Below are 57,671 nucleotides of genomic sequence, written 5' to 3' on the forward strand. Positions count from 1 at the left end.
CAAACGGGGTATCGATGCCGGCCGCGAGTTCGGTGCCAATCTGATGACGCTGTGGATGGGTCAGGACGGGTTCGACTACTGCTTCCAGGCCGATTATAAAAAAATCTGGGAAGATGCGGTCAGCGCCGTGCGTGAAGTTGCCGAATATGCCCCAGATATTGATATCAGTATTGAATATAAACCGAACGAGCCCCGTGCTTTCAGTATCTTCCCCAATGTTACCACCTGCCTGATTGCCGTTGAGGAAGCCAACTGCCCCAACCTCGGCATCACGCTGGATTTTGCCCATGTGCTGTACGCCAATGAAATTCCTGCCTATGCCGCAGCGATGGTCGCCCGTCGCTCCCGCCTGCTGGGACTGGATCTTAACGACGGCTGGGGCAAACGCGACGATGGCCTGATGGCGGCGTCGGTCAACCCACGCGCCACGCTCGAGTTCCTCTGGCAGATGCAGCGCGATGGCTATCAGGGTGCCTATTACTTCGACACCTTCCCTGACGCCAGCGGCCTGGATCCGGTGCGCGAAGCCGAAACCAACATCGCCACGGTGACGCGCTTATTGACACTGTGTGAAAAGCTCAATGACAACCCCGCGCTGCTGCAGGCAATCGGCCGTCAGGATGCGGTGGCTTCTCAGCAGATCGTCAACGATATCATGCTGGCCAGTTAACCCTCACCGCCATGGCGCCGTTGGCAATAATAACAATATGATCAAGAAGGATGGAAAATGAACACCTCGTTACTTTCTGTACTCACCTCTATTTTGTTTTGTTCCGCAGCCTATGCCGCCGAGCTGCCCCCGTTGCAATCCGATACCGAACCGGACCGTACCGACTGGACCGAACTGACGGCGAAATATGGCCCGATGCCAGCGGTAGCCAGCAACCTGAAGATCGGTGGCGTATCGAAAACCCTGACCAACGAATATTGGCGTTCGCTGGGCGACGGTTATAAAAACCTTGCCGACAAACATGGCTTCACCCTGGCTTATCAGGCGGCGGCCAATGAAGACGACCAGTTGGGACAACTGTCGATCGCCGAAACGCTTATCGCCCAGGGTTTCAATGGCCTGCTGGTGTCGCCACAAACCGATGCCAACCTGCAACCGGCGTACGAGGCGGCCAAAAATAAAAACATTCCGCTGGTCAACGTCAATGATGCGGTGATGCCCAATGCCGCGTATTACGTCGGTAATGTGCAAAAGGACAATGGCGTGCGCGTTGCCAACTGGTTTATCACTCACCGGCCACAAGGGGGCAAGGTTGCGGTTATCGAAGGTCAGCCAGGGGTTTACGCGGCGGCACAACGAACCAAAGGGTTTAAGGAAACGCTGGCCGCCAATGGCAACTATCCGCTGGTCGCCAGCGTTCCCGCCAACTGGAGTCGCGAGAATGCCTACAATGCCGCCGCCACCATCTTGCAGCAGCACCCTGACCTGATTGGCTTTTATGCCAATAACGACGGTATGGCGCTGGGCGTCGTGGAAGCGGTGAATGCGCTGGGCAAAAGCAAACAGGTTGCGGTGTTCGGCACCGATGGCATTTCCGACGCCTACGCGTCGATCAAGCGTGGTGAACTCACCGGTACCGTTGACAGTTTCCCGGTGCTGACGGGAGAAGTGGCGATGGAAGTGGTGCTGCGGCTGATTAATGGCCAAAAATTGTCACGCGTGATCTCGACGCCCCAGGCGCTGATCACCAAAGAAAATGCCGACGCGTTCTCCACCAAAGACAATGAAAAACTGCGCCAATTGCTCGCGCAACAATAAAAAGCGACGGAGGCGGTATGGAAGACGATTGTTTGACGATGCGCGGCATCAGCAAAGCCTACGGTAGCGCGCTGGCGTTACACAACGTGGATTTCTCGATAAAACCAGGCGAAGTGCATGCATTGATTGGTGAAAACGGTGCCGGGAAGTCCACTTTGCTGAACATTCTCTCTGGCGTTCGCGCCGCTGATAGCGGTGAAATCGGCGTGGATGGACAGCCGGTACAGCTGAAAGGCCCGCTTGCCGCGCGCCGAGCCGGTATTGCGATGATCCATCAGGAATTGCAGCATGTTCCCGAGCTTTCAGTGGCGCAGAACATGTTCCTCGGCCGGCCATTGACCCGTTGCGGCGGTTTGCTGGTCGATAAGAAAGCGCAATATCGGCGAGCGGTGGCTATTCTTCGCCGGCTGGATCCGTCGATCGATCCCGACGAGCCGATCAAGAACCTGAAAGTGTCGCAACAGCAGATTGTCGAAATTGCACGCGCGTTGTTGGACCACGCCAAGATTATTGCGATGGATGAACCCACTTCAAGCCTGACGCCCCGCGAATTCGATCGCCTGGCGGAGCTGATTGCCGATTTGAAATCGATGCAGGTCGCGCTGATTTACGTTTCACATAAAATGAACGAGATTTTCGCGGTATGCGATCGTGCGACCATACTGCGCGACGGCAAACAGGTTGGCGTAGTGAATATTTGCGACGAAACCGAAGAGTCGATTGTCGCCAAAATGGTGGGTCGCAAGATTGAGAAAGTGCAGCATCAATCCTACGCCAGTGAAAAAGAAGTTCTGCGGGTGGAGCAGCTGGCGCGCGGCAGTGCGGTAAAGCCAACCAGTTTCAGCGTGAAAGCCGGCGAGGTGTTGGGTATTGCCGGTCTGGTTGGCGCTGGGCGTAGCGAGCTACTGAAACTGATTGCCGGTATCGACGGCAAAACGGCAGGCCAGGTGCTGGTTGACGGGGTAGCGATAACAAAGCCTGGCGTTCGCGCGGCAATTCAGGCCGGCATCGGCCTGGTGCCAGAGGATCGTAAAAAAGAAGGCATCATTAAACAGCGCGCGGTGAAAATGAATATGGCCCTGCCCTCGATGATGAGCTTTACGCGTCGGGGCGTGCTGAACAAAACGCTATTGAACCGGCTGGCTTTACAGGTGATGACCGATTTGCGTCTGCGACCGCTTAACATTGACAAGCCGATTGGCACCTTGAGCGGCGGCAATCAGCAGAAGGTCATTATTGGTCGCTGGGTGGCGGCGGATGCCAAAGTATTTTTATTTGATGAACCAACCAGGGGGATCGATATTGGCGCCAAGTCAGAGATCTATAATCTCATCGAAAAATTAGCCCGGCAAGGAAAAGCCATTGTGGTGGTGTCATCTGAAATGCCGGAAATAATACGCATCGCGGATCGCGTATTGGTTATGCGCGAAGGTAAAGTCACCAAAGAACTGCTCGGAAACCAAATTACCGAAGAAAACATGGCTCGCCATGCAATAAATGATTGCCCTTAACACTCTGTCTCTTATTATATTCTTAAGGCACTTATTATGATGACACAAGATAATACTCGGCCTATCGCACCTGCTGCGACATTGCTCAAATTTAATTTGCGTGATGCCGGCACGGTGATTGGCCTGCTGATTATTGTGGCCACCTTCTCTTTCCTGTCACCGGTATTTTTTACCGTACCGAATCTGTTGAATATTCTGCAACAGTCGTCGATTAATGCCATTATTGCCCTGGGCATGACGCTGGTCATTATCTCCGGGGGGATTGATCTGTCCGTCGGCCCCACCGCCGCGCTGTCTGCGGTGCTGGGGGCCACGCTGATGGTATCGGGGGTGCCGGTGCCACTGGCTATCATGGCCACCCTCGGCGTTGGCGCCCTGTGCGGCGTGTTCAGCGGTACGCTGGTGGCGTATGCCGGCCTGCAGCCGTTTATCGTCACGCTCGGCGGCCTGTCGCTGTTCCGCGCGCTGGCGTTGATCTTCACCGGCGGCAATCCGATTTTCGGTATTCCGCTGGAGTTCCGTATGCTGATTAACAGTTCGCTGCTGGGTATCCCAACGCCGATCATCATTGTGTTGGTGATTGCAACGCTGCTTTGGGTGCTGATGAACAAGACCCCGTTGGGTGAGTATATCCTGGCGGTCGGTGGCAACGAAGAAGCCGCTCGGGTCGCTGGCGTACCGGTCAGGAAAACCAAAGTAACGGTTTTCATCATCTCCGGCGTGCTGGCTTCGCTGGCCTCACTGATCCTGATTGGCCGCCTGGGGGCTGCCGAACCGACCATGGGCAACCTGTGGGAACTGGATGCGATTGCCGCCGCGGCGATTGGCGGTGCGTCGTTAATGGGCGGTAAAGGCAGCATTATTGGTACTATCGTCGGCGCGATTATTTTAGGCGCCTTGCGTAACGGTCTCACCCTGCTCAATATTCAGGCTTTTTATCAATTGCTTGCCACTGGCGTTATAATTATTATAGCGATGTTGATTGACAGAGCGACTCGAGGCAAGTAATGAAGCAGGATCCGAAAGCAATTGGTGCGCAAATTCGCATGAGATTACCCCAGCTCACGCCATTGGAAAGAAAAGTGGTCGATGCGATTACCTCAAAGGCAGACTTGTCCGAGCAAACATCGTTAAAAGAAATTGCTCAGGAAAATAAGGTTTCCGATGCCATGGTGGTAAAACTGGCAAAAAAACTCAACTTCTCCGGCTTTCGCGATTTCAGAAGCAGCCTGGTTTTTTATAATTATTCTGAAGTGGCGAGTTTGCATGCAGAAATAGAGCCCAGTGACTCATCGGAACAATTGCTTTCTAAAGTATTTAGAACGTCGATACAGGCAATCGAAGAAACATTATCGATATTGGATGTTTCGGCGTTTAACCGCGCTGCCGATATTTTATATAAGGCACGACATATCGATTTGTATGCCGTCGGCGGTTCTGCCGCCGTGGCTCGCGATCTGTCGCATAAGTTATTGAAAATCGGCATCAAGACCACCGCTTATGACGATGCGCATATGATGCTGATGTCGGCGGCGATTTTATCGGATGATGATGCGGTCATCGTTATCAGTCATTCCGGCGCCACCCGCACGGTAAACGATCCGATAAAACTGGCGGCAAAAAATGGCGCCAAAGTGATTGCCATCACCAACTATGCCGAGTCGCCCGTAGCGCTTGATGCGCACGTGGTGCTCAATTCAACATCTCAAGGTTCGCATTTGCTTGGGGAAAACGCCGCGTCGCGCATCGCTCAGCTCAATATCCTCGATGCGCTATTTGTGGCGATCGCCAAAAAAGATCTCGATAAGGCCGAAAAAAGTCTGACGAAAACCCAGCAGGCGATCCAGAACTTAAGAGAGTATTAGCATGAGTAAAATATTAGTTGTCGGCAGCCTTCATCATGACACCATGCTGCATGCGCACCACCGTCCGGAAAAGGGTGAAACGGTGATAGGCAGCGGCTGCTCATACAAATTTGGCGGCAAAGGCGGTAATCAGGCGGTGTCTGCCGCCAACGCCGGTGCGGCTGTACGCTTTGTCGGTGCGGTTGGCGCCGACCAACAGGGACGTTTCTTGCTGTCGGTGCTGGCGAGTCGCGGCGTCGACATTCAGCATATCAAGGCGCTACCTCAGGTGCCTTCCGGCATCAGCGTCGCCATTATGGATGCAGACAATGATTACGGTGCCGTCGTGGTGTCGAACGCCAATAACCATATTGATACGGCGCAGTTGAGCGAAGATGTCGTTTGGCAGCAGGTCAGCATGCTGCTGCTGCAAAACGAAGTGCCGGCGGCGATTAATCTCCAGGCTGCGCATCAGGCGAAAAAACGCGGGGTGCGGGTCTGCCTCAACGCTGCCCCTGCCCGCACGCTATCCACCGATCTGCAGGCTGCCATTGATCTACTGGTGGTTAACGCCGTTGAAGCCAGGGAGTTGAGCGGCATGCCGGTTGATAATCTGGCGGCCGCTTGCGCCGCCGCGCAGGCGCTGAGCCACCGTTTCCCGGCGGTGGTGGTTACCGCCGGCGAACACGGTGTGGCCTTCTGCCAGTCGGGCCAGCAGAGTCACAGCCTACCGGCGGTCCAGGTGCAGTTGGTCAGCACTCACGGTGCCGGTGATTGCTTTATGGGCGTGCTGTGCACCGCTTTGCTGCAAGGGCAAACCCTGGCCCAGGCGGTGGCGCAGGCCAATCAGGTGGCGGCCGAGCACGTATCGCGCCAGCCCGCCTTGCCTGACGCGCTGCCCACCGCCTGACGCCAATGCGGTCACGATGACCGTTGCTCCTCGTCGACCAGGCTCTTCGCCTGTTGCTTCATAAACACCACTTCCTGCGGGCTGGACAGATGCACCTGCTGTTGGCGCAGCAGTTTAAGAATGTTAAACAGCAGGTCACTTTTGGTTGAGCCGACAATTCGCGGGCTGGAAACGTAGCCGGTAACGCTGAGAATGATGCCCTCCGGCCCCAGTTGGCTAAAGCGCACGTATGGCGCGGGCGAATCCAGTACCGCTTCGTAGTCGTGGTAGGCGCTGAGCAGAATATTACGCACCTGCTCGGGATCGATGTCGGTTGGGAAGGTCAGCGCGATGGTCACCACCCCTTGCGCATTGCCCATGGTGGCATTGCGCACGTTTTGCGATATCAACTGAGAGTTCGGCACAATCATCGTCGAGCGGTCGCTGAGCTGAATTTCCGTGGCGCGCACGTTAATCCGCCGCACGTCCCCTTCTACGCCGCCAATGCCAATCATATCGCCGACCTTGACCGGCCGTTCGGTTAACAGGATCAGCCCGGAAATAAAGTTTTTGACGATTTCCTGCAGACCAAAACCGATACCCACCGACAGCGCGCTGACGATCCATGCCAGTTTGTTCCACTGAATACCGAGTGCCGCCAGGGTGATCAGAATCACCAATACGTAGCCGACGTTACTGAACAGCGTGACCAGTGACGCGCGAATGCCGACGTCGTTGATGGTCTTCGGCAGCAGCTCGTTGTTCAGCCAGCGGCGGGTAGCGCGCAGGATATAGATGCCGATAATCAGGCAAATCAGGGAATTGATCAGATTACCGGGCACGATATGCAGCCGTTGCAGCCCTTCGCCAGTCATGATGGCGACGATTTTTTCCACCAGACTGTTCGGCGTGGTGGTGCCGAAGGTGCCGTTCAGCAGGGAAACGATCATTAACAGCAGCAATGCGCATTTAAACGTAGCGGTGAAAACGATGCTCAACTGTTCCAAATGCCGATCGCTGAAATTAAACGATCGCTTTAGCGCACGTCCGCTGGCGGTATTGGGCGAAAAAATGGCGCTCCAGGCGTCGGTGGAAAACAGCACCAGAAAATAGAATGCCATCAATACCAGGGCAATCCAGATAATTTGATAGGTCAGGAACCGGGCGAACGAGATATAACCGATCAACAACGAGAACAGCACAATCAGCGAGGCGATCACCGTAGCGATTTGCACCAGCCCACCGAGCATCGTGCGTTCGGCGAGGTGTTCGCCGCGCAATTCGCTGCGTTGGCGAATGCGGTGTGCCCGCAGTGGCATTGCCAATACGACCAACGCCATTAATGCCGCTACCAGGCCGTTGCTGAAGATCGCCGTGCCCAGGCTGGCACCAATCACGTTATTGATTAATTCCACCGTGCCGAAGGCCAGCGCCAGGATCGCCAGCAGCGGTGAAAAATAGCGTAACCCCTGCGCTACGTGGTTATCCAGCACCGCCAACCGCCATGACGGCCGGCGTATTGACAGGAATGCTCGCCCCAAGCCGGCAATCAGCGCACTGAAAATCGCCAGGCGGGTAAAACCGTCGGCAAAATCCTGCATCATGGTGGGCAATGGCTGTACGCGAGCAAAAGCCTGATATAGCAGGTTGAGCGCCAGCGCGGTAGCAAACAGCGTAATAAACGCCGTGCCGAGGGCGGTAAAGCTGCGTCGCAAACGGCCGTCCGGCAAGTAGCGAATGCTGAACCAGGCGAGCAGTTGCTCCGAAAAATAACGCCCCAAGGACCCGATGGCAAAGGCCAGCAGCAGCAGCGCGATGGTGCCGTAGCGCCATTCCGGTTGCCAACTGGCGTCCCAGGCGCTGGTGATTTCCGCACTGAACTCCGCCAGCCGTTGTTGATCCTGCGCTTGCGGCGCTACCACCGGCGACCAGAATTTAGTGCTTAAGATACTGCCGGAGTTGAGTGCAAGCTGCGTCTTGAAGGCCACGCGGCGCAAATCGCCGATCTGTTGCATCAGATCCTGTGCGCCGGTGCGGAACGCCTGCAAACGGGTAACCGCATCATCCAGCGCCTTCTTGCTGTTGTTCAGCGAATTGCGCTGCTGTGCCACCGCGGCGGTTTCCGCTAGCCCGCCAGGCGCCGGCGGCGGCCCCAGCACCTCCAACTGCCCTTGCAGCTTTTCTTGCACCGGTTGCAGATCGGTCGCCAACTGCTCGGTACCCGCTGCCAGTTGTTGCGTGCTTTCGTACAGTTTGCTGAGCTGGTTATCGGTGGTGGCCTTCGAGACCTGCTGTTTGATACCGTCCAGCGTTTTCTGGAAGTTTTTCAGCGCACTGGCAATGTCCTGCTGACTCAGCTCGGTTTTTTCAGCCTCGGCGGCAACGCTGCTGAAGGCGGTTAACGGTAAACCGATCAACATAAACAGCAACAGGAAAATCTGTAACGGCCTAATCATAAGTCTCAATGCTCAAATAGGAATGGTAGACAAACAAAATAGACGAGACGGCTTGCGCCACCTCGCCCATTAACAATAAACCGAGATTATGATAACTGCTTCAGGCTTGACAAAACATCACTAACAGCACGCTTAGCGGATCGCCACCTGGGTCAGCAGCGCCAGCTTTTGCGGATTGCGCATGATAAAGACGTCGCTCAGGCGGTATTGGCGATCGTAAGCAAAGCTGATCGCCGCGGATATCGCCCCGTTCTGGCTGATGATAAATCCGTGCCCGCCGTTGATCACCACCTGCTGCCACTGGCAGTCGCGCCACCATAGGCCGAGCTTGGCCACCAGAAACTCGCTGACCGGCTGCATGCCATGCAATACATGCAACAGCGCCGACACTTTGCCGCCACCGTCGGCGGTCAGGCGTATGTCATCGGCCAACAACGGCATTAACCCGGCGGCGCTGCCGCTGGTGATGGCGCTCTCAAAAGCCGCCAGCAGCTGCCGTTGCCGCCTGTCTGGTGTGACATGGCGAGCCTGTGACAGTTCCACGTTGCGTTTGGCGCGTGACACCAGTTTGCGGCAGGCAACCTCGGTGATGTCGAGCGCCGCGGCCACTTCGGGATATGGCATGTCGAAAATATCGTGCAACAGATAGGCCGCCCTTTCCTTGGGTGACAATCGTTCCAGCATCAATAGAAACGCGGTGCTCAGTGATGACGCCAGCGCGGCGTTTTCCGCCTCCAGCGTTGCGCCTTGCTGGATCGGCTCCGGCAGCCAGGTTCCCACGTAGTCAACGCGTTTGCGGTAGGCCGCGCGCAACAGATCGATACAGCGACGGCTACAGGCCGAGGTCAGCCACGCCGCCGGGTTGGCGATCTGGTCAGCGTTCTGCTGCTGCCATTTGATGAAGGTATCCTGCACGGCATCTTCGGCATCGGCACGCGAGCCAAGAATGCGGTATGCCAGCCCCAGTAACCTGGGGCGCGCCTGTTCAAAGATTGCTATATAGGAAGTGCCTGTTTGCATCGCTTAGTGCCTTGATATCTGGAGCCGGTTCCACAGGTTGATCATGGCTATCGACGCCGTCAGCAAGGCGATTTCCTGTTCGGAAAAATGCTCGCGCAACTGCGCCCGCAACTGACCTAACCGCGTGGGCGCTGACAGCGTCGTCAGCGCCTCGGTCCAGGCCAGCGCCGCTTTTTCGCGCGCGCTGAAATCACTGACCTGATCCCACACCACCAGTCGATCCAACCGATCGTTGCTCTCACCGTCGTCGCGCGCTTCTTTAGTATGCATTTTTACGCAGAAAGCGCAGCGGTTGATTTGCGAAGCACGCAGTTGCACCAGGTGATGCAGGCGCGGTTCCAGTCCCGGATTGGTCAGGGTGTCATGCACTGCCATCATCGCCGCCAGTACCGCCGGGATTTCCTGTTCGTAACGTACCGCCTTGTCATTGCTCATCATACTGTCCTCGTGGATTGATTGACTCTTACAGCTATGACGATCGTCGCAGCGGGGCTGTGACCAGCAGGCGGAAAATTTTTATAAACGGCTTATCGGCGGGGTTTGCGGTTCTGCCGCTCAGTCAGGCGCCAGAGCAAGGCCAGTAACGTCAAACAGCCAGCGAGAATAAACAGGAATAATAGCAAGAATGCGCTGTTGCCAGTGGTGCGGCAATAGATTTCATTGAGGCCGACCGAGACCATCAGAATTGCGTACAGCAGAAAAAGAAGTGAGATAAACATAATGTCAGGCTGCGCAACCGCAGTATGTGAGGGATTATGGCATCCTCCCCGATATAAAATCAGTGATAACGGGGAGGATAGGTCTGGGTGGATCGTTAAGATTCATTTAGTCATCCCATTTGGTGCTTAGGTACGCCGCCAGCAGCCCGAGGGTGCTGATGATGCCCAGGAACCCGATAAATACGCTCATGTTTCCCATTGTTATTTCCTCAGTTGATTGTTTCGATAAATACCTCTCGGCGTCGCATACGGGGTCTAGCCTCCTTATCTTCGCGGTAAATATTCCGCGCCGGCATTATAAGCACAACAGTTTATATTTGGCTGGGGAATAGCTAACTTGTTTAGACGTTATTGAGGCAATGGTTCAGCGCAGACGTAATTAAAAAATGCTGTCCATTCTTTTGCTGTATATCTGAAAATAGCGCTTTTCGCTGCCCTGCCCACGCTTCTGACATCGACAGGCAGGCCACGCCTATTGCAGCCATCGCTTAATAAAATCACCCCGGTAAACTACGATTAGTGAATGTCTGGCAACAACACCGCCGGACATGGCAGATAACCCATTGAGGATTATCGTTATTGTCAACACTACCACGGTCGCTTCGCGGTATTGCCCGCGCGTGGCCGAGTCTCACGCCAAAACGGCTAAGCAAGGTTAATTATGGCACGCACTACCCCTATTGAACGTTACCGCAACATCGGCATCTCGGCGCACATTGATGCCGGCAAAACTACCACGACCGAGCGGATTCTGTTTTACACCGGGGTCAGTCACAAGCTGGGCGAAGTTCATGACGGCGCCGCAACGATGGACTGGATGGCTCAGGAACAGGAACGCGGGATCACCATTACCTCGGCGGCCACTACCTGTTTTTGGAACGGCATGGAACATGATTATCCGCAGCACCGCATCAACATTATCGACACCCCCGGGCACGTCGATTTCACCATTGAGGTGGAACGTTCGATGCGCGTGCTGGATGGCGCGGTGATGGTGTATGACTCGGTGGGCGGCGTACAGCCACAGTCGGAAACCGTGTGGCGGCAGGCGAATAAATACCGGGTGCCACGCCTGGCTTTCGTTAACAAGATGGATCGCGTTGGCGCCAACTTCTTCCGCGTGCGGCAAATGATGATTGACCGACTGAAGGCCAATCCCGTGCCGATCGTCATTCCGATTGGCGCAGAAGACCATTTTAGCGGCGTGGTGGATCTGCTGCGTATGAAGGCCATTTTATGGGACGAGGCGTCACAGGGCATGACCTTCCGCTTTGAAGACGTTCCGGCCGAACTGGTTGCTTCTGCCAACGAGTGGCGCGAAAAAATGGTCGAAGCCGCCGCCGAAGGTTCTGAGCAACTGATGGAAAAATACCTTGGCGGCGAAACGCTCAGCGACGCGGAGATCACCGCCGGCCTGCGCGCGCGCACCATTGCCGGTGAGATCCAGCCGATGCTGTGCGGTTCGGCGTTCCGTAACAAGGGCGTACAGCGCATGCTGGATGCGGTGATCGAACTGATGCCCTCGCCGCTCGACGTGCCGCCGATGGAAGGCCACGATGAAGACGACCATATCGTCAGCCGCCGCGCAGACGACAACGAGAAATTCTCGGCGCTGGCGTTTAAATTGATGACCGATCCGTTCGTCGGCCAACTGACCTTTGTGCGCGTTTACTCTGGCGTGCTGGCCAAGGGCAGCAGCGTATACAACCCGGTGAAAGGCAAGAAAGAGCGCATTGGCCGCATTGTGCAAATGCACGCCAACGATCGTAAGGACGTGGACGAACTGCACGCCGGCGACATTGCCGCCTGTGTCGGACTGAAAGACGTGACGACTGGCGATACGTTGTGCGATCCGAGCGCCATTATCACGCTGGAACGCATGGTGTTTCCGGAACCGGTGATCGCGCAGGCGATTGAGCCAAAGACCAAGAGCGATCAGGAGAAAATGGGTATTGCGCTGCAACGCCTGTCCTCCGAGGATCCGTCGTTCCGGGTGCGTAGCGACGAAGAGTCCGGCCAGACCCTTATTTACGGCATGGGAGAGCTGCATCTGGAAATCATCGTTGACCGGATGCGGCGCGAGTTCGGCGTGGAAACCACCACCGGCAAACCGCAGGTTTCCTATCGTGAAACCATTCGTCGCAAGGTCAGCGATGTAGAAGGAAAATTCGTCCGCCAATCCGGCGGCAAGGGCCAATACGGCCACGTCGTGCTGACGGTGGAACCGAACGACGCCGGCAAGGGGTTCGAGTTCTTTGACGAGATCAAAGGAGGGGTGATTCCCGGCGAATATATTCCGGCGGTGAAGAAAGGTATTCAGGAAGCGTTAGGTAACGGCGTGCTGGCCGGTTATCCGGTGGTGGATGTCAAGGTACATCTCACCTTTGGCTCGTATCATGATGTCGATTCGTCCGAGCAGGCGTTTCGCATGGCCGCGATCTTCGGCTTCAAAGACGCCTGTCGTCAAGCGGATCCGGCGATTCTGGAGCCGATCATGAAGGTTGAAATCGAGACGCCGGAAGAGTATGCCGGCGGCGTGATGGGCGATCTCTCGTCACGGCGCGGCCAGCTGCAGGGCATGGAGGATATTCCGGGCGGTGGCGGCAAGGCAATCCATGCCAAAGTGCCGCTGTCCGAAATGTTTGGCTATTCCACCACTCTGCGTTCGATGTCACAGGGGCGGGCTACCTATACCATGGAGTTCAGCCATTACGCCGAAGCGCCGCGCAACGTGGCCGAAGAGATCATCAATCACCACAAGCGGTGATCCGCAGCCTGCCGCCGTGTGCGGCAGGCGTTATTTTTCTACGCTCAACGATACCACTATCGGTTCTGGCCGAATGCGCATGGCATAGACCACCCCGCCGATCAGGCAGCCAATGCCGCAGACCGTCAACAGCGGCGGCCACGCCTGCCGCAGCATGAAGGTATACGCCAGCCCGGCCAGAATTTCGAACACAATCAACGGCCCCACCAGTACCGTAGGCAGTCGCTGACTGGCTTCGTTCCAACATAACGCACCGATCCATGAGCAGAAGATGCCGAGAGCGAGCATCAAGCCAACGAATACCGCCGGCCGCGGGCCGAACGGCAAGGCAAACTCGGGCTGTGTCAGCGCCAGTTGGCCACACACCAGCAGATATCCCAGCAGCGCCAGCGGTAACGTCACCACGCCTTGTGCCGTCGCCCAGGTGGTTGGCCGCTGATCCGGGTGTTCACGTAACCAGCGAGCGTTACGCAGTGGGAACCAGGTCCAGCACGCCACCGCCAACAACGCCAGCGCCAATCCACTGCCATAGCGCCATTTATCCACCGGCACATCGTTGCCTTGCAGTTCGGCAATGTTGACCAGCACCAACCCAAGGGCAATCAGCAACAACGCCGGCATCAGCTTGTGCCAGGCAAGACGCCCATCGTGTTGGCCATAAAACAGATTGGCGGTCACGGAAATCACCACCGGCAAGGTGCCGATGATCATGGTGGACACCGGTGCACCGGTGCGCTGAATAGCGCTGGCCAGGCACAGGTAGTACAACAGGTTGCCGATCGCCGTTAGCTTCAACGCTTCTAACCAGTCCTGGCGTAACAAGCGTTGCAAACGCCGTCTATCCAGCCAGGCCAGCGGCAAGGCAATCAGTCCAAACGCCAGATAGCGTCCGGTGGACTGCAACGCCGCAGGATAATCCGGCACCAGCAGCGGCCCAACGAAGATAAGCCCCCACATCAGGCCGGCAGATAACGCAAATAACACTCCAATAAACATGACGACTCCATCGAAACAATCAGGGCGTAACGAAACTCACGCCCTGTAACAAGCTGATCTTGCGGTTGATGGAGCCAGTGTAACAGCGTCAGGCAGCAATCTATTGTAGCAGGTTGCTGTTTTACTCGGTGTCAAAGCGCGGGAATACCGCTTCTGGATCATAGCGTTCCCTCAGTGCCACCAGTCGTTGCCAATGCGATGTCGCGTAGCAACGCTGCACCGTATGGCTGCGCCCTTCCAGATCGAACTCGTTGATATAATGCCCGCAGGCATAGGGAGCCAAACGATCGTAACAATGATTCAACCATTGCCGGTTGGCGTCATCCTGTTGCGGATCATCCCACTGCATATAGCTGGAGACAAAATAACGACCGGTTGCCGAATAGGCGGCGTCGGGAAACGTTTGGTCGCCGCGCCAGATAATCATCGTCATGCCCTGAGGCGAGGGTTGAGACGGCAGTTGTTCACGCAGAATGGCGCTCACCTCCAGGATCCGATTGGTGAACAGGTTATCGGTACGCAAGCGGGAACACACCAGCGCCTGCTCGCTTTGCCGGTATATCGCTTCAAAATCCGCCATCTTTTCCGTTGCCAAGCATTGAATATCCAGCTTGAAGCGCTGGATCCGGTGGGTGAACAAAGCCTGTAGTGCATCCGCCTGGCGGACGCTGTCGGCAAAGGCCAACGTATTGACCACCACCTGTTGCTGGTCGTTGCCGGCCAGTACGATCATGATTTGCAACTGCTTGTCCCACTGGTGACTGTCGAGCATTTCGAACAGTAACGGCAATGCTTTACCCGGCAAGCTATAGAGATGGCTGGTGATCGCCGCCGGATGAGGCCAGCACTGGAGATAAAACGCGGTGATGACAAAAAAGGCATTGGGCCCGGCGCCGCGCGCCGCCCACCACAATTCGGGATTTTCGCTGGCGCTGGCATGCCTGCACTCGCCGTCGGCGGTAATAACGTCAACCGCCGTGACGTTAAATACGCTCATGCCGCCCCAGGCGGTAGAATTTATCCCCAGCCCGCCGCCGAGTAAAAATCCGCTCAGCGCCACATCGCCGCCGTGTCCGGTGGGAAACGCCAGCCCCAAAGGTGCTAACTGATGCATTAACTGTCGCCCGGTGGCGCCGGGCTCGACCCGGGCGATGCCGGTAGTGGTATCGACCTGTATTTCATTCAGAGCCGAAATATCCAGCAGAATGCTGTCATTTTGCAGGAAAATGCCGGCATAGCTGTGCCCCCCGGCGCGGACACACAGCGCTTTGCCATATTTGCGGGCCAGATTGACGGTAGCAACGATGTCCTGCTGGCATTCCGCTCGCACAATCAGTTCAGGAAAACGCTTAAAATCCCGCTGATTCCAGCTTGCCTGGCGATACCAGCCGGCATATTCGGCATGGTAACGGGAGCGAACCTTTCCGCTCAGTTGGCAGCAAAATACACGATAGTCATCTGCTGCACAGGTTAAAGAAAGCTCTGTCATAGTGATAACCTTTTTTGCGTTATAAAAGTGGCTGCTTTATCGTCTGATTACTGATGCGGACGGTGGGTTACGGCATACAGGGGCAATGGCTGCAAACCCAGACGGGTTTTGATTTTGGCGTTTAAACGTCCTGCTTCGAGGCGCTTCAGTCGCCGCTGAAAGGCGTACTGATAGGCATTGGCAAAACACAGGGTATAAGGGCTGAACGCCAGGCCTTCATACTTCATGCCGGCTGACCATAAGTGCAGCGTGTCCTGCTCCTCAAAACACACCATACCAGCGAGCAATTCTCCCTCTTTCTCGATAAGATTCAAGCGAATAAGGTCACCACAAAGCCGACTGAAACGCGCCAGAGGCGCCGCCGGGAAATACTGGGGCGTACCGTGGCGTGAGGTGGTCTGAAAACAGAGCTCAGTGAGCTGTTCAAGGCGTTGATCGAACGGCGGCGCAATTATCGAGGCAACCGCCCCGCTGTCATTGAATTTTCGCATTTGCCTGCGCATTTCACCGCGTCCATCATAAGGCAGACTTTCCACAAAATGTTCAAAATCGCGAAAGTGCGTCAAATCAGCATAATAGCGGTCGAACATATAGTTGATGTTCAAGTCGGCTTGCGCCGCTAACGGCAATAGTGGGGATTCAGCGACGTTCAACAAGCCGGAATAGCGTGCGCCAACCTGTTTCGCGGTCAGCTTTAGCCGCATGAAAAGGCTGTCATAAATATGATTTAAAGATGAAAAGCTTAATACGGTGCTATTAAAACAGTGCATGATATGGCTAAACAAACCATAATCATCACCTTCATTTCGTATATCTGCCTTTTGTTCCAATACGCGAAATGGATCAACAACATCCAGGCGTTGTAAATAAGCCGGTATAAATGCAACCAACTTACCCTCTATCCTCACCGTCAGGTAAAAGAATTGTTTTACAGACAGTAACGGAGAGAGTTCCGCCGCTTGTAAAAAGCGCCAGTCATAAAATAACGGCGAACCGCATTGAGCATGAAAGCAGCGGTATTCCTCCTCGTCTAATTGCTTGAGGGTATGTAGCGTGTCGGTAATGTATTCCACGTGAGTGCCTCGCTTTAATAAGTGATGACAACCCCGGTGTTAAATTTATATGGCGGTCGGTCTTTGAATTCCTTGATGACCTTTAGCCGAGTTTGCAGTCGACCAACACGGTGTGTGGGTGCGCCAGATAGGCATGCAAATGTTCCGGTATTTCATCCACGGCGCACGCCGCCTCGGGATTGCGCCAGCAGGTTACCGTGAAGCCGTTATGCGCCAGTGCACTGTCAATCGCGCCGCGCGACCAGTAGTTGGCGCAGATAGGCGCCCCGGATTGCTGGGGAAACGACAGCTGTACCGTGCTGCCATCCTGCTGTGGTTGCGTACCACTCAGTTGGAAGCCGTAGGGAAGATAATATTCTTGGTCAACCTTATATTCCGGATTTAGCGGTAATGTCAGTAAGCGTCCGCCCGGTTTAAGCATCCGCGCCATGGTCGCCACCATTTCTTTAAGAAAATCATAATCGGTGGCATAGGGTAAAACGTACACCGCCAATACCAAATCAAACGTATGCGCCATCTCAGGCGTTATTTTTGATATATATTCAATACCTAATGGTTTTTCCATCTCGCGTTTTTTTGCATACTCCAGCATTCCCCCTGCCACATCAAATCCGACGACGTGATGCGCCCCGGAAGATTTTAACAATCGGGCATAATGACCGGTGCCGCAACCGAAATCGAGAATGTTCAGGGAAGAGACATCCCCCAACTGTTCTATTACGGAAGGTGTTTCAATTTGCTTGCGAAATGGCCATTCAAACATCTGCTCGTAAAAAATGGCCAAAGAATCAAATTGACTCTGACTGTTAGCGATTTCCATTTTCACTCCGAATCGGATAATGAGTATAAATTTATAGTTAGGCAAGTTGAAATTTGCAAACTTTGCCAGTTTTAAAAAGAAAAAATATTTATGACAGTTCGTTATCTCGTTGAGAATGTAATTATTTCATCTGATGAGTATTGCCATCGCACTTATTAACCTGAGAAAACTTGTTTTTGATAACGGGCTGGAGTGACGCCGTAACGATTGGCGAAAGCCCGCGTCAAATGCGCCTGGTCGGTCAAGCCGACCGCGGCAGCCACCTGTGCGGCCGGCATGCCCTGCGTTAGCCGTCGTTTTGCCTGGTAAAGTCGAATGGCCATCAGCATTTGATGAGGCGATACATGAAACTGTGCCTTGAACTTGCGCTGAAAATGATACGGACTGAGCGCGACCAATGCTGCCAGGCCGTCTAGCGTAATTGGTTGGGCATAGTGTTCCCAGAGATATTCTCGCACGATATCCAGACGGATCGCGCCCTCCCGTGGCTGTGGCTGCGCCACCTTTGCATGCGGACGAAACGCCGCGATCGCCTCCAGCAGCAGGCCGTCGATAGCCAATGGATCCTGAGCCTGCCACAGCGCGGCCAGAGTCTCAGCAATATGCCGTGCCGCCGGCGCATCGTCGCGCACCGCGTCGGTAAACCAGAGGCCCTGCTCGCCGCTCAGCCGCGCCAGCGTTGCCGGTTCAAGGTAAATCATCCGGTAGTTCCAGCCGCCTTCGCTGGCGGATTCGCCGGTATGCAATTCATCGGGGTTCATTAACACCAGTGAACCGGGGGCAGCGACGTGCTGCGCACCTCGATAGCGAAAACGTTCGGCGCCCTGCACCACCGTGCCGATGCCAAAGGCGGCATGGGTGTGCGGTTCAAACGCATAGCGATCGATATGGGCATGATAAAGCTCAACGCCCGGCAACTGCGGCAGATGCCGAAACTGCGCACAGTCTTTTTCGAACGGAAACTGTTGTGGAACACCTTGCATTGCGTGGGTCATCCTGCGTTGTCACGAGCGGCCAAGTGAAATAAACAGCCACTATGATAGTTAATCGGCCACAATTTGCGTAGCGCGTTCACGTTGTGAGCAGTTCACATGGCCAAAAAGCCGCTAGGCTAGAATTAGCGTGGCGAACGTGTCACTCTAGACGACTGGTCTAATTCATACTGAAGGAACCCGATGATGAAAATTCTCATGGTGCTGACATCTCACGACCAACTGGGTAACACCGGTAAGAAAACCGGTTTCTGGCTGGAAGAATTTGCCGCCCCCTATTACATCTTCAAAGATGCCGGCGCCCAGCTGGTGCTGGCCTCACCCGCCGGTGGCCAGCCGCCGCTGGATCCGAAAAGCAATGAAGAGGATTCGCAGACCGACGACACTCGCCGTTTTGTCAATGATGCCCCGGCGGTAGCGGCGCTGTCCTCAACCCGCAAACTCTCGCAGATTGTTGCGAGCGAGTTTGATGCAGTATTTTATCCGGGCGGCCACGGGCCTTTATGGGATCTGGCAGAAGATCCGTTGTCCATCGCGCTGATTGAAACCACCCTGGCGGCCAACAAACCGTTGGCGGCAGTGTGCCATGCGCCAGGTGTGCTGCGCCATGTCAAGGGGGCGGACGGCCAACCACTGGTGCGGGGCAAAGCGGTGACCGGCTTTAGCAACAGCGAAGAAGACGCCGTTGGCCTGACCGAGATCGTTCCGTTCCTGGTCGAAGACGTGCTCAAGCAACAGGGTGGCAATTACAGCAAAGGTGCGGACTGGGCTTCCTATGTCGTCACCGATGGCCTGCTGGTCACCGGACAAAATCCGGCGTCATCCGCCGAAGCGGCGCGCGCCCTGCTCGCGCTAGTGAACTCGCAGTAAAGAGGTAACAATGTACTCAAATACACAACTTTATATTGATGGTGAATGGCGTGATGCCCAATCCGGTAAAACGCTGGCGGTCACCAACCCGGCTACCGACGAAACCATCGGTCACGTCGCCCATGCCGGACAGGCAGATCTCGATCTGGCGCTGGCCGCTACCGAGCGCGGTTTTAACATCTGGCGTCAAACCTCGGCCTATCAGCGCGCCAACATGATGCGCCAGGCCGCCGCCCTGCTGCGCGAACGTGCGGCGCAGATCGCCACGCTGATGACACAGGAACAGGGTAAACCGCTGGCGCAGGCCAAAGTGGAAGTTCTGGGCGCTGCCGATGTGATCGACTGGTTCGCCGGCGAAGCCAGCCGTACTTACGGACAAATCATACCGGCACGCCAGCAGGACGTACAGCAGCAAACGCTGAAGCTGCCGGTTGGTCCGGTGGCGGCCTTTACGCCGTGGAACTTCCCGATCAACCAGATCGTGCGCAAACTGTCGGCCGCGCTGGCCGCCGGTTGTTCGATCATCATCAAGGGGCCGGAAGAAACCCCGGCCTCGCCGGCTGCGCTGATCCAGGCCTTCGCCGATGCCGGTATTCCGGCCGGGGTGATTGCGCTGGTTTACGGTACGCCGGCGGAGGTATCGGAGTATCTGATCCCTCACCCGACCATCCGCAAGATTTCGTTCACCGGCTCTACCCGCGTCGGCAAACACCTGGCGGCACTGGCTGGTCAGCACATGAAAAAAGCCACCATGGAACTGGGCGGACACGCGCCGGTATTGATCTTTGACGATGCCGATCTTGATGCGGCGGCGAAAGAACTGGCCGCCGCCAAGTTCCGTAATGCCGGCCAGGTGTGCATTGCGCCGACCCGTTTCCTGATCCAACAGGGCGTGTATGATGAGTTTGTCGAAAAGTTCACCGCTGCGGTGCGTGAAATCAACGTCGGCAACGGCCTGGACGACGGCGTGACCATGGGGCCAATGGTACTCGGTCGCAGCGTCGATGCCATTGAGGCATTCGTACAAGACGCGATTGCCCAAGGGGCAAAAGTCACCACCGGCGGCAAACGCCTGACGGACAAAGGCAATTTCTTTGCGCCGACGGTATTGCGTGATGTGCCGTTGAATGCGCGCGCCATGTCGGAAGAACCCTTTGGCCCGGTTGCGTTGTTGCGGCCGTTCAACGATTACCATGAAGCCATCGCCGAAGCCAATCGTCTGCCCTATGGCCTGGCCGCCTATGCCTACAGTCGCAATATTGCCACCGTCAACGCCCTGGGGCGTGATGTCGAAAGCGGTATGCTGACCATCAACCATATCGGTTTTGGTCTGCCGGAAACGCCATTTGGCGGCGTGAAAGACTCTGGTCACGGCACCGAGGGCGGTAGCGAAGCGATCGAGTCCTATCTCGAAACACGTTTCGTTACCGTCGCCGGTCGCTAATCAAGCCCGGTTGGTAACATGACGGTCACAACCGGCCAGTAATTACTGGCCGGTTTTTTATCGCTTTATGGCGTCGCCCGCCCGATGATCCCCGGTATCTGCTGCCTCCCGGTGGTTAGCATCCAATCACGAAAACGTCACGAAAATTTATTAATTTCCTGGGTGACGATCATTTTTTATCATCATAACAACCTGCTAGAAAACAATAGTGTACCGATAGTTAGCCAGATAATAACTGACTCATCGGATCTCATGCCGCGCTGAGTAGCCTACGCTAAATGTACATTTACAGTAGCAATGCTTAATAATTTGCTTGACCGAGGAACACGTGATGACTCACTGGCTCGCCAATGCGACAGAGGCATGTATTTATCCCCAGCAAGTGGGCAACCTCGCCGTGATGCCCCGGCTGGACAAGGTACAGGAAGCCGATGTGGTGGTGATCGGTGGCGGATTGCTGGGCCTGTCTGCCGCTCTGCATCTTGCCGCCGCCGGTGTCGATACGGTTTTATTGGAAAAGGCGCAGGTTGGCGGCCGCGCTTCAGGGCGCAACGGCGGCCAGCTGACGCCAGGCATGGCGCGCTGGAAGGCGCGGCAAATGCTGCAAATGCTGCCGTTTGAAACCGCACGGTGGCTGTGGCAGTTCGCATCATCGGAAGCGATGCAGTTACTGGACAGTTTATTGGAAACACACGGCATCAATGCCGATCGCCACCATGGTCATCTTACCGCCGCCGTGCATCCGGCGCATATGGCGCCCTTGGCCGAGGAGTTGGCGGCACGTCAGACGTTGGGCGATCGCTGCGCCGCTATGCTGGATCGCGATCAATTGCGCACTCACCTGAATTCAGCCAACTATCATGGCGCGGCAATCGATCATTCAGGCGGGCACATTCATCCGCTAAAGCTGGTGCACGGCCTGCTGGGTGCCTTTCTGCGCGCAGGTGGACAAGCGTATGAAGACAGTGCGGTTGTGGCGTTAAGGCCGGGTGCACGTGGCACGCTGGCGCTCACCGCCGCTGGCGGCATGGTGGCGCGTAAGGCGATTGTGCTGGCGATGCATGCAGACACCGGGACGTTGCAACCGCAAGAAGAGTCGATGACATTACCGCTCTATACCTACGTCGCAGCCACCGCACCGGTCAGCGGCGGGATTCATACCCTGTTACCGACCGCTATGCCGGTGTACGACACTCAGTTGCAGATCGATTATTTTCGTCCCTATGACAACGACCGGTTGTTGTTCGGCGCGCTGGGCACCAGTCAGTTGCTGCCGAGGGCGTCGATTGTCAAACGTCTGCAACAGCGATTGACCGCGGTGTTCCCGCAGCAGCCGAATCTGTCCCCCGAATTTTTCTGGGCCGAACCTTTCGACATTACCCGCTCCGGCATGCCGGTGTTTCGCAAGTCTGCCGCGCCGGTGCCGGTATACAGCGCCTATGGCTGGAACGGCCACGGTTTGGCACAGAGCGTGCGGGTAGGAAAAGCCATCAGCGACGATCTGTTACGGCTAAACCGCGATTTCTTGCGACTGACCCGGTTCCCCCCTGTCGCCTTCCCTACCCGTTTCCTGTCCAAACGCCGGCTGGCTTCGTTGGCGATGCTCTCCGCACGCGTGGTCAATCTGCTGCAACCACATAAAATGCTGTCATCCTGAAAACGGGTCTGGCAATTGCCCTCTGCCAGCTTCTTACCTTCTGTTACGGCTTTGTCGTGATGTTCGACCACGGTATCGAGTGCCGATTGTCATTTTTATGTCACCTGCTGGCGTTAGAAATAGCCAATATTTTGAGTTGGCAAATTGAACAGGATCTAACGTGATACCACGTCTGGGCGAAAAACATTTTACGGCTTCGGCCATTATTCTGGATGAAGACCACCGCGTATTGATGCATTTTCACCATAAGCTGCAATGCTGGTTATACCCCGGCGGACATGTTGAACCGAATGAAGAACCGCAGGAAGCCCTGCAGCGTGAGGTCAAGGAAGAGGTCGGGATTGAGACCCGCATCATTGGTTGTGCTCGCCACAGCGCGATAGCGCTGGTGAACGATCAACAGGATGTTGTAGAACTGCCTAGCCCGTTGACCATTCTTTGTGAAAGGATCGGTGATAAAAACGGCGACTATCACTGGCATATTGACTTGATCTACTTATGCCGTTCTCCGGCGGCCTGCGTTGCTGCCCACAGCGGCTTTAAATGGTTCACCATGGCAGAAGTAGAAAAACTCGCATGTCCGCGCGAGCTCCCCTCCCTGATTGGCAGAGCCATCGACCTCTGCCGGCACGTTACGCCGCGTTGAGGTTGCCGTGCGCCGCTGCGGTGGCTAATCGGCGATTGGCACGCTTTCGTTTACCGTGATTTTTGCCACTCGCCGGCTTCGGATGGCAGTGATAGAAAGGTTATTAACGCAGCAACTCCGTTAAAATAACAATAAATTAACAAGACCCTACGGAGCGCTGCCATGACCCTGAATCAAAAACGCATGTACATTAATGGCGAATTTATCGCCAACCCTGACGATCGCTGGATTGACGTGGTCAATCCGTCGACCGAACAGATCATTATGCAGATCCCCCAAGGCAGCGCCGAGCACGCGAAACAGGCGATTGATGCCGCCGCCGCCGCACAGGCCGATTGGGAAGCGTTACCTGCCGTCGAGCGTGGGCAGTGGCTGCGTGCCATCGCCAACGGCATCCGCCAGCGTGCGGAGGAACTGACCGCCACCATCGTCGCCGAAGGCGGTAAAACTCAGGAACTGGCCAAGGTGGAAGTGCTGTTCACCGCCGATTACCTTGATTATATGGCTGAATGGGCGCGCCGTTATGAAGGCGAAATTATCCAGAGCGATCGGCCCAACGAGACGATTTTCCTGTTCAAGAAGGCCATCGGTGTCACCACCGGCATTTTACCGTGGAACTTCCCGTTCTTCCTGATTGCACGCAAGGCGGCGCCGGCCCTGCTGACCGGCAATACCATGGTGATCAAGCCCAGCGAATTGACGCCGGGCAACGCGGTGATATTTGCCGAGATTGTGCACCAGGTCGGATTGCCACGCGGGGTATTCAATCTGGTGACGGGCTATGGTCCCGAAGTTGGACAGGAACTGGCGGCCAATGCCAAGGTCGGTATGGTCAGCCTGACCGGCAGCGTCGGCGCGGGTATCGCCACCATGCGTGCAGCAGCCGACAACGTCACCAAAGTGTCGCTGGAACTGGGCGGTAAAGCCCCGGCGATTGTCATGGCCGACGCCGATCTGGATTTGGCGGTGAAAGCCATCGTCAGTTCGCGGGTGATCAACACCGGGCAGGTGTGCAACTGCGCCGAACGTGTTTATGTGCAACAGGCAATTTATCCCCAGTTCATCGAGCGGCTCAGTACGGCATTACAACAGGTAACCTATGGCGATCCCAATACCCAAACCGGGCTGGATATGGGACCGCTGATCAGCGCAGAGGCGGTAAAACGGGTGGAGGACAAGGTAGCACGGGCCGTCGAACAGGGGGCGACGCTGCGATTTGGCGGGCAACGTGCCGCGCGCAGCGGTTATTTTTTCCCCCCTACCTTACTGACGGAGGTGCGTCAGGATATGGAAATCATGCAAGAAGAGGTGTTTGGTCCGGTATTGCCGGTAGCAACCTTCAACACGCTGGATGAGGCCATCGCCATGGCCAATGACAGCGAATACGGCCTCACCTCCTCCATTTTTACTCGCGATCTCAATGTGGCGATGCGCGCGCTCAAGCAGTTGAAGTTCGGCGAAACCTACATCAATCGTGAAAACTTTGAAGCGATGCAGGGGTTCCATGCCGGCTGGCGCAAGTCCGGCATCGGCGGCGCCGATGGCCGCCACGGGCTGGAGGAATACCTGCAGACCCAGGTTGCCTATTTACAACTTTAGCCATCCACCGTTACAGCGTGGCGCAACGCGGGCCGTCAGGCGCAGAGTGTTTGATCCATACCGCCTGCCACGGCCGCAACGTCATGCTGCCGTCAAACGCCGTCATGGCGATCAGATCGGTGCCCGGCAGCGGCAAGTGCAGCGTTTGCGGAGCGGCACTGACGTTCACCACGCAGCTGATGCGTTCCTGCCCGCGCTGTTCGGCCCGTTCGATGCCGAACAGCGCGTCGCCAAGTTTCAGCACCCGCTGCGCCGCCTGGGGGGCAAACGCCGGCTGGGTACGGCGACAATAAATCAGGTGACGCAGACGATGGAACACTTCCGCCCGTAGCGTGCCTGGCTCAACCAGCTGTTGTTCCAGGCTTTTCAACTGCAGTTTTTCGCGGTTGATGCGCCGGTTGATGCCGGAGCGCGCTACCCCCGCCAGATCGCTGCGGCTACCGAGCAGGCTATGATAATACAGCGCCGGTACGCCACGGAATGCCAACAGGATTGACTGTGCCGCCACGAACTTGTCGGCTTTGGTGTTGACGCCGTCATCCGGCTCGCACAGGGCATCCAGATAGTTGATGTTCAACTCATACGGCGACTTACTGCCGTCGGGGTTGTTACGCCAGGAAATTCGCCCGTCCTTACGCTCCACTTCGGCCACCAGAAACGCCCGCTCGGCATCGTCCAGCAGATTTTCAGTCGGCCGCAGGCCGATGCCGTCGTGGCTGGCCAGAAAGTTGAAAAAAGTGGTGTTGATCGGCTGCGTTTCGGCACTGAGTCGGGTCGCCCAGGCATTGAGCCAGCGCGTATTCTGGCGTAAAAATGCGTGCAGCGTCAGCGGTGGTAACGGAAACTGGTACACCATGTGCGCTTCGTCGCCGTTGCCGAAATAGCGAATATTTTCGCTGTGCGGCACGTTGGTTTCGGTGATCAGGCGGCAATGGGTATTGGCGCGGTCGAGCACCAGCCGCCACAGCTTGATGATCTGATGCACTTCCGGCAGGTGTATACACGCGGTCCCTGTCGCTTTCCAGATAAAGCCAATTGCATCCAGGCGAATCGACCGTCCGCCGGACGCGGCGTATTGCAGCAGGATGTCGATGCTTTCCAGTAACACTGCCGGTTCGCGAAAATTAAGGTCTATCTGGTCTTCGCTGAAGGTGGTCCACAAATAGACGCGCTGATGGTTGGCTTTGACATACGGCGTCAGCAGTGGCAGCGCGCGTGGGCGCATCACCGAATGGTAATCGGCCTGTGGGTCGGCCTCGATAAAATAGTGCTGGTATTTTTCCTCGCCGCGCAGATAAGCCTGAAACCACAGGCTGGCGCTGGAAACGTGGTTAATCACGCAGTCAAACATCAAATCATAATGCTGATGCAATGCGTGAATATCTGTCCAGTCGCCCAGTTCAGGATTGATACGTCGATAATCCACCACGCTGAACCCGTCATCCGAGGTCCAGGGAAACATCGGTAACAGATGAATATCGCTGATTAAGCCTTGCAGCCAGCGATCGGCGAACTGTTTCAGTACCCGCAGCGGTTTTTCATCGTCCTGATACAGACCGTCGCCATAAGCGATCAGATAAATGGTTTTCTCGTCGACCGATTGCGACCGCTGTTCTCGGGGTAAGCGCCACTTTTCTATCAACGCCAGAATGTCGGCAATCAACGCCGGCCGTCGTTCGGCAGGATACAAACTGCGCAGCAATTGCTGTAGCTGTTGCTCGAAGTCTGACGCCATAGCCCCTCCTTTTGTGTAAAACCATTAGCTTCCTTTATAACCGCTTCTGGTAAACAGGTAAAACACCTCGGCAGGCTACCGTTGGCTGTGTGCCTTTGTGAGCGATGCCTCATGGTGGGCAAATTGCCGACTTGCATCAGGCGGCCAACGGCGACTGCTGCTATTTTGTTTATGGCGGCCGAGCCAAAAAAACGGCTGAAAGTGATTACGCAACAAGGTATTAGCCACTTGGCCGCCGCATCAACACTAACCGGAAAGGAACCCTTATGCAGATTCGCCTGTTTAAAATAATGGCGCTGAGCGCCGCCATCATGACGGCCAGTTCTCCGCTGTTTGCCGCCCAACTCGACGCCGGTGCGGTGGCCGCGCCGGACGAATACGGTGCTAAAGTCGCGGCGCAGATCCTCAAGGCCGGTGGCAACGCGGTGGATGCCGCCGTAGCGACCGCCTTTACCCTGGCGGTTACCTATCCCGAAGCCGGCAACATTGGTGGCGGCGGCTTTATGGCGCTGTATATCGACGGTAAGCCCTACTTCCTGGATTATCGTGAAACCGCACCCAACGCCGCCAGCAAAGGCATGTATCTGGATGAAAAAGGCCAGGTTATCGACAACCTCAGTCTGGTTGGCAGCAAAGCCGCCGGGGTTCCGGGTACGGTGATGGGATTATGGGAAGCGCACCAGAAGTTCGGCAAACTGCCCTGGGCGGAACTGTTAACGCCGGCGATTGGCTACGCGCGGCAGGGCTTTACCGTCGCCAACCAGCAGTACCAGTATCGTGAAGACGCCAATAAACTGTTTGCCGGCAAAACCAACTTCGGCGACTACTTTGGCAGCATGAAGCCAGGCAGCCTGTTTAAACAACCAGAACTGGCAAAAACCCTCGAACGGATCGCCGATCGGGGGGCTAGCGACTTTTACCGCGGCGAAACCGCCAACCTGTTGGTAAAGCAGATGCAGCAGGATGGCGGTTTGATCAGCGCGGACGATCTGAAGGATTACCGCGTGAAATGGCGTGAGCCGATGCAGATCGCCTGGCGTGGCAATACCATCTATACCGCCCCGCTGCCTAGCTCCGGCGGCATCGCTCTGGCGCAGTTGTTGGCAATCAAGGAGTATCGCGCCGCCGATTTTAAGGGGGTCACGCTCAACTCGGCACGCTACATCCATTTGTTGTCGGAAATTGAAAAGCGGGTGTTTGCCGATCGTGCCGACTATTTGGGCGATCCTGACTTTACCGATGTGCCGGTGGCCAAGCTGACCGCCGCCGATTATCTGCAAAAACGCGCGGCAGAAGTGAATCCGCAGGCCATCTCCGCCAGCGAAAAAATACGTCCCGGCCTGGAAACGCACCAAACCACCCACTTTTCGGTTATCGATGCGCAAGGCAATGCGGTCAGTAATACCTATACGCTAAATTGGGACTTTGGCAGCGGCGTGGTGGTCAATGGCGCCGGCTTCTTGCTGAACGACGAAATGGATGATTTCAGTGCCAAACCCGGCGTGGCAAACGCCTTTGGCGTGGTGGGCAGCGACGCCAATGCCATTGAGCCTGGCAAGCGCATGCTGTCGTCCATGAGTCCGACCATCGTTACCCGCGACGGCAAGGTGACGCTGGTGCTCGGCACGCCGGGGGGGTCACGCATTTTTACGTCAATCTTTCAGGTGCTGAACAACATTTACGATTATCACCTGTCACTGCAACAGGCGGTAGCGGCGCAGCGCGTACACCACCAGTTGCTGCCCAAAGACACCCTCTACTACGACAGTTACGCGCCGTTGACCGGTCAGGTGGCGGCAGAGTTAACCGCGCTGGGTTATACCCTGGAGGATCAGGGTTGGAACATGGGGGATATCCAGGCGATCCGCGTCAATGGCAGGATGCCAGAAACCGCTTCCGACCCGCGTGGTCGAGGTACTGGACAGGTGATCGAACGCTAGTGTGCTGGCCAATTGCGTCGGGGAGCAGCAATACCCGGCGCTGCTGATGAAATATTTAGACATTATTATTTAATTTATAATTAACATATATGCATCGTCATTAACATCGCCCCGCTTATCTGTATTTTTTTGTGTCTTGAAAAGATTATTTTGCGTATTGGGCTAATCTTATAAGACTAATTAATATATCGATTAGTCGGAGGTTAATGATGCACCATCAAAGCGATCGGCAGAAAAAGCCGGAAAAAAACACCCCGCCAGCCGCTTCACCAAAGCGGGAAAAGGATGATTATCACCACGCGCCAGAGTCCGGTGACAAGCAGGTGAAATAATGACTACGGGCGACCCAACGCTGGCCATGCTGCTGTATTTCGTTATGCCATTATGGTTATTGGCCGGCATCGCCGACTGGGCATGTCATCGCGCGACTGAAATAGAGAAAACCAGCGGTACCAAGGAGTCACTGCTGCATTTGATGATGTTTGTCGAAGTGGGTATTCCGTTGTTGGCCGCCATTTTCCTTGAAATCAACAGCCTGATTATCTTGTTGATGATAGTCGCTTTTTTTGTTCATGAAGCCACGGCGCTGTGGGATGTCAGCTACGCCGTGGACCAACGTGAAGTTACGCCGATCGAACAGCATATTCACAGCTTTCTGGAGATGATCCCGTTAATGGCGATGCTGATGGTGATCTCGTTAAACTGGCAGGATTTCACCGCGCTGTTCGGCATGGCCGACCAATCTGCCGACTTCTCGCTGCGTTGGAAAACACCCCCGTTGCCGACCGGTTATAGGCTGACGCTGTTCGCGGCAATATTGCTGCTGGTTATTATTCCCTACATCGAAGAATTTGTTCGCACTTTGCGAAAGAGGTAAATCATGCCGTTTATTCCTTTTAATCCCTCGCCAGGTTACACCTTAGGCGCCGAATTAGAATTACAGCTCATTGATTTAAATAGCTGCGAGCTTTCGCAAAAAGGCCTGGAAATTATAAAAGCCATGAATAATGAAAAGAATATAAAGGAAGAGCTGACGCTATCAACCATAGAAATTAATTCGGCGGTGCATAAGAATCCCTTTACCCTGTACGATGAATTGAGCACCATTGCCAGCCAGCTGTCGGACGTGGCCGCCGGTTATCACTGCGGGCTATGCGGCGGCGGTCGCCATCTTACCAGCGATTGGAAAGAACAGTGCATTACCCCCACCGAACGTTATCAGGAGGTGTACGATCACCTGGGTTTTTTGGCAAAACTGTCCTGCGTTTTTGGCCAACATATTCACGTCGGTGTTGAAAGCGGCGATGATGCCATTTATCTGTGCCACGCGCTGATCCCCTACCTGCCGCACTTTATCGCCCTGAGTGCCTCGTCGCCTTATTACCAGTCGGTTGATACACGCTTTGCCAGTTCACGTTTCAGCGCGCTGAACTCGTTCCATACCTTCGGCTACATTGAGAATATCCACAATTGGCAGCAGTTTAACCAGTATGTCGACACCGCGACGCGGCTGGGGATCATACAATGCCTGAAGGATATTTATTGGGAAATCCGGCCGAAGCCCAACTTCGGTACGGTCGAGATCCGCGTTTGCGATACGCCGTTGTCGATTTATCATGCCTGCATGCTCAGCGGTTACGCGCAGCTGTTGGTGAAATATCTGCTCGATGAACGCCGGCCGCTGCAACAGGCCTACCATTCTGCCGTCACCTGCAACACCTTCTGCGCCCAGCGCTACGGCTTCAGCGCGCCTTACATCGACTGTCAGTCAGCAGAGAAAACCGAATTGTCACGTCATCTGCTGTTTACCCTGCAACGCCTGTATCACTACGCCAGCGGTCGTGACATCGAGGTCCTGGATTACCTGAAACAATATGTCATGCACGGCGAAAACGATGCCGATCGTATTCGCGGCATGGCGCAGGCGGGTTACAGCGAAAGCTGCATCATCCAGACCATGATGGCGCTGCTGACCAGCGGTGTGCACAGCGGTAACGTGGCGATCGGCGCCTGAAAGATGCAGCGAATGAAGGAAAAGCGGGACCGTTGGACGGCCCCGTGGGTGTTGCGGCGGGCGCTCTGCCCCCGATAGATGGATTACGGATTTAACTGGGTGCTGTAATTGACCGGTACCCAACGGTAACCCTGACCTTGCGCTTGCACATGCCCCAGACCGGGGAAGGCAATATGCGCCGCCGCCACCCAATAGCCCTGTTTGGCAGCCTGCGCCAAAATACGCTCGCGGGTCGCGATGGCCTGCTGACGATCGACGTCGAAATGAATCGCCACCTGCGGCTCAGGCATCTGTACCGCCTTGGCATGGATGATATCCCCCCACAGCACCAGCGTTTGCCCCGCGCTTTCCACCCGATAGGTCACGCTGCCCGGAGTATGCCCATAGGCCGCCTGCGCCTGTATGCCCAGAGGCAAGGTGGCCGGCGCGGTAAAGGTTTTCAGTTTGCCGGCGGCGATAATCGGCTTTAACACCTCGGCAGATTGTTTAAAGGTATGGCGCTGCCCCGCTTCCACTTTGCTCTGGTTGGCACTATCCAGCCAAAAATCAGGATCGTGTTTGTCGACATAGACCTCGGCATTGGGGAATGCCGGTTTGCCATTGAGCGTCAGGCCACCGGAATGATCGCCGTGCACGTGGGTCACCAGCACCGCATTGATGCTTTCCGCCGGGTAACCGGCCGCTTTCAGGTTGGCTAACAGATGGCCGCCGTTATTGCCGAACAACTGCCCCGCGCCGGTATCGACCAGAACCCGCTGTTTGCCGTCGTCGATCACGAAGGTATTGATTGAGGTTTCCGCTTGTGGCGTCATCGCGTCCTCTGCCATTCGCTGTTTTAAGCGTTGCGGATCGATCGGCAGCAGCAATTTCTCCAGCGGCAGCGTGATGGTGCCGTCGGACACCGCGGTCACCGTCAGCTTGCCCAATGCCATACGGTAATATCCCGGCGCCTGCTGATGCGTATCGGCAGCGTGGGTCAGCGAGGTTGCCAGCAGTAGACTGGCGGGCAGCACTAAATATGATTTCATAGCTATCCTGTTGGTGGAAAAACATCGCTTTAACGTTGGCAGAGATTATCGTATTGTCCAATCACATCATTCAAATCGATTGGATTGATTGTGAATATCAGAGAAAATGATTTTAGTCGTATCGATCTGAATCTATTGACGGTTCTGCTGGTGCTGTATCGTGAAGGCAGTGTCTCCCGCGCCGCTCAGAAACTGTTTCTTGGCCAACCGGCGGTCAGCGGCGCTTTGGCACGGCTGCGTGTCATGTTCGACGATCCACTGTTCGTACGTTCGGCCAACGGCATGGATCCGACGCCGCGCGCCCACGCCCTGGTGCGCGAACTGACGCCGCTGATGGAAAACATGCAGCAGGTGCTGTTTCGGCAGCCACAATTCTCCCCCGCCAGTTCGCAGCACAGCTTTCGTCTCGGTATCACCGACTGGGTGGAAAGCTGGCTGATGCCACCGCTGTTCGAACTGCTGCATCAGCACGCCCCTGGCATCACGCTCAACGTGGTGGCAACCGATCCGTTTCAGGATGGCGACGCGCTGGAGCAGGATCGCATCGATCTGGCCATTTCGGTGGCGGACGGCGCCGCACAGGGTCTACGGCGACAGGTATTGGCGGTAATGGGCTACAAAACCTTTTGGCATCCGGCGCAATGGCAGCCCAGGCTGCCATTGACGTTGGAGGCCTATACCCGCGGCGAGCATCTGTTGGTGTCCTATCGCGGCGCCAACAGCAGCATTATTGACCGCCAACTGGCGTTGTTGGGGCATCGGCGACGGGTCCGTTACACCACGCCGCACTTTGCGACGTTACCGCTAATGCTGCAACGTACGCCAACCTTCGCTACCGTGCCGGATGGGCTGGAACCCAGTTGGCGCCAACATTTTGGCCTGTGCGCCAGTGAATTGCCGCTGGAAATCGCAAAGTTTGAGGTCGCCATGCTGTGGCATCGCCGTCGCGAGCAGGAGCCGGCGCTGCAATGGTTACGTAGCAGTCTGGCACAATTACTGGCGCAGTGACGGCCAGGCTTCAGCGATGCGCCGTGGTTTTTTCCGTTGGTACATCAGGGCATCACCGGCAGCCAGTCACCGATCAAGCCCCTGCCGCTGTGGTGGATCAAACTCGACGATACCGTAGGAAAAGCCCAGTCGGTATCGCACGGTGCGCGCGACGTTTCCTGCGTGGCCAACCGGCAGTAGGCCTTGAACCACTGCCGGTTCTCATCAACCAGCGTGACCAACCCAATCGGTACTCGAAACAAACGTCGCGCCATGCGGGTGATACGATCAAAACGTTCTTCCAGCGCGGTATCCAGCACTCTCTAATCGCAGCGTCACACCTAATGCCATCACGCTGATGGATAAAATAGATGGCGCTTTTAGCCTTTGCTCCCGGCTTTGATTTCAGCGCCGGTATTTATACTCGCCGTTTATGTTTATCCAAGGTTCTGGTGGCGTGACAAAACCCTTTTTACGCAGTGGCAGTTTGCACGACGTGGTGGCCCTGGGGGAAAATGGGCAACCGGTTTATACCCTGGCGCAGCCGTTGCGCGAAGCGCTGCGCCTGCAAAATCAGCCTGCGGTAGCGCAGATGCTGGCCATTCCTCAAGTTAATCAAACCGGCGATCGCATCGACTGGTATGCCCCTTTCGCCGGGACGGCGATCGGTTGGCAAGCCGCCAGCCTGGCGCAGCGTCAGGCGGCATTGCAGGTTCTCGACGCCGGCCGCAGCGCGGTCGCCACGCTGAGCCAGCGGGCGTTGGCTTCTGCCAACCCGGCGCACAGGCTGTTCGCCGCCCTGCTCGACCATGCATTGCAGATTCCTGATGCCCAGCACGTTTTTCTGGTGGATGGCAAACCGGTACTGACCTTTTGGGGCTTCATCCGCCACCAGGGTGTGCCGAGCAACGACATGTTTGCCTGTCTGCGCCCAGCGCCGGAAGAGAGGTCCCTGGCGCCTACCGACCTGCCGCCGCCATTACCGCCGTCAGTATCCGCGGTTCCTCCGCCATCCGAGATGATCCCAGCCACGCCGGCGGCGGTTGTCGCGCCCGTAATGGGGAGCGCTAAGCGCCGGTGGCGTTGGCTTTTGGCGTTGGCCGTCATGTTGGCGCTGGTGATAACGCTGGCGCTGCGCAGTTGGCCGTCTACACCCGCACCCGTCACGGTGGCGGCACGCGCGGCGCCAGCGATACCAGACAAAACATCCGTTGCGTTGCCGCCGCTCCAGCTACCGCTGGCAGCCGCCACGGTGATGCCACCGGTGCCCCAGGTCCAGATCGCCACGCCGCACGATAAACATGCGCTGGTGATGCCTACCGCGGCGGTCAGGGCCGGATCCAACCGTTTTCTTGACGGTAAATGGCGCGCGCGGCCGGCGGTCGACAGCCCGCTGACCGGCAAACTGCCCACTCTGCGCTATCGGTTGTATCACGGCAAAGGGACGGCCAACCTGACGCAGGCCGACGGTGTGCGTTGCAGCGTCAACGTTGAGGCCGGGTTGATGCAATCCGGCAATCTGGTGATCAACAGCCGTACTCGGGCACGCTGCAGCGACGGTTCACGCTATCAACTGCCGGAGCTGATCTGTACGCCGATGGGCGACGACGCCGCCGCGCAATGTATCGGCCGCTACGGCAACCAAACCGACTATCCCATGATGATGACGCGCGAGAAAAAATAATGCTGGCGACTTTGACCGACTACCCCGCACGAATCACGCTGATTCAAGACAGCGGCATACAGTTCCTCGATTTTGGGTTGCCTGCCGCCACCGTCCTGCCGGAATTGCCCGGCGCGTTTGTGCGCAAAACCGCTAACGGCCCGCTGTTGCGACTGGCGTTCGACACAGTGCACGGCAGGTATCTGCTGGCCAATGTGCCAGGAGAGCCGCCGGAAATGGTGCGGCCGGAATTGCGTTTTCCGCTGGAGTATTCACTCCACCTGCTGAACAACCAATGGTTGCCGCTGCCGTTCTTGCGCTTCAACCCAGCAAGCGGCTTGCTGGCCGGACCGGATAATTGGGCTCGGCTGCGCATTACCCGGCTGGAAGATAGCGATAGTGACGGTAACCGCTGGCGTATCACCCTGGCATTTGACACCCAGGTGCTGGATGCCGCCGAAGCGCCGCTGGCGCCCACCGACCATGACGTCAGCGCCGGGCTGAGTTTCGCCCTGGCGCACCATAGCCGCGATCTGGATCCGTTTCTCGATTTGACCTGGGTTGACGGCTGGCTGCGGGAAACCTTTGTTCAGCAGGCCGTTGCCCTCGAGCAACGCAGTGAAGCGGCGCTACGCAACGCGCTGAAGCTGTTTGAATATCAGGCACATTACCTTAACCTGCTGGCGATGTTCGGCGACCGCCTGCAATTGCCGCAAATCAGACTGATCGCCCCGTCAGCGCAGGCGCCGGCGGTGGCAGTCGATCTGATCCTTGATGTCGGCAACTCGCATACCTGCGGCATTATGGTTGAGGATCATCCAGAGGAAAGTGACGGGCTGAAACATACCTACGAACTGCAACTGCGCGACCTGGCGCAGCCGCAGTACCTGTACCAGGCGCAGTTTGACAGTCGTGCCGAGTTTGCGCCGGCCGAGTTTGGCAAAGCGCAGTTTTCATTCCAGAGTGGCCGTGAACAGGCATTTTGCTGGCCCTCGATGATGCGTGTCGGCAGTGAAGCCAGCCGACTGGCGGCCCGGCGCCAGGGCACCGAAGGCGCAACCGGTCTTTCCAGTCCACGCCGCTATCTGTGGGACGAGGAGCGCTATCCCCATGGCTGGCGCTTCAATATGCCGCAGGAACCGATGGCCGCTGCCGCACCGCTGGCGCATCTGCTCAATGACCAGGGGCAGCCACTGTTTAATCTGGCGGCCGAGGAGCGGTTGCCGGTATTCAGCGCCAGCTACAGCCGTAGCGCGATCATGACGCTGATGCTCAGCGAACTGCTGGCACAGGTGCTGATGCAAATCAACAGCGTTGGTCAACGGTTGAAAATGCCGCACGGCAACGCGCCACGGCAATTACGTAATATCATTCTCACGCTGCCCTGTGCGATGCCGAAACCGGAGCGTGAACTGTTCCGCCGCCGCATGCACGATGCCATTGGCCTGGTGTGGAAAGCACAGGGCTGGCACCCGGTGGATGCGCCCTTCACCAGCCTGGCGCAACAAAACGCCGGTAAACTGCCGGTGCCACAGGTGCAGATGGCGTGGGATGAGGCCACCTGTGGCCAACTGGTGTATCTCTACAATGAGACACAGTTGAATTTTGCCGGCCACAGCGCGGCGTTTTTTGCCAGCATGGCGCGGCCAGACCGCCCTGCAGCGCAGCACGGTAAAGCGCTGCGCATCGCCTCGATTGACATTGGTGGCGGCACCAGCGATTTGTCCATCACCCAGTTTTCTCTCGATGACGGTGTGGGGCATAACGTGAAAATCGTGCCAAACCTGCTGTTTCGCGAGGGCTTTAAAATGGCCGGCGACGATATTCTGCTCGATGTGATCCAGCAATACCTGCTGCCGGCGGTACAACGGGCACTGCAACAGGCTGGCGTCGCGCAACCCGCCGCGCTGATGGACAAACTGTTCGGCAGCCAAGGCCGTCTGGACGGATTTTCCGCCCGTCGGCAGCAAACGGCTTTGCAGCTGTTTATACCGCTCGGTCACGCCATTTTACAGGCTTATGAACAATACGATCCGCTCGACCGGCATACGGAACTGGCGGCAACCTTTGGCGAACTGTTGCCCCAGTTACCCACCACCGGCGTACTGACGTTCATCAACGGTGAAACGCAACGTCAGCTACCGGCTGATGCCGCCACATTCGATATTCTGCAAACGCCGCTGTTGCTGCCGCTGCATCAACTGCACGTGGCATTCCTGAACGGCAAGATGCGCATCGCCGCCTGTCTGCGCGCGCTGGCAGAAGTGGTCGCACATTACGGTTGTGATGTATTGCTGCTCAGCGGACGCCCATGCCGCCTGCCGGGCGTGCAGGCGTTGCTGCGTCATTTGCAGCCGCTACCGGCCAACCGCATCGTCTCACTGGACGGTTACCACACCAGTAGTTGGTATCCGTTCCACCACCAGGGAAAGATTGAAAATCCAAAATCCACCGCGGCGGTTGGCGCGATGCTCTGCCTGCTGGCGCTTGATCTGCGTCTGGGCAGTTTCTATTTCAAGGCCGGTGATTTTCAGCCTTATAGCACCATTCGCTATCTCGGCATGCTGGATGCACAGCAGGCGCTCACCGCCGACAACGTGTATTACCGTGATATCGATCTGGATGCGGCCGAGTTTATGCTCGACGCAGCGCGCTTTCCGCTGCGTGGCCCGCTACAACTGGGTTTTCGGCAGCTGGACAACGATCGCTGGCCAGCAACGCCACTGTATAACCTGAGCATCGTCGATGCGCAGCTGGCACGTCGCCTGGCCAGCAACGACGTTTTGCATCTGCGGCTGCGGGTGGTGGACGGTGAGCGTTTTGAACTGGCGGATGCCGTACTGGCGGATGGCACGCCGGTTCCCTTGCAACAGTTGCAGCTCAGGCTTAATACCCTGGCCGCCGGCGGTGCCGGCGCGACGCACTATTGGATCGACAGCGGGAGCGTCTTCAACACATGAATCCACTAACCGTCAATACCCTGGTGCAGCAGGCACGGCAAACCGCACTGACGATTGGCAACCTTGCCGACTGGTTGAACCACGCCCGGCAGCGCTCAGCGCGGTTGGCTATCGAGGCCGACCGCCTGCAACTGGCGCTGCAACGCTGCCAACACGACGCCGAACGGCTGGCGCAGGCGGCCAGCGATGTTTTCAGCATTGGCATTTATGGTCGCGTTCAGGCAGAAAATGCGTCACTCGCTGTCATTTTGGGACGTCAAACGATGCAGGTTGCGCAGCCGACGTTGACGCTCCGTTACCGTCACAGTGCGACAATCGCCGCGCCACGCCTCACGCTGTTGACCGAGGCCGATCTGATCACCCTGCTGTTCATTACCGCCGGCGCGCCGCCGCTGGACGAGCAGCAGCTCAATCAGCAACTGGCCGCGTTAAGCCAGCGGCGTCAGACGGTGGCCGTGGCGGGAATGTCGTCACGTTGCGTAGCATCGCTGCGAGATGCGCTGTTGCGCCATCGGCCGCAAATGCCCCCGGCCAATGCTTTCTGGATGGCTGCGAGCAACCTGGCGCCTTATCTGGGCATTGATCACCGTGCTCAGCTGTTTTCGCCGTTGTGGAACAGCCAGCCGCAGCTGACCGGGCTATATCGCCAACTGGCTCACTCGTTACACGGCCTCGGCAGCCGGCATATTCAGCTAATGAAAGGCGAACTGCCGTACCTCGATGGCATCATTGACGGTAGCCTGGCAACGCACCTCAATAGCCCACTGGACAGCAGCGTGCAGATCGCGACATTGGCTGGCGATGAGGCCAATCGGCGGGCGTTTTCATTGGCCGAACTGGCCTTGTTGAGCGTTGAACTGTGCCTCAGCCAACCGGTTGAAAACGATCCGTTCAGCGAGCCGGTGGATATTCTGGACATTCCTGCCGGCGTTGACGGCGACACTTCGACGCCGATACAGCGGTTGATGCAGGCCAAGCGGGCCTGCCAACTGGCATATTGCACCGATCGTCGCCAACCGCAGTTGTTGCTGGTCGGCTCCACTACCACCCGGCATCAGGACGTTGCCGAGGTCGGTAAAGCGCTGACCGATTGGCAACAGCGCCAGCAGGCTGAGCAACCGCCGCTGTGTGGCGATGGCAAACCGGATCTGATGTGGGTCTTTAGCCATCACCGCGCCTCGGCCGGGCAAAAAAAGCTGGACGACGCGGTACAGCGTTATGTCAGCGCCAGCGGCGCGCAATGGGGATCGCTATTGGCACTGGATGCCAGCGACATTCGACGGATGCTGGCCTACCTGGCCGCGGCGGCCAAGGCAACCACGCAGCGTCAGCGCATTGGCGGGTTATTGCAGGCGCTGAGACGCGAGGTACGTGAAACGTTGCTGGGCAGTTGGCATCAATCGGCCGAGAGTCAGGGGCGGCAGAGACGACAAACCGCCCAGCACCTGCTCAAGGCCCTGCAGGCCAGAACCGGCGTACACGGCGAACTGCTGGAGCGTCTGTTGCCAGAGCGCGATCGGCTACGCCGTTTGCAGCGGCAAACGTGCAGCGTCGGATCATCGGTCGATGATCCGTTCAGTATTGGCGTGGAGTTGGATCTGTTGACCAACGCCTCACACAGCCAAAACGTTACGCCAGACAATCACGCCTTTGCCGATGCGCTGTTCGCTGACTGGATCGGCCATTTACGCGCCTTGCCGTACCATGACGCAGTGCGCAAGCTGCTGGCGGTGGATCAAACCACGCTGAATCTCCTGGTGGATGAACTGGTTAATGCCGCCTTTCGTCTGGAACTGGCGGCTCAGCTGCGGCACAGTCTGGCGACGGCAGGCAGCGCTGCCGATCGGCAAATATCTCAGGCGTTAAGCGTACTGGGTGATTTTGTCGCCTGGCTGGGGTTCCAACATCTGCCGGCATCGCAGCGTCCGGCCAGTCGTATCCATCACGGACAGCCGATCTTTGTCTCCGTAGCCCAGCTGGATACTGCCCGTCCAGCGCGTTTAACGCAATTGGCGGCAACGCCGGTCAACGGCGCGGCGTTTTATATCTATGACTGGCTGGTGGGGTTAGATGCCCTGATCGAGCAAAATGACGGTCATGATGCCGCCAGCTCACTGGATAACCAACTGCGAGCGCGCCTGACGGCGCTGAGCGAGGCGTTGGCGTAATGCAAAGCGGTATCGGGCAGCAACCCGATACCCTTAGATAGACGATCAGAAACGATCGATGCCGACCAGTTGATCGAGAGGCAGTTTGCCGATGCGTGGGTACGGTTCGCTGACGCCTTTGCCGATCGCTACCATTAGCGCGATCTGATAATGATCCGGTTTGTTGATCAGCGCGCCGACCGCCTCAAAGTCAAAACCGTCCATCGGGCAGGAGTCATAACCCTGCGCCTTGGCGGCCAGCATCAGCGTCTGGGCGAAAATACCGCTGCTGCGCATGATTTCATCACGCTGCACCTGCGGTTTGTCGCGGTAATACTGGTCGATGGCCGGGTACATAAACTGTTGCACCGGCTCTGCCGCTTCACCCCAAACGGTTTTTACCTGCGATTGCCAACTGGATAAATCACCGCATAGCACCACCAGCATCGACGCATCGGTCACCTGGGCCTGATTCCAGGCAACTTCGCGGATCGCTGCGCGCTGCGCCGCATCTTCAACCAGCAGCGGCCGCCAATGCTGCAAGTTGAACGCACTGGGCGCATTTTGCAGCGCAATGTTCAACAGCGCTTTTTTCTCTGCCAGCGTCATCTGATGCTGGCGATCAAACTGTTTGGTTGCCCGGCGTTGGGCAATGGCATCAAGCGTATTCATGATTTTCCTTATGTCTGGTGTCTTATGTCTTATGTCTTATGTCTTATGTCTGGTGAGTATTTTCTTCCGTTGGCCGCGTCTGTCCAGCTCTAAAGGGCTAGACGGTACGTTTTCGTCAGCCCAACTGCTCGGCCGCCTGCGCCAGATAGCTGGCCATTTCGCTGTCTGGCACCATACCGCCGCCGGTCGCCCAGACCAGGTGAGTTGCCTGACTCATCCTGGCGGCATCCAGACCGCGCTGCGCCAGCCATGGGTGTTCGGCAGCAACCCGCCACGGCCCCGGCATACCCGCCAGCGCCGACGGTTCCAGGCGGATCTGCTGCTGGCGATCCAATAGCCCCAGCAGGCGATACATCTCGCTGTCGCTCAGGGTATAACAACCGTCCAGCAGGCGCTCCATCGCGCGCCCGACAAAGCCGGAAGCGCGGCCGACCGCCAGGCCATCGGCAGCCGTGACGTTGTCGATGCCCAGATCCTGCACCGCGATGCCGTCGTGCAACCCGGTATAGATGCCCAATAACATGCAGGGGGAATGAGTCGGCTCGGCAAAGAAGCAGTGCACGTGATCGCCGAACGCCAGCTTCAGGCCAAACGCCACCCCGCCAGGCCCACCGCCGACGCCACACGGCAGGTAGACGAACAGCGGGTGTTGTTCATCCACTGTAATCCCCTGCTGGATAAACTGCTGTTTCAGCCGCTCGCCGGCTACCGCGTAGCCGAGAAACAGGGTTTGCGAATTTTCGTCGTCGATAAAGAAACAGTGCGGATCGTCGGCCGCCTGCTTACGCCCCTGTTCCACCGCCACGCCATAGTCCTGCGCATACTCGATCACCTCGACGCCATGTTCGCGCAGTTTTTGCTTCTTCCACGCGCGGGCGTCGGCCGACATATGTACACTAACGCCAAAGCCCAGTTTGGCGCTGATAATACCGATCGACAGCCCCAGATTGCCGGTAGAGCCAACGGCAATACGGTATTGGCTGAAGAAATGGCGGAAATCGTCAGAAAACAGCCTGGCGTAGTCGTCATCCGGTTTCAGCAGGCCGGCACCGACCGCCAGCATTTCCGCGTGGGTCAACACTTCATAAATACCGCCGCGCGCCTTGATCGAACCGGAAATCGGCAGATGGCTGTCTTGCTTCAATAACAATCGACCGGGCAAGGTCAGCCCGTAATGCACATTCAGCGCCTGCTGCATGGCGCTAATGGCAGTCAATGGCGACTCAATGATACCGCCGTCCGCGCGGGTCTGCGGAAATGCCCGGCTGATGTAGGGGGCAAAACGCGCCAACCGCCGGGATGCCTGCGCAACGTCCTCAGCGCCGAGGCCGACAAACGGCAGCCCTGCGGCCAGCGTGGTTGAACGTGGGTTAAACCAGCTGACCGGCTGTAGCGCCATCAGTTGGGCAACCAGCGGATACTCGGCAATCAGCGCATTGATCTCGGACTGTTTCATCGGGGCTTCCTGCTTGCATAACACGGGAAATCAGCATGGCGTAAAGCACACCGTGGCGCAAGCGGCCGGTCAGCGGTGGTTAGTCGCCACGTGCGGCGGCTTCCAGCCCGGCGATCTCCAGTTTAACCATGCCAAGCATCGCTTCAGCCACCCGTCTGGCTTTTTCGCGGTCTGCGCCATAAACCCATTCGCCAAGGCATTTGGGCACGATTTGCCAGCTTAGCCCCCAGCGATCGCGCAACCAGCCGCATTGCTCAATCACCCCGCCGTCGCCCAGCCCGTGCCACAAACGGTCGATTTCCGCCTGGTCGGCACACTCGACGCTGATGGAAAAACTGTGGTTGAAGCTGTCCAGCTTGCCGGCTTCGAACGCCAGATAACGCTGGTCACCCAGGGTAAAGCCGGCAATCGTCACGTGCCCCGCCGGGCCGGAAGGCGAATCCGCCGGCAAGGTGGTGCGCCATTGCACCGCCGAACCGGGGATCAGCGTGGTATAACAGCGCAGCTTCCATGTCTTTTTCAAACCACAGTTGTTGCGTGATTTTGTTCATGTAACCCCCTGCTATTCATCCAACAGCGTGGTGAAACCGCCAAAAATCATACGCTGACCATCAAACGGCATGCGGTCGGCAAACGCCTGCATGCGCGGATCGGACATCATTTTCTGGTTGGCGGCGTCGCGCACCTCCTTTGACGGGTATTCGATCCAGCTGAACACCACCACTTCATCTGCCGTGGCCTTCACCGCACCGCGAAAATCGGTAACTTCACCTTCCGGAACGTCATCACCCCAGCACTCCACCACCCGCAACGCACCAAACTCTTTGAACAGCGGGGCTGCTTCTGCGGCCATCTGGCGATAGGCCTCCTGATTCGCTGCCGGTACCGCCACCACAAAACCGTCTACATAGTTCATTGACTGGCTCCTCGGTCGTCAACGACGATCGGGTTATGGCGTCGGCACGGCGCCAACGCCCCCCTACAATTTTAGACGCTGATGAAAATAGTAACGTAGAAAAACTATCCTGCCCCGTCGCCACAGACGCTGCGTCGGGAACACCACCTTGTACAACGTAATCAGGTTTTGATCGGCGGCCGGTTGAGACAATAAAAAAGGGCTGAACCTTGGTTCAGCCCTTTTAGCATGGTATGCGGCACTGCGGCGTTGATAGCACCGCATTGCCGGTTATGCTTCGGCGTTGGTGGCCAGTTCGATCGGCTTGGCCTGCGCCGCGGCCGCGGGTTTGGCTTGTGCCGCAACCGCGGGGGCGCGATCTTCTTTTTTCTTGCCGGCATGTGAGATCAGGTTGAACAGCTCGCCCAGGCCATAAATTGCGCCCAGCAACACCGCTACCATCACCGGCACCAGAATAACTACCATCGCCAGGCTTTCTAACATCTCAATCATCGTCGTCTCCTGGTCATGTACCAAAAAACCTCTCCCACAGAGAAGGATTTCCCTGAGGTTTTTTAGCGCTAAATAGGGAATGTCTTTCTGTGACGAAAATGGTCACACTTTGACGTGGATCAATGTAACTTACACAGTTACATTAAAACAATGCAAAAAAGTGCTCTCTGGCGTGTGGAGACGAGAAAGTTTAGTGGTGGGTATCAGGTTGATTGATGCATTCGCAGGGCTCGAACGGATAACCTGCACAGGCTTCGACCTTGCCAACGATATCCGCCAGCGAGGTTTGCGCCAGCGAGGCTTCCATGTGTCGGCTGATGCGGGCGAACTCCCCTTCGAGCACCGGGATGATGGCATGGCCAATGTAGCACTCGTCGTTGGGTTTTGAACGGTGCAATGGGAAATAGGGTTGATCTTCTACCGCGTGATAGATGTCGCGCAAGGTGATCTCACTGGCCGGCTTGGCCAGCAGCGCCCCGCCGCCTTGCCCCATTTGCGAATGTGTCAAACCGGCGTCTGCCAGCGCACCGAGAATGCGCCGCACCACCGTCGGATTGGTATTCACGCTGCGAGCAATATCTTCCGAACGCACCGCCTGGCCGCGAAACAGCGTAATATTGGTAAGAATGTGGATCGCAACGGCAAAACGGGTTGATGTAGACACGCCAGCACCTGCTAAAAGTTGTTCTTATGACCAGATAAGAATGACATATATGTGACAGAGTAAACCACATAGTGAATAGCGGCTACGGGAAAGTCAATCAACTGCCGGCATTGCGTTAGCTTTTCGTGCGATAGTTGGCAATTTTTGCCGACTTGCGGTCATCAGACGGCGAAAGCAAAAAAATTAAGATTATTTCCCTATTTTATTTTTATGCGGCGGAATACATTCATCTCAACTTTTACCAGAGCAATAATCTGATGCAGTTTGTTTATTAATGCATCACTTTTACCAGGAAATAATATGAACATTAAACGTGCCGCTGGCGTAGCTGTATTAATTCTGTCAACGCTGTCCGTAACCGCGTGTGGCAATATGTCTCACCGCGATCGTAATACCGCAGTCGGTGCCGGTATCGGCGCTCTGGGTGGTGCAGTCCTCACCGACGGCAGCACGCTGGGTACGCTGGGTGGCGCCGCTCTGGGCGGCATTATTGGTCACCAGACCAGCCGTTAATCACGCTATCAATACGCCACTGGCGTTAATTAATCACCTCGGGTCGGCTATTATTCATACCAGAATAGCCGGTCCGAGGATAAATATTTCCCGCCTGTTTATTCTGCCGTTTATCGCCTGAAAACACTCTACTTATCAGCTTATTCTGATTGAACGTTTATTCTCCGACGGCGGTAGCTGAAATATCCCTGGCGATCGCCGTTGTTGATCAACCGTCAGCAGACTGATGCCGGCAAACTGTACTTGCCGGCATCAGCACAGCTATCCTTTGATGTGCGAGACCACATTCAGCGGCTGGGCGTCGGGCAGAATGTTCATATGTTCAAGCACCTGAGCCATGATTTTGCCAAACACCGGGCCGGCTACCGAGCCGCCAAAGTGCTTGCCGGCCTTCGGGTTGTTGACCATGACCACCAGCGCTACCTGCGGATCGCTGGCCGGCGCCACACCGGCGGTATAGTTGATGTAGCCGCCGTCGTATTTGCCGTTGTCACCCATTTTTTCGGCAGTACCGGTTTTAATCGCCAGACGATAACCGGGTACCGCGGCACTGACGCCGCTGCCGCCGGGCAAGGCGTCGCTTTCCATCATGTGAACCACCGATCTGACTACCGATTCCGGCATCACGCGCTGCCCCACCACCGGCGGTGTGATCTTGGTGATCGACAGCGGTCGATACACGCCAAATGCGCCAATCGCCGCATATTCGCGCGCCATTTGCAGTGGCGTTACCCGCAGCCCGTAACCGAAGGAAAAGGTTGCACGTTCAATATCGGCCCAGCGGGTGCGGTGCCGCGGCAGGTAGCCGCTGCTTTCATTGCCGATACCCAGTTCGGTAGGTTTGCCCAGGCCAAAGCTTTGATACACCGCGGGCAGCACCGTGGCCGGCATTGCCAACGCAATGTGCGACACCGCGATATCGCTGGATTTTTGCAACACGCCGGTAATGGTCAGTTTTGACCAATGACCGACGTCGCGGATCAGGTGGCCGTTAACCCGATACGGCGTGGTATCCAGCACGGTATCCGGCTGGATCAGATGGCGATCGAGCCCCACCATCACCACCACCGGCTTCACGGTCGATCCCGGTTCAAAGCTGTCGCTGCTACAGACATTGCGAATATCTTTTGATGGCGTATTAGCGTAGTTGTTAGGGTTAAAGGACGGGTAGCTGGCCATGCCGAGCACTTCGCCGGTATTGACCCTGACCAGCACCGCACAGCCGGAATCGGCCTGGTTGGCGATCACGCCATCACGGATCTGGGCAAACAGCACGTATTGAATAAACTTGTCGATACTCAGCGTTACGTTCGGCGGTGGCACCGGATCGACGTTTTTCAGCACGTTGATCACCGCGCCGCTGCCGTCTTTCTGGTAGACCCGCAGGCCGTTTTTACCTTGCAACAAGTGGTTGAAGCCCAATTCAATCCCTTCCAGTCCCTGATTATCCTGACCAACGATGCCGATCAACCCCGCCGCGTCCTGCCCCATGGGATAAAAACGGCTGAAGTCCTGTTCGCTGCTGACGCCGGTCAGATGGAGCTTTTGGATGTAGGCAGCATTTTCGTCCTCTACCTTACGAGCCAGGTAGACAAAGCGCTTGCGTGCGTTGTGGCGGATCAGCGCCTGGATGTCGGCCAACGGCATTTTCAACACGTTAGCCATACTCTGCCAGCGCGCATCGTCGGTATTGGTCTGGCTGTCGATGATGTGCTTCGGATCCAGCACGATGTCCTTTGACGATACGCTGACCGCCAGCGCTTCATTATTACGATCGGTAATGATGGCGCGATTGGTCGGGATCACCTGTGTACGTACCGATCGCTGATCCGCCTGATTGGTCAGCTGCTGGTGCTCCATCAATTGCAGATAGCCCACCCGAAACATCAGCAGGAAGAAACACACCAGAATACCCGCACAAATCCAGCCAAAGCGCGCTGAAGAATAGTTCTTGCTCCGTTTTTTTGTCGATGCTACCACTGTTAACCCTGCGTTTTTATTCGGATTATTTATCGATGCAGTCTAACCGTACAAAATCTGGCGGATAATGTCAGTTTGTAAGAAAGTGCCAGCAAACGCGTTTATTGTTGCACATCGACACTGTCACTCAACGGTACCTTGGCTTTTTCCGGCTCGCCGGCAGGTGGCGCATTGGCCGGGTCAAAAATATGGTCAAGGATGGCGCGCGCCGTCGGTCCGGCCACCACACCGTCGCCGCCGCCGTTTTCCAGGATCAGCGCCATGGCGACCCGTGGATTTTTGTAGGGGGCAAACAGGGTGTAGAAAATGTGGTCACGCAGTCGTACCGGGATCATCTTGGCGTTATAGGTTTGGTTTTCCTTCAGGCCAAACACCTGCGAGGTACCGGATTTGGCCGCAATCTGATACGGCGCGGTATGGAACAGCTTATAACCGGTACCGTTAGGCAGGTTCGCCATGCCGTACATGCCGTTGCGCACGATGCCCCAGTACGGCGAATTGGCATCACCAACCTGCGTCGTATGTGCTTCGGGCTGATAGCGGCTCACCAGATTGCCGCGTCGCATGGCGTACAGCAGGTGCGGTTTTTTCACTTTGCCGTTGTTCAGTAGCGTGGTCAGCGCCTTGACCATCTGGATTGGCGTCGCCACCCAGTAGCCCTGCCCAATCCCCACCGAAATGGTGTCACCCTGGTACCAGACCTTTTTATGCACCCGCTGCTTCCAGGCGCGGCTGGGCAGTAATCCGCCGTATTCCTCGTTGAGATCGATACCGGTGGATTTGCCGTAGCCGAATTGGCTGAGCCAAAAATGAATGCGGTCAATACCCAGATCGTAGGCTACCTGATAAAAGAAGGTGTCGGCGGATTCCTCTATCGCTTTGGTGACGTTTAACATACCGTGGCCGCTTTTCAGCCAGTCGCGGTAACGACGCTTGGTTCCCGGCAACGTCCAGGTTGGCGCACCGAAATAAGTGGTGGACGGCGTGATCACGCCGCTGAACAGCGCAGACAGCGCCATATACGGTTTCACCGTGGAGGCCGGCGGATATAATCCTTGCGTCACCCGGTTGATCAACGGCAGGTCCGGGTTCTCCAACAGCGACTTGTAGGCCGGATAACTGATGCCTTTGACGAACGGGTTGGGATCGTAGCTTGGGCTGGATACCATCGCCAATATGCCACCGTCGCGCGGGTCTTCCACCACCACCGCCGCCCGTTGGCCTTTCAGCAATGATTCGATGTATTGCTGCAGGGGCAGATCCAGCGTCAGGTAGATATTTTTGCCGGCCTGCGGTGGCTGTTCCTTCAACAGTCGTACGATGCGACCGTGGTTATCCACCTCCACTTCCTGATAGCCGGTGGTGCCGTGCAGCTGCGACTCATAGTAGCCCTCTATGCCCTGTTTGCCGATGTTGTGATCGGCGGCATAGTTTTCGGCCTCGCCGGCTTTTTCCAGCCGTTTCACGTCGCGGTCGTTGATTTTCGATACATAGCCGACCACGTGTGCCAGCTGCGCGCCATATGGATATTGCCGCTGTTGGTAACTTTCGACGCTGACGCCGTTAAAGCGGTATTGGTTTACCGCAAAGCGTGCCACTTCGCTATCGTTGAGTTCAGTCTTCAGCGTTACCGGTTTGTAGCGGCTGTTGTGGCGCATCTCATCGCGAAAGGCCTCGATGTCTTGCGGCGTCAGATCGACGATCGGCGTCAACGCCTGGAGCAACGCCGTCATATTGGCGATTTTACTTGGCACCACCTGGATCTGGTACAGGGTAATGTTGCGTACCAACGGGATACCGTTGCGGTCGAAAATCAACCCGCGGCTTGGCGCAATCGGCAGCGTTTTAATGTCGTTCTGGTTCGAACGCGTCTGGTAAAAATCATGCTGCTTCACCTGCAAACGGTACAGATTGAAGATCAGCACGCCGAAACACGTGACGACCAACAGCAGCGCCACCGCAGCGCGGCGAATGAACAGCATTTCCTCGGCGGAATGGTCGCGAATTTTTTCTTTTAATAGGGCCATGCGTGGAACGTTACCTGTCTGACTTCCGTTTCCCTGAGTAAAAACAAGGGATTGAAAAGCGACCAAGGATAACGTTATTGACTGATTGACCCCATGAAAAGGTTGCTAATGATGTGGCAGAAATGTTTCAGCATGTTTGCATATTCCCATCAGCGTGGATTGCAGTTGTTCAACCGTTGAGCACCAGCCAAATTCGATGCTAGAATGTGACACAGATCACACTAATGAGTTCAATTACGCCACCACGCTGTCCGCTGCCCTGCCTTATCCCCCTGCAGGAGCAAGACGGCCAGACGCGGCTTTTGCAGCAAAGGAAGAAGTTCGATGAGTGCCATAGCTACAGGTTTCATTATGATGCGCTGGGAGTTGCTGAGCGCCGTGATGATGTTTTTCGCCAGCCAGTTAAACGTTGTTTGTCGTAAAGCCAGCCGCAACGGTATGGCGTTCATGTTCAGTAGCCTGGGTCTGTTTACCGCCATCTGGTTTGTCATGGGGTTGATGGGCATAACCATCACCCTGGAAGGCTTGTCGCATTTTTGGTCAGTCACCAAGGATGTGTTTATCGAGGTGATGAGCAAGACGCCGACCGATTATCCGATGCCTTAAACCGCAGGCAATTGCTTCGCCATCGACACATCCAGCGACGATGGCAAGGCACTGTCGGGTGCCAGATACGGCCCGCAGGCATAGCGGCACCCCACTCGCCAACGCCCCGGATTACCCCACGCTTTATTTGCCAATGGGCACTGCCGAGCGGCGGTCAGACTGCCTTATGGCAGCGAACCGCCGAGCCAGCCTGATGCATTTGCAGCACCTGCGCCTGCTCACAGCCGTCCCCGGCGAACGGGCAACGTTCGCGAAAATAACAGCCCGACGGCAGGCATCGATTGCCCGGTAATTCCCCCTTGCGGTCTTCGATGGCGCTGTCGGCCAGAGCACGTCCGGCGCGCGGCACCGAATCCAGCAACAGCCGGGTGTAGGGATGCCGTGGCTGCTGCAATACCTTTTCGGCCGCCCCCAGTTCGACAATCTGCCCCAGGTACATCACCGCCACCCGATCGCTCATGTGCTGTATTACCGATACGTTGTGCGAGATCAGCACGTAGGTCAAATTGCGCCGACGTTGCAGTTCGACCAGCAGATTGAGGATTTGCGCCTGTACCGAGATATCCAATGCCGAAGTCGGTTCATCCAGAACCAGTACATCAGGCTGTGACGACAGTGCGCGAGCAATCGAGATGCGCTGACGCTGGCCGCCGGAAAATTCATGGGGCAACCGGTCGAGATATTCCGGCCGAATGCCTACCTGCTGCGCCAGATCCGCCGCCAGCGCACGGCGCTGGGCGACAGCGGTGCGGTGCTGCACATACACCGGCTCGGTAATAATGCGCCATACCGGCAGTCGCGGATCGAGCGATGACTGCGGATCCTGAAATACCATCTGCATACCGCCAGCCGACGGCGCGCCGGTGGCCTGCTGGCGGTGCAACTCGCCGCTGCTGGGTTTCAGCAGCCCCATCAGCAGCTGTGCCAGGGTGCTCTTGCCACAGCCAGACTCACCGACGATGCCCAGCGTTTCGCCACGCACGATCTGCAGATCGAGGCCGTTCAGCGCATGGACGAATTCGGTGGGTTTACCACGCCAGTTATAGGCTGCCGGAAAACGCAGGCGAATATCACGCAGTTGCAACAAGGCCTCAGCGTTCATCATGAACCTCCAGATTGACGTTTTGCGGATGCCAGCAGGCCGCCTGCTGACCCGGTTTGCCGGGCAACGGAGCCAGACGCGGTGGTTGGTGGCATTGCGCGCTGGCATAGGCACAGCGGTTGCTGAAGGCGCAACCTGGCGGTAAGGCGCTGAGGTTCGGCACCGTTCCGGGGATCGCCTGCAACAGGTTGCGCGGCTGGCCGAGTTCCGGCGCCGCCAGCAGCAGGCCGATGGAATAAGGATGTCCGGGATGATTAATCACCGCATCGGTAGCGCCGCTTTCAATCACATGACCGGCGTACATCACATACACCCGGTCACACAGCTGCGAAACCACCGCCATATCATGAGTGATAAACAACACTGCGGTGCCGCTGGCACGCGCTTTCTGCTGCAATAGCCGTAAAACCTGACGCTGCACGGTAACGTCCAATGCGGTGGTCGGTTCGTCGGCGATAATCAGCTGCGGTTCGCAGGAGAACGCCATGGCGATTAAAACCCGTTGCCGCATCCCACCAGAAAGTTCAAACGGATAACGCGCCATGACCCGCTCGGCATCGGCAATCTGCATTTCAGCCAGCAGCGCCAGCGCCTTATGTCGAGCTTGATCTGCCGACAGGCGTTGGTGCAAACGGATAACTTCGCACATTTGCCGGCCAATGGTGCGTGTCGGGTTCAGCGCGCTCATGGGTTCCTGGAAGATCATCGACACTCGAGCCCCGCGCAACCGACGCATTTCACGCTCGCTGGCGTTCAGCACATCGGTGCCAAGCACGCTGAGTCGGCCACCAGTGACGTGGTAACTTTCATCTGCCAGCAGCCGCATAATCATCATCGCCGTGACCGACTTGCCCGAACCTGACTCGCCGACCACGCCAACGATTTCACCGGCATTGACCGTTAATGACACGCGGTTCAAGGCATTGACGCTGCCGCCGTACACCGGAAATTCCAGTTGTAACTGGTCGATGGTTAATACCGTGGTTTCGTTCATCAACGCCCCCGAGATTTAGGATCCAGCAGGTCACGCAGACCGTCGCCGAACAGATTGAAACCGGTAGCGGTAATCAGGATTGCCGTACCGGGAAAGGCGCAATACCACCATTGATCAAGCACGAAGTTGCGGCCGTTGGCGACCATGGCCCCCCATTCCGCCGTGGGTTGTTGTGCGCCGAGGCCAATAAAGCCCAGCGTGGCGGCCATCAGGATCGCGGTGCCGATATCCAGTGAGGCCTGCACCACCAGCGGCGGCAGTGCGTTACGCAGCACATGCCAGCCGATCAGATGCCAGCGCGAGGCACCAAAGGTGCGTGCTGCCTGCATATAGGCCTGGTGACGCAGGGTCAGCGTCTGGCCACGTGCCAGCCGCACGTAGAAAGGAATTCTGACTATCGCGATTGCCAGCATGGCGTTGAACAGGCTCGGCCCCAGCGCTGCCGCCAGCGCCATGGTCAGTACCAGCGACGGCACCGACAGCATGATATCCATCCCACGCATGATCAAGGCATCGACGCGGCCACCGATTACACCGGAAAAACAGCCCAGTAGCGAACCAATGCTGCCCGCCAGCACCACCACCGCCAGTCCGGCCGCCACCGACTGCTGACTGCCAACCAGCACGCGACTGAATAAATCGCGGCCGACCTCGTCGGTACCGAACCAATGCTGGCCCGACGGCGGCAGCAGCCGTGCGGTCAGGTTGACCGCATCCGGATCATACGGCGTCATCCAGGGTGAAAACACCATCAGCAGCATCACCGTCAACATGATCGCTGCGCCGAGCAACGTCAACGGACTGCGCCGCACCCGGTACCAGCCTCGCCGCAGGCCGACAAAGCGAGGTGTGGCATCGGCAGTCATTGGCTGCCCAAATTGAGTCATGGTCATTATTCCTCGCGCCCCATTCTCGGGTCGATCCACAAATACAGTAGATCGACGATTAAATTCACCACCACATAGGCGAACGACACCACTACGGCAAAGCCCATTACCGCCGGAAAGTCCAACGCCTGGATAGAATCGACCACGTAGGCGCCCATGCCCGGCCAGGAGAACACCGTTTCGGTCAATACCGCGCCGTACAGCAAATCGCCCAACGCCAACCCCAGCACCGTCACCGACGGGATCAGCGCATTGGGCAACGCGTGGCACAGGATCACCCGCCAGCGCGACAGACCATTGGCACGCGCGGTACGGATATAGTCTTCACCCAATTGTTCCAGCATCGCCGAACGGATCTGCCGTGCGACCACGCCAAGGTGGACAAACGCCAGTGTGACCGCCGGCAGGATCAGATGTTGCAGGCTGTTCCAGAAAACCTCGCTATTGCCGGTCAGCAGCGAATCAAGCAGATAAAATCCGCTGATATGCCGCGGCGGCTCCAGCCAGTCATCCAGTCGACCGCCACCGGGCAGCAGGTTAAGCTGGCCGTAAAACACCACGATCACCCCTAACCCCAGCCAGAACGCCGGGGTCGAAATCCCGGTTACCGACAGCAGTCGCACCAGATGATCCGGCCATTTGTTGCGATACACCGCCGACAGCACGCCAAGCGGTACGCCAACCACTATCGCCAGCAGCAAAGCACAGAACGCCAGTTCCAGCGTGGCGGGGAAAAAGGTACGTAAATCATCCAGTACCGGCCGCCCGGTACGGATTGAGCTACCCAGATCGCCGTGCAGCAAATCCCACAGATAGCGGCCAAACTGGATATATAGCGGCCGATCCAGCCCCAATTGCTGACGTATATGCCGTACGATTTCGTCGCTGGCGCGGTCTCCGGCCAGCAAGCGTGCCGGATCGCCGGGGATCAGGTGCGAAATGACAAACGTGATCACGCAAACGCCAAACATCACCAGCACCAGTCCCCAGCAGCGCTGTCGGATAAGGCTCCAAACGTTCATGCTCATTCTCCTCCGGCTTTCACAGGCCAGGGCCGGGAGTCCCGGCCCTGCTATTCACTCGACGCGCATTACTGCTTGCTCATGGTGGCCACGTTGAAGACCTGCTCCAGCATCGGATTGAAGACGAATCCCTGGACCTGCTTGTTAAGCGCTACCTGATAGTTCTTCTGGAACAGGTAAACGTATGCCGCCTGGTCGATGACGATTTTCTGCGCAGCCTGATAATCGCCGGTACGAACGGTCTGATCGGATACCGACACCGCCTTGCGCAACAGGGCGTCAACCTGCGGATTGCTGTAGAACGCGCGGTTGCCCGGCAGCCCCTTCTTGTCCGACTCGAACCAGTAATTCATAAACATGTACGGATCGGCAAAATCCGGGCTCCAGTTGCCGATGGCGATGTCGTAATTCCCCTGGCCAATGCGATCGCGCATGGTGGCGTTCGCCAGCTTTTCCAGTTTGACGTTTAAACCAATCGCCGCCAGATTGGCCTGCACCGACAGTGCGATCGCCTCCCAGTTCGGGTCATTGACCGAATACAGCAAACTGAGCGACGCCGGTTTTTCCGGCAGATGACTCAGCAGCGTTTTAGCCTTGTCGACATCCAGCGAATATTGCTGCGCATTGGCGTCATACCCCCACATGCCTTCCGGGATCGGGCCGCGCATCTGTTTGCCGTTGCCGCCGAGAATGCCCTTCACCATGCCCTGGTAATCCACCGCATAGGAAATCGCCCGTCGCAAGTCCACCTGGTTGAGCGGTGCCTTGCCGTTATTCAGATACAGATAAGTCACGCGCAGCGAAGGATAATCGGCCACCGTCACTCGATTTTCGCTTTTTAATGCCGCCAACTGGTCGATCGGCAGCGATTCGGCAATGTCCAGGTCGCCACGCGTCAGTTGCAGGCGGCGGGTCGCGCTCTCGCCGATGATTTTTACCGCCACCCGTTTAAAGGCCGGTTTCGGGCCGGCGTAATGCGGGTTCGGCACCAGGATCAGTTGCTGACCTTTCTGCCAGCGATCGAGGCGATATGCGCCGGAACCGGCGGTATGGTTTGCCAACCAGGCCTTGCCTTGATCTGCCGGGTTGGCCTTGGCGATTGCCGGATTGACGATGCCGGCACCGTCATTGGCCAGCGTGTAGAGGAACGGCGCGAACGGCGTTTTCAGCGTAAACTTGACCGTCAGCGGATCCACTGCCGTCACCTGCATATCCTTGGGAAAAGCTTCTGAGGGGCCCTGGCCGATGCTCATCAGCCGCTCAAACGACCACTTCACCGCGTCGGCGGTGACTTCGCTGCCGTCATCAAATCGGTTGCCGGGTTTCAGTTTGAAGGTCCATTCACGCCGATCGTCCGAGGCGCTCCAACTGGCCGCCAGCTCCCCTTCGACCTGTGTCGACCCTTTGCCGTTCTCGGTTTTGTACTGCACCAGTCGTTGATAGGCCGGATAGGTTACCGTCCAGTCGTTGTTGTCGATGGTGACCGCCGGGTCAAGCGTTTGTGGATCCGCCGCCTTGCCGATCGCCAGCATGTCTTTGGGCACTGCCGCCTGTACCGTACCGAGCGTCGTCAGGCTCAGCATAATGCCGGTAGCCAGAGCGGCGTAATTGATGGTGTTCATAAAACGCTCCTGATGAATTGATATATCGTTGTTTTAATGATAAAAACCGTCAATCGCCGTAACAGGCGAAGCGGTCATTGAGCAACGGAAATGCCATGGCGTTGGGCAGTTCAAAGTGCCACCACTCGCTGGCGATACCGATAAATCCCCCGGCGGCCATCACCGCATTCAGCAGCAATCGGTTACGCTGCAGCTGCGGCGGCAGATCGGGATAAAACGGATGGGAACGCGGGTTCATTTCATCAAACGCGGTGCCCATATCCAGCGCGAGGCCGGCGTGATCCAGCAGGGTGACGTCTAGTGCCACGCCACGGCTGTGGTGCGAACCGGTGTGGGTATCGGTGACGTAACGCGTGTCTGGGCATGCTTGCCACAGCAGCGCCTGCGCCTGCTGCGGTCGATAGGCATCCAGTACCTGCAGGGTAAAACCGGCCAGACGCGCAACGTTGATACTGCGTTCCAGGCCAGGCACCGCTGCCGGGTGCAGCAGGCAGCGTGCCTGGCGATAAATCGGTTTGCCGGTCAGGTTGTCGGCGCTGGCGTACCTGAGGTCGATGTTCAAACTCGGAAACTGATGCGCCAGATCGATTAAAGTTACATTGTCACTCATTTAAGCCTTCCATCTCGGTTAAGATTCAAATTGCCCCAACTCTTTCTGCAACCGGCGGTTTTGCGCCAAACGTTGCTCTACCGCGCTCCCGCCAAGCTCGACCACCGCCGACAGCAACAGATTGAACAGGCAGTCCAGCGGCGCCAGCGAATCCCAGAACTGGCCGGTATCGGTTTTCACCTGCAGTAAATCCACCGGATAATCTCGTGCCCACGGGCAGTAGATGTCGGTAATCAGGGCCAGTCGTAGTCCGCGGGCGCTGGCCGCCTGACAGTATTTTTGCGCCATGGTCGAATAGGCTCGGGTATCGGTCAGCACCAGGTAGGGTGCAGAAAACGCCGAGTTCAGCGATTCGACGTAGGTACCGGATTGGCCATCGGCGTAATAGACCCGTGGCCGCAGATACTCCAGGTGGCTATAAAACGCGTTGGCAATGCCCCGCGTCGATTGAATACCAACCACAAATACCGCCTCCGCCTGTGCCAGTTGGCGGCTGACGCTGGCAAAGACCTCGCTGCCCGCCAACTGATAGACGTATTCGATCGCCTCAAGCTCAAGCGTCAATGCCTGGCGCAACTTTTGCTGCTCGGGCAAGGCCCTACGCTGGCGATAGGCTCCCAGCCGGTCGGTTACGCCCCACGGCTGCGGCAATGCGCTGCTCTGTTCGCGTAGCGTGCGTTTCAAATCGTCAAGATTGCGGTAGCCCAGACTGCGCAAATAGCGCCCCACCGAAATACCGCTGGTGGCTGTGCTGCGCGCAATACTGTCGGCGGTTTCAAACGGTATTTGCGCCAGATTCGCCAGCAAATAACCGGCAATGCGCTTGCCGGTCGGGGTTTGCAGCGCAAATGACGCTTCGATCTGTGCCATTACGTCCGGGTGTTTCATCAGAGTCCGCCCGCTGTTGTCTGGTTGTCAGGTAACGACTGACTGTTAGTTGTCTAACAGACCGTGATGTACACCATGCACGGCCTATGCCAATAACCAAGTGCGTAAGGAATTAACGCGCCAAACGGTGTACCGGGCGCACGGCGGCGGAATCAGGAGTTAACACAATTGCCATTAATTGATAACTATTGCACAACAATCGAACAATGCGAGGGGCAACCTGCACCGTAACGGCGCGCAACTGCATAATTGGGCAACCGATCACGTTATTCGCCTGGCGTGCTGTCACAGCCTGCCAACGTGGCTAACTTGCGCATTTGTGGATTAGCCGTTAGGGTTAATTGTGACGTCATTCACAAATATCAGGGTAAGGAGGCACCATATCATCTTCGTTCTTGCGTTACGTTTACCCGCGGTTTTGCCCCCTGCCTGACGTCACCACAAAGTAATCCGCCTATTTATTCGCGACCACCTCGCAATAGAATGGAGATGAAATGCGTAAATCACTTGCCGACCTGCTTATTTTTACCGACCTGGACGGATCGCTGCTGGATCATCACAGCTACCGTTGGGATGCCGCCAAGCCGTGGTTGGATCGACTGGCGCAGGCCAAGGTGCCGCTGATCGTCGCCACCAGCAAAACGGCGGCAGAGGTGCAGCAACTGCAACAGCAACTCGGCTTGAGCGCACTGCCGTTCATTGCCGAAAACGGTGCGCAAATCGTGTTTCCTGCCTTCTGGCAACAGGATACCCAACTGTTCGGCGCGGATTACCCCAGCCTGCTGGCGGCGCTGGATCAACTGCGCCAGCAAACCGGCTTTGCCTTCAGCGGCTTTGCCGACGTCGACGACGCGACGGTGGCCGAGTGGACCGGACTGACCTTGTCGGAAGCGCATCTGGCGCGCCAGCGCGCCGGCTCCGAACCGATCCGCTGGTCTGGCAGCGACCAGCAGCTGGAGACTTTCCAGACGCTGCTGGCGCTGCGCGGTCTGACCTTGACGCGCGGCGGTCGCTTTTACCACGTGATGGGCCGCGAGGTCAGCAAAGGCAATGCCGCTCGCTGGCTGACCAAATACTACCAACGGCAACAGTGCCAACCTTTCACCACGCTCAGTCTCGGCGATGGGCCAAACGACATTTCCTTATTGCACGCTACCGATTACGCGGTGCTGATCCGTGGTCAGCAGACCAGGCCGCTGGCGCTACCCGGAGATTTTCCCGGCCAGCTATACCGCACGCGCCAGCCGGGACCGGCAGGTTGGCGTGAAGGATTGGATCATTTTCTGATGGGCAGTGAAGACGGGAGAACTGAACATGAGTGACTTTTATCAGGATGGCATCATTACCAATTTCCATAATCTCACTCGCCGCGATTTGGCGGAGCTGGAGTATGAGCTGCAGGTGTTTTCCGGCCGCAATACCATGGGATTGATATTGCCTTCGCTTTATTCGGAACTGGAAGGACCGGCGCTGGACAACATTATCAACACGCTGGCGCAGGTGCCCTACCTGGAGGAAATCGTCATCGGCCTGGATCGCGCCGACCGCCAGCAGTTCGAACATGCCAAATCGTTCTTTTCACGCCTGCCGCAACGACACCGTATTCTGTGGAACGATGGCCCGCGCTTGCAGGCCATCGCCAAACAGCTGGGCAGCGAGGGGCTGGCCCCCAGCGAACCGGGTAAAGGCCGTAACGTCTGGTTCTGCGTCGGCTATACGCTGGCGTCGCGTCGCAGCAGTTGCATAGCGTTGCATGATTGTGACATCGTCACTTACGATCGTCAGATGCTGGCTCGCCTGCTGTATCCGGTAGCCAATCCCCATTTTCACTACGACTTCTGCAAAGGCTATTATGCGCGCGTCGCCAATGGCAGACTGAATGGCCGGGTCGGTCGCTTGCTGGTCTTCCCGCTGTTGAAGTCATTGCAAAAAGTGTATGGCAACTCCGATTTCCTCGATTATCTACGCAGCTATCGCTACCCGCTTTCCGGCGAATTCGCCATGCGTAGTCATATCCTCAATAATCTGCGTATTCCCAGCGACTGGGGGCTGGAGATCGGCGTACTGTCGGAAATACACCGTAATACTGCGACCAACCGCATCTGTCAGGTGGATATCGCCGACAATTATGACCATAAGCATCAACCCGTGTCGGAAAACGATCCGAGCGGCGGTCTGCAACGCAT

At 56.8% G+C, this 57,671-nt stretch carries 50 protein-coding genes and 2 pseudogenes (2 of these 52 running past the window's edge); 24 read left to right on the forward strand and 28 right to left on the reverse strand.

Annotation, left to right across the window (positions count from 1 at the left end):
- The 6 genes in view from AC2AXP_RS06720 to AC2AXP_RS06745 are tightly spaced (at most 57 nt apart) and all read left to right on the forward strand, a layout consistent with a single transcriptional unit that may run on beyond the window.
- Positions 1–670: the 3' portion of a TIM barrel protein gene (locus AC2AXP_RS06720; protein ID WP_484381512.1), read on the forward strand. The gene continues 311 nt to the left of window position 1, outside the view; the window shows 670 of its 981 coding nt (coding positions 312–981); the start codon falls outside the window, past its left edge; its stop codon occupies positions 668–670.
- Between the two features lie 57 nt (positions 671–727).
- Positions 728–1,768 carry a sugar ABC transporter substrate-binding protein gene (locus AC2AXP_RS06725; protein WP_198773077.1) on the forward strand — a complete coding sequence of 347 codons (1,041 nt, stop codon included), beginning with the start codon at positions 728–730 and terminating at the stop codon, positions 1,766–1,768.
- 17 nt (positions 1,769–1,785) lie between these two features.
- Complete coding sequence (locus AC2AXP_RS06730; protein WP_273868250.1) at positions 1,786–3,279, forward strand: sugar ABC transporter ATP-binding protein; 1,494 nt, start codon at positions 1,786–1,788, stop codon at positions 3,277–3,279.
- Between the two features lie 36 nt (positions 3,280–3,315).
- The gene (locus tag AC2AXP_RS06735; protein ID WP_004962910.1) at positions 3,316–4,287 is read left to right on the forward strand and encodes an ABC transporter permease; all 972 of its coding nucleotides are present in this window, start codon (positions 3,316–3,318) and stop codon (positions 4,285–4,287) included.
- Positions 4,287–5,144 (forward strand): MurR/RpiR family transcriptional regulator, encoded by an 858-nt coding sequence (locus tag AC2AXP_RS06740; protein WP_004962906.1) that lies wholly within the window; start codon positions 4,287–4,289, stop codon positions 5,142–5,144. The genes AC2AXP_RS06735 and AC2AXP_RS06740 overlap by 1 nt, the downstream gene beginning before the upstream one ends.
- A gap of 1 nt (position 5,145) precedes the next feature.
- The gene (locus tag AC2AXP_RS06745) at positions 5,146–6,033 is read left to right on the forward strand and encodes a PfkB family carbohydrate kinase (RefSeq protein WP_198773076.1); all 888 of its coding nucleotides are present in this window, start codon (positions 5,146–5,148) and stop codon (positions 6,031–6,033) included.
- 11 nt (positions 6,034–6,044) lie between these two features.
- Here the strand turns inward: AC2AXP_RS06745 and AC2AXP_RS06750 are convergent, their stop codons facing one another.
- From AC2AXP_RS06750 to mgtS, 4 genes are all read right to left on the reverse strand, one after another.
- Positions 6,045–8,468 carry a DUF3772 domain-containing protein gene (locus AC2AXP_RS06750; RefSeq protein WP_004962902.1) on the reverse strand — a complete coding sequence of 808 codons (2,424 nt, stop codon included), beginning with the start codon at positions 8,466–8,468 and terminating at the stop codon, positions 6,045–6,047.
- 132 nt (positions 8,469–8,600) lie between these two features.
- Complete coding sequence (sigJ, locus tag AC2AXP_RS06755) at positions 8,601–9,488, reverse strand: RNA polymerase sigma factor SigJ (RefSeq protein WP_004962900.1); 888 nt, start codon at positions 9,486–9,488, stop codon at positions 8,601–8,603.
- A gap of 3 nt (positions 9,489–9,491) precedes the next feature.
- The gene (locus AC2AXP_RS06760) at positions 9,492–9,926 is read right to left on the reverse strand and encodes a carboxymuconolactone decarboxylase family protein (protein ID WP_004962898.1); all 435 of its coding nucleotides are present in this window, start codon (positions 9,924–9,926) and stop codon (positions 9,492–9,494) included.
- A 387-nt stretch (positions 9,927–10,313) separates the two neighbouring features.
- Complete coding sequence (gene mgtS / locus AC2AXP_RS06765) at positions 10,314–10,406, reverse strand: protein MgtS (RefSeq protein ID WP_147415647.1); 93 nt, start codon at positions 10,404–10,406, stop codon at positions 10,314–10,316.
- A gap of 462 nt (positions 10,407–10,868) precedes the next feature.
- Between mgtS and fusA the strand changes: the two genes are divergently transcribed.
- On the forward strand, positions 10,869–12,974 hold the full coding sequence (gene fusA, locus AC2AXP_RS06770) for an elongation factor G (protein WP_004962887.1): 2,106 nt from the start codon (positions 10,869–10,871) through the stop codon (positions 12,972–12,974).
- 30 nt (positions 12,975–13,004) lie between these two features.
- Here the strand turns inward: fusA and AC2AXP_RS06775 are convergent, their stop codons facing one another.
- The 5 genes from AC2AXP_RS06775 to AC2AXP_RS06795 all read right to left on the reverse strand — a co-directional run bounded on the left by AC2AXP_RS06775 (position 13,005) and on the right by AC2AXP_RS06795 (position 18,335).
- On the reverse strand, positions 13,005–13,970 hold the full coding sequence (locus tag AC2AXP_RS06775; protein WP_004962885.1) for a DMT family transporter: 966 nt from the start codon (positions 13,968–13,970) through the stop codon (positions 13,005–13,007).
- Positions 13,971–14,091: 121 nt separating this feature from the next.
- Positions 14,092–15,459 (reverse strand): FAD-binding oxidoreductase, encoded by a 1,368-nt coding sequence (locus tag AC2AXP_RS06780; protein ID WP_004962882.1) that lies wholly within the window; start codon positions 15,457–15,459, stop codon positions 14,092–14,094.
- A gap of 47 nt (positions 15,460–15,506) precedes the next feature.
- Complete coding sequence (locus AC2AXP_RS06785; protein WP_004962879.1) at positions 15,507–16,532, reverse strand: GNAT family N-acetyltransferase; 1,026 nt, start codon at positions 16,530–16,532, stop codon at positions 15,507–15,509.
- Between the two features lie 82 nt (positions 16,533–16,614).
- Complete coding sequence (locus AC2AXP_RS06790) at positions 16,615–17,352, reverse strand: class I SAM-dependent methyltransferase (protein ID WP_484381513.1); 738 nt, start codon at positions 17,350–17,352, stop codon at positions 16,615–16,617.
- 155 nt (positions 17,353–17,507) lie between these two features.
- Complete coding sequence (locus tag AC2AXP_RS06795; RefSeq protein WP_484381514.1) at positions 17,508–18,335, reverse strand: AraC family ligand binding domain-containing protein; 828 nt, start codon at positions 18,333–18,335, stop codon at positions 17,508–17,510.
- A gap of 195 nt (positions 18,336–18,530) precedes the next feature.
- On the opposite strand from AC2AXP_RS06795, the gene AC2AXP_RS06800 reads away from it, so the two are divergent.
- The 5 genes from AC2AXP_RS06800 to aldA all read left to right on the forward strand — a co-directional run bounded on the left by AC2AXP_RS06800 (position 18,531) and on the right by aldA (position 24,560).
- On the forward strand, positions 18,531–19,214 hold the full coding sequence (locus AC2AXP_RS06800) for a type 1 glutamine amidotransferase domain-containing protein (RefSeq protein ID WP_039992099.1): 684 nt from the start codon (positions 18,531–18,533) through the stop codon (positions 19,212–19,214).
- A 10-nt stretch (positions 19,215–19,224) separates the two neighbouring features.
- Positions 19,225–20,658, forward strand: a complete 1,434-nt coding sequence (locus tag AC2AXP_RS06805; RefSeq protein ID WP_004962869.1) for an NAD-dependent succinate-semialdehyde dehydrogenase — start codon at positions 19,225–19,227, stop codon at positions 20,656–20,658.
- 331 nt (positions 20,659–20,989) lie between these two features.
- A complete protein-coding gene (locus AC2AXP_RS06810) occupies positions 20,990–22,315 on the forward strand; it encodes an NAD(P)/FAD-dependent oxidoreductase (RefSeq protein ID WP_273868272.1) in 1,326 nt (441 codons plus the stop codon).
- 160 nt (positions 22,316–22,475) lie between these two features.
- Entirely contained in the window at positions 22,476–22,961 is a 486-nt protein-coding gene (locus tag AC2AXP_RS06815) for an NUDIX hydrolase (RefSeq protein WP_484381515.1), read from the forward strand.
- A gap of 162 nt (positions 22,962–23,123) precedes the next feature.
- Positions 23,124–24,560 (forward strand): aldehyde dehydrogenase, encoded by a 1,437-nt coding sequence (gene aldA, locus AC2AXP_RS06820; protein ID WP_004962863.1) that lies wholly within the window; start codon positions 23,124–23,126, stop codon positions 24,558–24,560.
- 10 nt (positions 24,561–24,570) lie between these two features.
- Here aldA and AC2AXP_RS06825 read toward each other — a convergent pair whose 3' ends face one another.
- Positions 24,571–26,295 carry a sugar phosphorylase gene (locus AC2AXP_RS06825; protein ID WP_484381516.1) on the reverse strand — a complete coding sequence of 575 codons (1,725 nt, stop codon included), beginning with the start codon at positions 26,293–26,295 and terminating at the stop codon, positions 24,571–24,573.
- A gap of 266 nt (positions 26,296–26,561) precedes the next feature.
- On the opposite strand from AC2AXP_RS06825, the gene ggt reads away from it, so the two are divergent.
- From ggt to AC2AXP_RS06845, 4 genes are all read left to right on the forward strand, one after another.
- Positions 26,562–28,235 carry a gamma-glutamyltransferase gene (gene ggt, locus AC2AXP_RS06830; protein WP_484381517.1) on the forward strand — a complete coding sequence of 558 codons (1,674 nt, stop codon included), beginning with the start codon at positions 26,562–26,564 and terminating at the stop codon, positions 28,233–28,235.
- A 206-nt stretch (positions 28,236–28,441) separates the two neighbouring features.
- Positions 28,442–28,567 carry a hypothetical protein gene (locus tag AC2AXP_RS06835; protein ID WP_004962854.1) on the forward strand — a complete coding sequence of 42 codons (126 nt, stop codon included), beginning with the start codon at positions 28,442–28,444 and terminating at the stop codon, positions 28,565–28,567.
- Positions 28,567–29,112 (forward strand): hypothetical protein, encoded by a 546-nt coding sequence (locus AC2AXP_RS06840; protein WP_004962851.1) that lies wholly within the window; start codon positions 28,567–28,569, stop codon positions 29,110–29,112. The genes AC2AXP_RS06835 and AC2AXP_RS06840 overlap by 1 nt, the downstream gene beginning before the upstream one ends.
- A gap of 3 nt (positions 29,113–29,115) precedes the next feature.
- A complete protein-coding gene (locus tag AC2AXP_RS06845; protein WP_198773066.1) occupies positions 29,116–30,249 on the forward strand; it encodes a YbdK family carboxylate-amine ligase in 1,134 nt (377 codons plus the stop codon).
- An 83-nt stretch (positions 30,250–30,332) separates the two neighbouring features.
- Here AC2AXP_RS06845 and AC2AXP_RS06850 read toward each other — a convergent pair whose 3' ends face one another.
- Entirely contained in the window at positions 30,333–31,277 is a 945-nt protein-coding gene (locus AC2AXP_RS06850) for an MBL fold metallo-hydrolase (protein WP_273868282.1), read from the reverse strand.
- A gap of 90 nt (positions 31,278–31,367) precedes the next feature.
- On the opposite strand from AC2AXP_RS06850, the gene AC2AXP_RS06855 reads away from it, so the two are divergent.
- Entirely contained in the window at positions 31,368–32,285 is a 918-nt protein-coding gene (locus AC2AXP_RS06855) for a LysR family transcriptional regulator (protein ID WP_416153053.1), read from the forward strand.
- Between the two features lie 44 nt (positions 32,286–32,329).
- Here the strand turns inward: AC2AXP_RS06855 and AC2AXP_RS06860 are convergent, their stop codons facing one another.
- Positions 32,330–32,584, reverse strand: a complete 255-nt coding sequence (locus AC2AXP_RS06860; RefSeq protein ID WP_449145539.1) for a hypothetical protein — start codon at positions 32,582–32,584, stop codon at positions 32,330–32,332.
- Between the two features lie 137 nt (positions 32,585–32,721).
- Between AC2AXP_RS06860 and AC2AXP_RS06865 the strand changes: the two genes are divergently transcribed.
- From AC2AXP_RS06865 to AC2AXP_RS06875, 3 genes are read left to right on the forward strand one after another with little or no spacing between them, the layout of a single operon-like run.
- Positions 32,722–33,948: an SrfA family protein gene (locus AC2AXP_RS06865; protein ID WP_273868284.1), complete on the forward strand. Its 1,227-nt coding sequence runs from the start codon at positions 32,722–32,724 to the stop codon at positions 33,946–33,948.
- On the forward strand, positions 33,948–36,887 hold the full coding sequence (locus AC2AXP_RS06870) for a virulence factor SrfB (RefSeq protein WP_004962834.1): 2,940 nt from the start codon (positions 33,948–33,950) through the stop codon (positions 36,885–36,887). Before AC2AXP_RS06865 ends, AC2AXP_RS06870 begins: the two co-directional genes overlap by 1 nt.
- Positions 36,884–39,055 (forward strand): virulence factor SrfC family protein, encoded by a 2,172-nt coding sequence (locus AC2AXP_RS06875; protein ID WP_484381518.1) that lies wholly within the window; start codon positions 36,884–36,886, stop codon positions 39,053–39,055. The genes AC2AXP_RS06870 and AC2AXP_RS06875 overlap by 4 nt, the downstream gene beginning before the upstream one ends.
- Before the next feature lie 45 nt (positions 39,056–39,100).
- Here the strand turns inward: AC2AXP_RS06875 and AC2AXP_RS06880 are convergent, their stop codons facing one another.
- The 6 genes and pseudogenes from AC2AXP_RS06880 to AC2AXP_RS06905 form a co-directional block, all read right to left on the reverse strand.
- Complete coding sequence (locus tag AC2AXP_RS06880) at positions 39,101–39,706, reverse strand: nitroreductase family protein (RefSeq protein ID WP_004962830.1); 606 nt, start codon at positions 39,704–39,706, stop codon at positions 39,101–39,103.
- A gap of 115 nt (positions 39,707–39,821) precedes the next feature.
- A complete protein-coding gene (locus tag AC2AXP_RS06885) occupies positions 39,822–41,162 on the reverse strand; it encodes a D-serine ammonia-lyase (protein ID WP_004962824.1) in 1,341 nt (446 codons plus the stop codon).
- Positions 41,163–41,241: 79 nt separating this feature from the next.
- Positions 41,242–41,713 (reverse strand): annotated as a pseudogene (locus AC2AXP_RS06890) (VOC family protein).
- Positions 41,714–41,724: 11 nt separating this feature from the next.
- Entirely contained in the window at positions 41,725–42,078 is a 354-nt protein-coding gene (locus tag AC2AXP_RS06895) for a DUF1428 domain-containing protein (protein ID WP_004962820.1), read from the reverse strand.
- A 360-nt stretch (positions 42,079–42,438) separates the two neighbouring features.
- Positions 42,439–42,570, reverse strand: a pseudogene (locus AC2AXP_RS06900) (AcrZ family multidrug efflux pump-associated protein); the annotation flags it as partial.
- Positions 42,571–42,760: 190 nt separating this feature from the next.
- The gene (locus AC2AXP_RS06905; protein ID WP_004962809.1) at positions 42,761–43,234 is read right to left on the reverse strand and encodes an Rrf2 family transcriptional regulator; all 474 of its coding nucleotides are present in this window, start codon (positions 43,232–43,234) and stop codon (positions 42,761–42,763) included.
- Positions 43,235–43,534: 300 nt separating this feature from the next.
- On the opposite strand from AC2AXP_RS06905, the gene osmB reads away from it, so the two are divergent.
- Positions 43,535–43,747 (forward strand): osmotically-inducible lipoprotein OsmB, encoded by a 213-nt coding sequence (gene osmB, locus AC2AXP_RS06910; RefSeq protein ID WP_004962802.1) that lies wholly within the window; start codon positions 43,535–43,537, stop codon positions 43,745–43,747.
- A 261-nt stretch (positions 43,748–44,008) separates the two neighbouring features.
- On the opposite strand, the gene AC2AXP_RS06915 is transcribed toward osmB, so the two are convergent.
- Together AC2AXP_RS06915 and mrdA are read right to left on the reverse strand one after the other, a co-directional pair.
- Entirely contained in the window at positions 44,009–45,727 is a 1,719-nt protein-coding gene (locus AC2AXP_RS06915; protein WP_039992096.1) for a penicillin-binding transpeptidase domain-containing protein, read from the reverse strand.
- Between the two features lie 101 nt (positions 45,728–45,828).
- Complete coding sequence (gene mrdA / locus AC2AXP_RS06920) at positions 45,829–47,754, reverse strand: penicillin-binding protein 2 (RefSeq protein WP_273868301.1); 1,926 nt, start codon at positions 47,752–47,754, stop codon at positions 45,829–45,831.
- A gap of 324 nt (positions 47,755–48,078) precedes the next feature.
- Here mrdA and AC2AXP_RS06925 point away from each other — a divergent pair, with 324 nt between their 5' ends.
- Entirely contained in the window at positions 48,079–48,360 is a 282-nt protein-coding gene (locus AC2AXP_RS06925) for a YjcB family protein (protein WP_004962795.1), read from the forward strand.
- Here AC2AXP_RS06925 and AC2AXP_RS06930 read toward each other — a convergent pair.
- The 8 genes from AC2AXP_RS06930 to AC2AXP_RS06965 all read right to left on the reverse strand — a co-directional run bounded on the left by AC2AXP_RS06930 (position 48,357) and on the right by AC2AXP_RS06965 (position 55,488).
- Positions 48,357–48,494 carry a hypothetical protein gene (locus AC2AXP_RS06930; protein WP_156000361.1) on the reverse strand — a complete coding sequence of 46 codons (138 nt, stop codon included), beginning with the start codon at positions 48,492–48,494 and terminating at the stop codon, positions 48,357–48,359. The genes AC2AXP_RS06925 and AC2AXP_RS06930 overlap by 4 nt on opposite strands.
- A gap of 20 nt (positions 48,495–48,514) precedes the next feature.
- Entirely contained in the window at positions 48,515–49,462 is a 948-nt protein-coding gene (locus AC2AXP_RS06935; RefSeq protein WP_198773176.1) for an oligopeptide/dipeptide ABC transporter ATP-binding protein, read from the reverse strand.
- The gene (locus tag AC2AXP_RS06940) at positions 49,452–50,456 is read right to left on the reverse strand and encodes an ABC transporter ATP-binding protein (RefSeq protein ID WP_484381519.1); all 1,005 of its coding nucleotides are present in this window, start codon (positions 50,454–50,456) and stop codon (positions 49,452–49,454) included. Before AC2AXP_RS06940 ends, AC2AXP_RS06935 begins: the two co-directional genes overlap by 11 nt.
- Positions 50,456–51,343, reverse strand: coding sequence for a D,D-dipeptide ABC transporter permease (gene ddpC, locus AC2AXP_RS06945; RefSeq protein WP_088499924.1), 888 nt, complete (start codon positions 51,341–51,343; stop codon positions 50,456–50,458). The genes AC2AXP_RS06940 and ddpC overlap by 1 nt, the downstream gene beginning before the upstream one ends.
- Positions 51,344–51,348: 5 nt before the next feature.
- A complete protein-coding gene (locus tag AC2AXP_RS06950; RefSeq protein ID WP_484381520.1) occupies positions 51,349–52,365 on the reverse strand; it encodes an ABC transporter permease in 1,017 nt (338 codons plus the stop codon).
- Between the two features lie 68 nt (positions 52,366–52,433).
- Positions 52,434–53,987 carry an ABC transporter substrate-binding protein gene (locus AC2AXP_RS06955; RefSeq protein ID WP_004962778.1) on the reverse strand — a complete coding sequence of 518 codons (1,554 nt, stop codon included), beginning with the start codon at positions 53,985–53,987 and terminating at the stop codon, positions 52,434–52,436.
- A 49-nt stretch (positions 53,988–54,036) separates the two neighbouring features.
- On the reverse strand, positions 54,037–54,597 hold the full coding sequence (gene ddpX, locus AC2AXP_RS06960; protein ID WP_004962776.1) for a D-alanyl-D-alanine dipeptidase: 561 nt from the start codon (positions 54,595–54,597) through the stop codon (positions 54,037–54,039).
- Between the two features lie 18 nt (positions 54,598–54,615).
- Positions 54,616–55,488, reverse strand: a complete 873-nt coding sequence (locus AC2AXP_RS06965) for a MurR/RpiR family transcriptional regulator (protein WP_088499698.1) — start codon at positions 55,486–55,488, stop codon at positions 54,616–54,618.
- 491 nt (positions 55,489–55,979) lie between these two features.
- On the opposite strand from AC2AXP_RS06965, the gene AC2AXP_RS06970 reads away from it, so the two are divergent.
- Together AC2AXP_RS06970 and AC2AXP_RS06975 are read left to right on the forward strand one after the other, a co-directional pair.
- A complete protein-coding gene (locus AC2AXP_RS06970) occupies positions 55,980–56,807 on the forward strand; it encodes a mannosyl-3-phosphoglycerate phosphatase-related protein (protein WP_004962767.1) in 828 nt (275 codons plus the stop codon).
- Positions 56,800–57,671 carry the 5' portion of a glycosyltransferase family protein gene (locus tag AC2AXP_RS06975; RefSeq protein ID WP_004962766.1) on the forward strand. 343 nt of this gene lie beyond the right edge of the window, so only the first 872 of its 1,215 coding nucleotides appear in the window; it begins with the start codon at positions 56,800–56,802; its stop codon lies off the right edge, out of view. The genes AC2AXP_RS06970 and AC2AXP_RS06975 overlap by 8 nt, the downstream gene beginning before the upstream one ends.

Source organism: Serratia sp. Sp408 (assembly GCF_057180665.1).

Coding starts and splice junctions, on each gene's coding strand:
- AC2AXP_RS06725 (WP_198773077.1), top strand. CDS start 728: ATGAACACCTCGTTACTTTCTGTACTCACCTCTATTTTGTTTTGTTCC.
- AC2AXP_RS06730 (WP_273868250.1), top strand. CDS start 1,786: ATGGAAGACGATTGTTTGACGATGCGCGGCATCAGCAAAGCCTACGGT.
- AC2AXP_RS06735 (WP_004962910.1), top strand. CDS start 3,316: ATGATGACACAAGATAATACTCGGCCTATCGCACCTGCTGCGACATTG.
- AC2AXP_RS06740 (WP_004962906.1), top strand. CDS start 4,287: ATGAAGCAGGATCCGAAAGCAATTGGTGCGCAAATTCGCATGAGATTA.
- AC2AXP_RS06745 (WP_198773076.1), top strand. CDS start 5,146: ATGAGTAAAATATTAGTTGTCGGCAGCCTTCATCATGACACCATGCTG.
- AC2AXP_RS06750 (WP_004962902.1), bottom strand. CDS start 8,468: ATGATTAGGCCGTTACAGATTTTCCTGTTGCTGTTTATGTTGATCGGT.
- sigJ (WP_004962900.1), bottom strand. CDS start 9,488: ATGCAAACAGGCACTTCCTATATAGCAATCTTTGAACAGGCGCGCCCC.
- AC2AXP_RS06760 (WP_004962898.1), bottom strand. CDS start 9,926: ATGATGAGCAATGACAAGGCGGTACGTTACGAACAGGAAATCCCGGCG.
- mgtS (WP_147415647.1), bottom strand. CDS start 10,406: ATGGGAAACATGAGCGTATTTATCGGGTTCCTGGGCATCATCAGCACC.
- fusA (WP_004962887.1), top strand. CDS start 10,869: ATGGCACGCACTACCCCTATTGAACGTTACCGCAACATCGGCATCTCG.
- AC2AXP_RS06775 (WP_004962885.1), bottom strand. CDS start 13,970: ATGTTTATTGGAGTGTTATTTGCGTTATCTGCCGGCCTGATGTGGGGG.
- AC2AXP_RS06780 (WP_004962882.1), bottom strand. CDS start 15,459: ATGACAGAGCTTTCTTTAACCTGTGCAGCAGATGACTATCGTGTATTT.
- AC2AXP_RS06790 (WP_484381513.1), bottom strand. CDS start 17,352: ATGGAAATCGCTAACAGTCAGAGTCAATTTGATTCTTTGGCCATTTTT.
- AC2AXP_RS06795 (WP_484381514.1), bottom strand. CDS start 18,335: ATGCAAGGTGTTCCACAACAGTTTCCGTTCGAAAAAGACTGTGCGCAG.
- AC2AXP_RS06800 (WP_039992099.1), top strand. CDS start 18,531: ATGAAAATTCTCATGGTGCTGACATCTCACGACCAACTGGGTAACACC.
- AC2AXP_RS06805 (WP_004962869.1), top strand. CDS start 19,225: ATGTACTCAAATACACAACTTTATATTGATGGTGAATGGCGTGATGCC.
- AC2AXP_RS06810 (WP_273868272.1), top strand. CDS start 20,990: ATGACTCACTGGCTCGCCAATGCGACAGAGGCATGTATTTATCCCCAG.
- aldA (WP_004962863.1), top strand. CDS start 23,124: ATGACCCTGAATCAAAAACGCATGTACATTAATGGCGAATTTATCGCC.
- AC2AXP_RS06825 (WP_484381516.1), bottom strand. CDS start 26,295: ATGGCGTCAGACTTCGAGCAACAGCTACAGCAATTGCTGCGCAGTTTG.
- ggt (WP_484381517.1), top strand. CDS start 26,562: ATGCAGATTCGCCTGTTTAAAATAATGGCGCTGAGCGCCGCCATCATG.
- AC2AXP_RS06835 (WP_004962854.1), top strand. CDS start 28,442: ATGATGCACCATCAAAGCGATCGGCAGAAAAAGCCGGAAAAAAACACC.
- AC2AXP_RS06840 (WP_004962851.1), top strand. CDS start 28,567: ATGACTACGGGCGACCCAACGCTGGCCATGCTGCTGTATTTCGTTATG.
- AC2AXP_RS06845 (WP_198773066.1), top strand. CDS start 29,116: ATGCCGTTTATTCCTTTTAATCCCTCGCCAGGTTACACCTTAGGCGCC.
- AC2AXP_RS06850 (WP_273868282.1), bottom strand. CDS start 31,277: ATGAAATCATATTTAGTGCTGCCCGCCAGTCTACTGCTGGCAACCTCG.
- AC2AXP_RS06870 (WP_004962834.1), top strand. CDS start 33,948: ATGCTGGCGACTTTGACCGACTACCCCGCACGAATCACGCTGATTCAA.
- AC2AXP_RS06875 (WP_484381518.1), top strand. CDS start 36,884: ATGAATCCACTAACCGTCAATACCCTGGTGCAGCAGGCACGGCAAACC.
- AC2AXP_RS06880 (WP_004962830.1), bottom strand. CDS start 39,706: ATGAATACGCTTGATGCCATTGCCCAACGCCGGGCAACCAAACAGTTT.
- AC2AXP_RS06885 (WP_004962824.1), bottom strand. CDS start 41,162: ATGAAACAGTCCGAGATCAATGCGCTGATTGCCGAGTATCCGCTGGTT.
- AC2AXP_RS06895 (WP_004962820.1), bottom strand. CDS start 42,078: ATGAACTATGTAGACGGTTTTGTGGTGGCGGTACCGGCAGCGAATCAG.
- osmB (WP_004962802.1), top strand. CDS start 43,535: ATGAACATTAAACGTGCCGCTGGCGTAGCTGTATTAATTCTGTCAACG.
- mrdA (WP_273868301.1), bottom strand. CDS start 47,754: ATGGCCCTATTAAAAGAAAAAATTCGCGACCATTCCGCCGAGGAAATG.
- AC2AXP_RS06925 (WP_004962795.1), top strand. CDS start 48,079: ATGAGTGCCATAGCTACAGGTTTCATTATGATGCGCTGGGAGTTGCTG.
- AC2AXP_RS06935 (WP_198773176.1), bottom strand. CDS start 49,462: ATGAACGCTGAGGCCTTGTTGCAACTGCGTGATATTCGCCTGCGTTTT.
- AC2AXP_RS06940 (WP_484381519.1), bottom strand. CDS start 50,456: ATGAACGAAACCACGGTATTAACCATCGACCAGTTACAACTGGAATTT.
- ddpC (WP_088499924.1), bottom strand. CDS start 51,343: ATGACTCAATTTGGGCAGCCAATGACTGCCGATGCCACACCTCGCTTT.
- AC2AXP_RS06950 (WP_484381520.1), bottom strand. CDS start 52,365: ATGAACGTTTGGAGCCTTATCCGACAGCGCTGCTGGGGACTGGTGCTG.
- AC2AXP_RS06955 (WP_004962778.1), bottom strand. CDS start 53,987: ATGAACACCATCAATTACGCCGCTCTGGCTACCGGCATTATGCTGAGC.
- ddpX (WP_004962776.1), bottom strand. CDS start 54,597: ATGAGTGACAATGTAACTTTAATCGATCTGGCGCATCAGTTTCCGAGT.
- AC2AXP_RS06970 (WP_004962767.1), top strand. CDS start 55,980: ATGCGTAAATCACTTGCCGACCTGCTTATTTTTACCGACCTGGACGGA.